We start from the raw sequence: 55,685 nt of genomic DNA, 5'->3' as shown, positions 1-55,685 counted from the left end.
GCCAAATTGGTCGATTTGAATCGCCAATTAATGGATGCCGGTGTCTATACCATTACTTACGACGTCTTGTTTTCCGAACCGGAGCGCAATTTAGCGCTGGAAATGTCGGACTTATTACAAAGTGAAGAGCCTACAATTGCGACTCGTTTGCGCGACTTCGAGCAGCAAGTGGATTTTGATGTGCTGTTTGCCGAGTCCATCGCAGAAGCTAACGCGGTGTTGGGGTACGTGCTCTACCCCAATGAAGAGATTCAAGTCGGGGCGTTGCCTGCGCCGGTGGAAACGTTGGACCCTGATTTGAATTTATTGCGTCGTAACTATATAGGCTATGTTGGTAATTTAGGTCTGTTTCAGGAAGCTGCATCTTCTGCAGGGCTAATTAACCCGATACCGGACTTGGACGGTGTTATTCGTCGCGTGCCCTTGCTGGAGTATTACAATGGCTCGTTGTATCCCAGTTTGGGTTTAGCCAGTTTGTATAACTATTTTTTGATTGATGTGGCCGATGCGCCTTTTGGTTTGAGAGCAACCGGTGAAAATGAAGCTGTTTTTTCATGGGTGGAAATTCCTGCTGAAGAACAGGCACATCAGGTATTAACCAGCAAGGATGGCAGTGTTTATGTGCCTTACGCTGGTGCGAAAAAAACCTTCCCTTACATTTCAGCAACCGATGTATTGCGTGGCACACTGACCGAGCAAGAACGGCTACAATTGGATGGCGCCATTGTGTTGATCGGGACATCGGCTCTGGGTCTATTGGATTTACGCTCGACGCCTTTGGACTCAACGTACCCTGGGGTAGAGGTTCATGCCAACGTGATCAATGGACTATTGAGTGACCAACTGCGGCGTGATCTCGATGGTGGGCATGCGATGGTCGCGATCACGATGCTTATTCTGGGCGCATTGTATGTACTCGTATTCCGGCGTTTCGGGCCATTTTCGCTACTCGGTGTTACGGTGTTGCTGATGGTCGTTGTGGTGGCAGGGAATGTCTACTTGTGGCAAGTACAGTTAGTGAATGTCCCGGTGTCGAGTCTGCTCTTGTTGATTTTGTTGTTGGGTGTATTCAACATGCTGGAAGGCTTCTTGCGCGAACGGTCATCGCGCCAGGAAGTGCGTTCGATGTTCGGGCAGTACGTGCCTTCGGAATATATAGACATCATGCTGAACGACCCGGACTCCATCAATTTTGAAGGCGCCAACAAAGAACTGACGGTGTTATTTTCGGACATTCGCAGCTTTACCACCATCTCCGAGCAGCTCACGGCAACGCAGCTTAAAGGCTTATTGAACCGTTATTTTACCCCCATTACCGGCATTATCTTTAACCGAAAGGGTACCATCGATAAATACGTGGGCGACATGGTTATGGCCTTTTGGGGCGCGCCGCTGGAAGATCCCCAGCACGCGGAACATGCCCTGGAAGCGGCCATTGATATGATCAATAAAACCGCTGAATTGCGCGACGAGTTTGTCGCCGAAGGGTTGCCCGCGGTGGAAATCGGTATTGGCTTGAACACCGGCTCGATGAACGTGGGCGACATGGGATCGGAATATCGGCGGTCCTATACCGTGTTGGGCGATGCCGTAAACCTTGGCTCCCGGTTGGAAAGTCTGACTAAGTTCTACGGGGTGAAGATTCTGGTCGGCCCGGAAACCTACACCCAATGCCCAAATTATTTTTTCCGCTTTATCGACCGCATCATGGTAAAGGGTAAAGAAGAACCTATTGAGTGCTATGAACCGCTGTGCCGCCAAGGCGAACAAAGCCCGGAGCTGCAAGCAGAAATAGACGCCTATAACGCCGCCTATGCCCTGTATCGCCAACAGCAATGGCAGGAAGCATCGGATGCCTTTGCCGCCTTATTGATGACCAGTACGCCACAACGCGCCAAATTGTATACCGTTTACTTGGGTCGAATTGCTGACTTACGTACGCAGACACTCAGCGCGAACTGGGACGGAGCCTATCGGCATACCTCGAAGTAACCACGAGCTCAACGTTGATATTTGGCTTTCCATTCGTCATACGGCATACCGTAGATGTGTTCTCTGGCTTGTTGCGGGTCGAGTTCAATGCCGCGTTCGGCCGCTGCCGCCCCATACCATTTACCCAAACAGTTACGGCAAAATCCGGCCAGGTTCATCAGGTCAATGTTCTGCACGTCGTTACGCTCGCGCAGGTGGGCGACTAAGCGTCGAAACGCCGCAGCTTCCAGTTCGATCTCGGTTTGTTTATCCATGTTGACCTCGTTTCACGAAAAAAACGAAGTGTAGCATATACCTCTTAAGGCAAGACCAGGGTCGTAATGTCTGCATGCAGACTGAATTGATGTTAGGAACTCGCAACCGTTCGGGATTCTGACTAAGATGTAAGCTCTGTGGTTATTCATACCTCGATGAGCGTGAACAGGAGTCCGCATGATCACTCTCTACCGTTTCCCTTACAGTTGTTATGCCCTAAAAGTACAGTTCTTGTTGGATCATTTAGGATTGCCTTACAAAGTACGCGATGTGCCGTTCGGTGATCGTGATGAATTGATCGAAGTGACGGGTGGCCGCGTTATGGTGCCGGCGATCTTGCATGAAGGGAATGTAGTGGTGGAGTCGCGTGATATCTTTCAATACCTACTGACCTTGTCGAAGAATGATTTGGTCCCGGCAGGTATGGAGGCGGCTGTTTGGGCTTATTTGGACTGGACTGACAGCTTGCTGGAGGATGTATTGTTTCGTATTGCGTCCCCAGGCATTGCCGAGCAGTTCACCAAGCCTACGGAAAAAGCATTGTTCATTTTTATTAAGGAACGTAAGTTCGGCATGGGCTGTGTCAGTGAATGGCAGCGGACGCGCAAAGAGCTGATCGACCGAGCCAAAGTATTGCTGGCCCCGACACTGGAAACTCTGTCGCAGTCGGATTATGTGATGGGTAATCGATTGACCATTGCCGATGTCTCTTTGGCCGGACATTTGGCCATGGTGGAATACGCCGATCCGACGCTGTTACCCGCGATTTCACCGGATTTACAACTGTTGCTGTCGCGCCTGCGTAATTCGGCTAAAGGTTAAGATGCGCACGTTGAATATGGATTTCATACAGCGCATTTAAGCGCGCAAACACTTCACGCACACGCACGCGCACATGCCAGTTGCGCGGCGCATCATCGGCCACAAAACCCTGCGCCATTATGCCCGCCGCATGGGCTTGGTAGAGTGCACGTTCGATGTGAAATTGCTGGCTGATTATGATCACCCGATCTTGGTCGAACTCACTCTTTAACCGACGAACCGATGCCAAGGTGCGGGTCCCGCCACCATCCAGCAGAATGGATTCGTCGGGTACGCCTAGGTCGAGAAGGTCATCTCGCATCATGCCCGGTTCGTTGTAATAAGGCGTGCTGTGGTCACCCGAGGCGAGAATGATCTGCAAATAACCGTCGTGATACAGTTGCGCAGCAGCGCGCACGCGGGCTTGGTAAAAAGGATTTAGCGTTCCACTGGCATGATATTTCGCCGTACCTAACAGTAAGCCAAACTGCGTTGGGGTGAGGTCTTCTTTCTGGGTGAAGACGTGCTCACGAGTCTGCCAGCGGAACCATTGGTCTGCTACCCAGACGAAAAGCACCAGTGCGAGCAGAGCGCCTGACATCCCCAACAGCAATAATTTAAATTTAGGTGTGAGCAAACGTGTCGGGCGTGGTGTCATTCATCACGCCAAATAACCGTGCCGACCGTTCCGTCGGTGACTTCGAGAAACTGGTCAGGGTCATCACCTTCCTGCCAGCCGCCGTCGCTGCAACGCACGGTCGTCTGCATAACCTCGGCAGCGGACTGCGCGCAGGCCAGGTCCGACGCCCAGGGCGTATGCGCGGAATTAAACCACACCGATGTCCATTGTCCTTGTTGCACCAACATAACGGGCAACACACCGCGCTCGGTTGTGATGCGTAATTTGGTCGCACCCTTACTGGGCGTGGATACGATGTCCGGCGTGTGGCCGAAGGTGCCCGTGAGCCACTCCAGGATAGGACCCGTTGCCCGTTTTTTTATGTAAATCTCAATGTCGTTTTGCATCAGGCATCCGGAAGAAGGTGTTTAAGAATTCGAAATAGGCCAATACCCAAGTAGCCCCAAAGAGCTCGCGTCAAGCCCACGGCGGCGATGAAAACGCCGATCGCCGCCACCAGTTCTTGTTGTACCGATGGCGACCATTGACGCTCGGCCAATAATATCACCAGCATTCCCCCAGCGAAAATCATTCCGCCGGTGGTAAACAGTTGCATATTTTCGACCTGTGCGTCTGCTTTTTGATGTACCCAAGCAATAACACGTTGGCGTAGCGACGCCATGATTCAACTCCTCGGTCTGGTCGTTTCGGACTCTTGGTTTTGGAACCGCGGGCGCTTTGCTATACTCCCCGCCCTTATTCTAACCAATAGAACCTGCAAGCAACATGAGCATTACACTGGATTTCGCCCGCGCCCTAATACAACGACCTTCTGTAACCCCAGATGATGCCGGTTGCCAGGCCTTGATGGCCGAGCGATTGGCGGCGGTGGGATTTAACATTGAACGGATGGATTTTGAGGACGTACAAAATCTCTGGGCAACACACGGTAGCAGCGGCCCCGTAATGGCGTTTGCCGGGCATACCGATGTGGTACCCACCGGAGAGTTAAGCAAGTGGACCCATCCACCGTATGATGCCGTGGTTCGTGATGGCATGTTGCATGGCCGCGGCGCCGCCGATATGAAGGGCAGTTTGGCCTGTATGGTGGTGGCTTGCGAACGTTTTGTGCGTGAATTTCCCGAACACCGTGGGCAGATTGCCTTGTTGATTACGAGCGATGAAGAAGGGCACGCCTATCATGGCACGGTGAAGGTAGTAGAAGCGCTGCAAGCGCGCGGAGATCACATCGATATGGCCTTGGTGGGGGAACCTTCCAGTACCGAAAAGGTGGGCGATATCATTAAAAACGGTCGTCGTGGTTCGCTCTTGGGGTACCTAACCATACATGGGAAGCAGGGTCATGTGGCTTATCCGCATTTGGCGCAAAATCCGATTCATTTATTGGCTCCTGCGTTAACTGAGCTGACGCAGACCGAATGGGACCAAGGCAATGAATTTTTCCCGGCCACCAGTTTCCAAGTGGCAAATTTCAGCAGCGGTACAGGGGCGACCAACGTTATTCCGGGTGATGCCACCTTGCAGTTCAGTTTCCGGTTTTCCACCGAGGTGACAGCCGAGGCGCTTGAACAGCGTGTGCGCGACATCTTGGACAAGCATCAGTTGCGTTACGATTTGCGCTGTGAAGTTAAAGGTCAGCCCTTTCTGACCGCGCGTGGCGATCTGGTGGATGCGGTGGTGGCCGCGGTGCGCGATGTGCGTCAACATACGCCGGAACTATCGACCGCCGGTGGCACGTCGGATGGCCGCTTTATAGCTTCCATCATGGGCTCGCAAGTCGTGGAGTTAGGGCCGGTGAACAAAACCATCCATCAGGTTGATGAACAGGTGAGTGTGGAAGACCTGGATTTGCTGACCGAGATGTATTACCGCACCCTCGTGAAGTTATTTGCCTGATGTGGGCACATCGCCATCCGTTTCAATGGCCTTCACGCCGAACCGATACACGATGCGTTCATGGTAAGGCTGGTCTGGGGTAACCGTACAGGGTGGAAAGCCCGGTTGATTGGGCGTGTCAGGGAAGTGTTGCGGTTCGCAGCAAAACGCCTGATGCGCCGCATAAGGCTGGTCGTCATCCATGCTTGGGGTGCCGCCCAGGTAATTTCCGGTGTAAAACTGCATGCCCGGTTGGGTGCTGGCAATCTGTAACACGCGGCCGGTTTGGCGACTGACCACGGTGGCCATGGTGATCAATTCCGGGCTGTTGGTGCGCTTGAATACGTAATTCTGGTCAAAGCCGTTGGTGGCCACCAAGTCTGGGTGCATCGGTGTCAGTAAATCCTGTACCCGAGTAGGCTTGGACAGGTCGAATACTGAATCGGCCACCGGCGCAAAAGCACCTGTCGGTAGGCCTTCGTCATCCGTTGCGGTGCGCTCTTGGGCGTGAATGATGAACCATTGGTGCGACAAGTCCTGTGGAAAAGCACCGTTCAGATTGAAGTAGGCGTGGTTGGTCAGATTGACGACGGTCGGGGCATCGGTGGTGGCGTGATAATCGATGTGCAGTTCGCCTTGTTCCGTTAATCGATAGGTAACGGTGGCTTGTACGGTGCCAGGGTAGCCGCCTTCGCCAGCCGGCGACGTACGGTGAAAACGGATTTCCGGCCACCTGTCAGCGTTTGGAATGTCGGTCGTCCAACAATCGCGGTGCCAGCTTTCGCCACCATGAAGATGATGCGGGGTTGCATTGGCCACGAGGTTGATGTGTTGCCCGTTAAGTTCAAAGCCGGCGTGTAAAATGCGATTGGCGTAGCGACCTACGGTAGCACCTAAATACGGGGCATTGGCGGCAAATTGGTTATGTCGTGGGCTATAACACACGATGTCGTCAACCACACCCTGGGCGTCGGGCGTAAGAATGCGGAATATACTGGCGCCTTCGTTCGTTACCAACACCTCAATGCTGCCTAAACGTAAAGCAAACAAGCGGGCTGGGGAATGTTCTGGCGCACCGGGAAACGGTACTGTGATAACACCATTGAAACCGGAAGGGCGTTCGCCGACCATGCGGATACTCCAACAACAAAGGTCAGTAGACCGTGTAAATTAGCACGCAGTGTATCGGTACAGTGGCTTGATCGCAAAGGCTTCTCTATGCTGATACCTGAACGACAAATACCTTGAGGCAATCTATGTTCAATGCGTTAAATGGCCAAGTGGAACCGCTAAGTACCGGGCAGGGTATGGTTTGGCAGTATGAAACCTTCGCGCAATTGTCCACGATGGCTCTTTATGAGTTGTTGCGTTTGCGGGTGAATGTGTTTGTGGTTGAACAGCAATGTCCGTATTCGGAATTGGACGATAAAGACATCACCGCCTGGCACTTACAAGGGTTTTTGGACGGTCGTTTGGTGGCCTATGCGCGTATACTGCCGCCCAATGAACTTGGGTGCCCGGAGATTGGCCGGGTGATCGTCGCACCTGAGCAGCGCGGCAGCGCCTTGGGACACACGTTAATGCGTGCAGCAGTGCAGCATGCGACGGAAGCGTTCCCCTCACACGACATTGAGTTAGGTGCACAAGCGCACTTGCAGGGATTTTATCAACAGCAGGGCTTCGCCGCGGTGGGTGAGCCCTACGATGAGGATGGTATTAAGCACATTAAGATGCGTCGTGCGAACACGGGGCGTTAAAACAAAAAAGCCCTCGTAGTGAGGGCTTGAGATCACGCCATTAGATTTGCTGAAATGCAGTCGTCTTTCAGCTTAGAAAGGGATTGAGCCAGCGCCATTTCCAACTGGTCATCCGTAAGGGTTCTTCCACCGCGGTTAAGCAAATACACTCTTCATTGTCAGCAGCGACAGGCGTATGTTCGTGCGCGGCATCACGACACAAATAATCTCCGGCATTGTAGTCGCCGTACATATCAGAAAAACCACCCTTGAGCAGCACAGTGTATTCGGTACCACGGTGCGTATGCTTGGGGATTCTGCCGCCTGGCTTAATGCGATGCAGCGTGATCGCCGGACCGTCCGGACTTACTTCAAGATCACACACTTGCAAATGGGGCAGTAACTTCTTCCATTTCAAGGCATTAAACCCGTTCGGAATCGCCTTGCGTAACGGAGGTGGCACCTCCGGGTGGGCGAAACTGGCGGCGCCTGAAACAGCGCGACTCTGACGCTCTGGCTGGTTATCAATCATAGCCAACGTCTTTGCCAGCAATTGCTCATCGACATGGTCGCCCGGTAAATCGTCCAACAACACACCGGCCAAGGTTTCCAACTCGCGCGCCGACTTACGGCAGGCTTCGCAATAGCTTATATGTACCGCCACCATCAAGGTTTCGTGGTAATTGAGCTGGCCCGCTACGTACTCGGTCAACACGTCTAATTCTGGGTGAAATTTACTCATAGCCTTCTACCTCCAATCCGACGCGCAACTTCTTCAGCGCCAGTCGGATACGCGACTTGACCGTGCCCAAAGGCAAGTCAAGCTCGTCTGCTGCTTCTTGATGGGATTTGTCTTCCAAAAATACCTTGCCAATGACCTGGCGTTGCTCAATGGGCAGTCGGCCAATACCCATGCGAATATGACGCTCTACCGTCGACTGCTCAACCCAATCACTGCCATCACCTTCCGTATGCGGTTCGTTCCACATATCGTCCGAGTCTAAATGCCCCTGATGCTTGGTTTGTCGCCGAAGTAAATCAACTCGCAGGTTCCGGGCTATGGTAAAGACCCAGGTGGTTGCCGAGGCTTTTTCGCGGTCAAACAAATGCGCTTTGCGCCACAGGTTGGTCATCGTTTCTTGCACCAGTTCATCTGCCAACTGGTCGCCCATCATGGTCAGCCCGGAGGAGCGGGCGTAACCTTTAATTTGCGGTGCAAAATGGCGAAAGAGTTTGGCGAATGCATCTCGGCTTTGATTACCGGCGATAAGTTCCAGGCAATCAGCCCATTCGTCTGGTGTTGTCACAGTGGCCTTGCCTATGGAGGTCATGGGGTTAGCTCGCATGATCAAACAAATCCTAGGAATTTGACAGGGTTACGAGCCGACATTTACGTTGGATCACAGCGTGGGTTGAATTTCTTCTCGCAAGACTTGAAACAATTTGCGCCGGTGTTTGAACTGGCTGGCCGAGGTGTGGGGCTCATGCGCAGTTTGTTCTGCTTCTTGCTGAGCATTGCGGACCAACTGACGCAAATGTTGACGGTCGGCATGGGGAAAGGCATCAAAAAAGCGGGCTACGGCATCCGGATCTTCGATGAGTTCGGCACGCCACCGTTCACATAGGACGGTCAACTGAAGATGCACTTCGCTGCTGGGATCATTGAAATCGAGTGCTTTTTCGATGGCCTCGACGTCGGCATCTCGCATCAAACGGCCAATGTATTGCAATTGACGGCGTTTGGCTTCATGGCTTTTCAGGCGCTGTGACTCAAGCAACGCTAGCAAAAGAGATTCTTCAAGCGGAAACTCGCGCAATTTTTCCGCCGAAAGTTCAAGGAGGCGATTACCCACCGCTTGCAAACGTTCCATCTCGCGTTTGAGTTCCGATTTGGAAACTATTTCGATGTCGTTGTCTTCAACAACCATCTTTTTTTTACGCGCCATCTCGGTTATTCACCTTCTTCAAAATAATTATCGATTAATGCTTTTATGGCATCGTATGCGGCTTGCTCGTCGTCCCCTGACACCTCCAGGGTCAATTCTGTGCCTTTGCTGGCGGCCAACATCATGATGGACATGATGTTGCGCGCGTCCGAACGGCGGCCGTCTTTTTCCAGTATGACACTGCTGGAAAACTGCATGGCCAGCTTATTTAACTTGGCTGAAGCCCGCGCATGCAGACCCAATTTGTTGATGATGGTAATGGGTTCTCTGATCATGACAGCGTGGACTTCAACTCCCTGTGGCGTAATTGAACGGAGGTGTAACGGGGCCGGTAAATTTGGGCCAATTGTTGCGCGACATAGACCGAGCGGTGTTGGCCGCCGGTGCAGCCAATGGCAATCGTCAGGTAGGCCCGGTTGTTGGCGGCATAGCAAGGCAGCCAGCGATCCAGATAGCTGCGGATGCTGTCGATCATATCGCTCACATCCGGTTCCTTATGCAAAAATTTCTGAACCGGCTCGTCCAAGCCGGAATACTTGCGCAGTGCCGGGTCCCAATAGGGATTGGGTAAGCAGCGCACGTCGTAAATCAGGTCGGCATCGTGCGGTGTGCCATGCTTAAAGCCGAATGACATAAACAACAACGCCATTTCCTGACGCGAGGTACCTGCGACGCGCGTTTTTATCTGATCGCGTAGCTCGTAAATCGACAGCCCCGTCGTATCAATGTTCAGGTGGGCCATGTTTACGATGGTGTCGAGCAGGGCGCGTTCACCGTGGATGGCTTCTTGTAACGAGGTGTCGTCGCCGGTGAGTGGGTGCTTACGTCGGGTTTCAGAGAACCTTTTGTGTAAGGTCACTTCGTCGGCGTCTAAATAGACGATGTCTAGGTTTATGGTGTCCGGTAATTGCGCAACGATCTGTGGGAACTGACGCAACGCCTTGGTGGCGTTTCGCGCATCAATGCAGACGGCCACTTTTTGGTTAATGTTCCCTTGCAGCATTTCATTCGCCAATTCCGGCAACATGGTAATCGGCAGGTTATCGATGCAGGTATAACCGACATCTTCCAATACGTTCAGTGCGGTACTTTTACCGGAGCCGGAGCGTCCGCTGATAACGATGAGATCCATGTTGATGCTTCCGCAGGCTTATTCGGCGATGAACGCCGCGTAAAAGGCATGAGCATCCGGCGCCTGACGCATGGCCTTTAAGCGCGCGTCATCATTGAAGCGTTCAGCAACGCGAGACAGCAATTGTAGATGTTCCGTACGGGCTTCTTGCGGCACGATCAAGGTGAATACGATGTCGACCGGCTTCTGGTCGAGGGCATCAAATTCAATGGGCTCTTCGAGCTTTACCAGCAAACCGAAGGGGGCAGCGCAGTTTTCCAGCCGACAGTGAGGAATGGCTACGCCATTACCAAACCCGGTGGAACCGAGGCGCTCTCGCTCGATCAGGCTGTTAAACAAGGCATCCGCATCAAATTCCGGTTGCAAGGTGACGACATGATCGCTGATGAGTTGTAGGGTCTTCTTTTTGCTCTGGCTCGGCGCACCCCAAAGGGTGCGCTCCAGACTAACGACGTCGTTAAGGTTTGGCATAAAAAATTAGCGACCGTTCCCGTGCAGGCGATCTACGGTCTTTTCCTTGTGTTTGAGAAGTTGTCGGTCCAGCTTGTCGACCATCAGGTCAATCGCTGCATACATGTCTTCGTGCTCGGCGTCGGCAAACAGTTGACCCCCTTTGATGTGCAGGGTGGTCTCTGCCTTTTGTCGTTGTTTCTCTATGCTGAGCGTGGTTTGTACGATGCTGATTTGATCGAAATGTCGCTCCAATCGATCCAGTTTGGTGGTGACGTACTCGCGCAGTGGGTCGGTTAATTCTACATGATGGCCACTGATGTTTATTTGCATAGGATAACTCCTTCTCGCGAATGACAGGTCGTTAGGACAACGACCCCAAAAAAACGCTTTGTCTCTATGTAATAAGTGTAGCTGACTTTCGTTTCAAGTGATTGATCTGGATTAATGTTTTATTTACACAAGGGTCTTGCGTTCATTCGACGGCGGAATGTTCATGGCCTCACGGTATTTGGCAATGGTCCGGCGCGCTACATTGATCCCTTGATCTTTTAATAGGGTAGCAATTTTACTGTCACTGAGCGGCTTTTTGGTGTTTTCCGCACTGACCAACTTTTTAATCAACGCACGAATAGCGGTAGAGGAACACTCGCCACCGCTGTTGGTGCTGACGTGGCTGGAAAAGAAGTACTTCAGCTCGAAAATACCCCGTGGGGTATGCATGAATTTTTGTGTGGTGACCCGCGAAATCGTTGATTCATGCATTTCAACGGCTTGGGCGATGTCATGGAGAACCAACGGTTTCATGGCTTCTTCGCCGTATTCTAGAAACCCGCGCTGATGCTCAACGATTTGCGTGGCGACCTTGAGTAACGTTTCATTGCGGCTTTGCAGGCTTTTAATGAACCATTTGGCTTCTTGCAGGTTGTCTTTGATGTAATTGTTGTCTGCGCTGTTGTCGGCGCGCTTGATCATTGAGGCGTAACCGCTGTTAACACGTAAGCGAGGCGCAATTTCCGGGTTAAGTTCGACCAGCCAACGGCTGTGTTCGAGGTCTTTGCGCACGATGACGTCAGGAATCACATATTCCGATTCGTGGTTGGATATGCTGGTGCCGGGCCTTGGATTGGTTTGTTGGATCAACACCATGGCGTCGCGCAATTGCTCTTCCTTTATTCGCATCTTGCGCAGAATTTGCGGAAAATCTTTACTCGCCAGCAGGTCGGCGTAGTCCGTCACCAAACGAATCGCTTCTTTGAGCAGCGGGGTGTCGGCCGGTAGTTGGCGCAGCTGTATAGAAATGCATTCGCTGAGATTCTGCGCGCACACGCCGGTCGGCTCAAATTGTTGTAGCCGATGCAGTACCGCCATCATTTCGTCCATTTCCAGTGGGTCACCGTCTTGACCAAGCTCTTCTTCAAGTCCTTCAAAGATGTCTTCAATGGGTGAACACAACAGGCCGCTCGGCTCCACTGAATCGATGATGGCCGTCGCAATGATTCGGTCCCGTTCATTCATCGGGGTAAGATTCAACTGCCACATCAAATGATCGTATAAATTGTCATCCGCGACCGACTGATTTTCAAAGTTGTAGTCATCATCGCCGCTGGGCATAGAAGCGCTGGTGGGGGCGTGTTGGTAGATGTCATCCCAATTGCTGTCGACCGAGAGTTCATCGGGAATTTGTTCGTTCCACAGATCTTCTATTTGCGGGTCGTCGGCTTTATCGTTGCTGCTGACGGTAATCGATTGATCATCGGATTGACTGTTGGCGTCGTTTGCGGGCGCATGCTCATGATCCGCTTCATGTTCGTCAGCCACTTCTAATAGTGGGTTCGAGTCGAGCGCTTCTTGGATCTCTTGTTGTAAGTCCAGAGTGGATAGTTGCAATAATCGAATGGCTTGTTGCAGTTGAGGCGTCATCGTCAACTGCTGGCCCATTTTTAGCTGCAAACTGGTCTTCATGTCGCTCCTGATACTACCCGACGCGGCTCAGTGTTGGCCGCGAACTGTCTAAAAATAACCCGGGAAAAGGGTTTCACATTAAAGGCGGAAGTGTTCGCCGAGGTAAACCTCACGAACCTTTTGGTTGGCAAGTATATCGTTTGCGCCGCCCTCTGCAATAATAGTACCACCTCCGACGATATAAGCACGCGCACAAATGTCTAAAGTTTCTCTGACGTTGTGATCCGTGATCAAGACACCGATGCCTTTATCGCGTAATTGGTACACGATGTCCTTAATATCCGAGACGGAAATGGGGTCTACCCCGGCAAAGGGCTCGTCCAGCAGAATGAAGTCGGGCTCGGACGCTAACGCCCGGGCAATCTCAACGCGTCGTCGCTCACCGCCGGAAAGCGCGATGCCCAAGCTGTCGCGGATGTGCGTAATATTGAATTCTTCGAGTAGGGACTCCATTTTGCGATGGCGATCGGCTTTCGACAGTTCTTTGCGCAACTCCAGCACGGCCATGATGTTTTGTGCCACGGTCAGCTTGCGAAAAACCGAGGCCTCTTGCGGCAAGTAACCGACACCAAGCTGTGCCCGCTTGTGCATGGGCAGACCGGTCAGCGAGCGATCATCCAATAAAATGTCACCGGCATCATTGGCAACGAGGCCAACAATCATATAAAAACAGGTGGTTTTACCTGCACCGTTTGGCCCCAGCAAACCAACCACTTCGCCCGTGTTGACATAGAGTGATACGTCCGTGACGACACGGCGTTTACCGTATGTTTTGGCAAGATGCCGGGCGATCAGCTGTTTGGCCATTCTCTTCCTCATTGGTTAAGCACATGGAGACGCGTTCACCTTCACTGCCGTCCGGGGCGCGAAAGTTTGATTCAAAATCATCCGTTTCCTGGTTGTAGCGAATGTAATGTGCTGTCGCGATGTTGCGGCCCTGTTGCAGACGAGCACTGCCCTGTGCGGTAATCACGCCGGTTTCCGCATCGTAGGTCACCGTTTGGCCTTCCAAGCGGGTGATGGGTTCATCAAGGTCAAATTGGTCGGCTACCCAAGCCGGTTCGGTTCCCGACGCTACCAGGCGGGAAATTTCATTATTGTCATTGCGATAGACCACCACCTCTTGCCCTTCAATGTGCAGCGTGCCTTGGGTAATGACCACATTGCCCGTATACGTCATGACGTTAGCGCGTAAATTTCCCTGGTTGCGATCGGCCACAATATCGATGGGCAGGTCGCGGTCACCGGGAACGGCGTAGATGGCGCTGCTCAGCAACAGACTACTGATCAGGACGGAACGTTGAACGAACGTGCTCATGCAGGTCGAACTCCATGGTTTCAAGGTTCAAGGTCATGCCAATGGCATCCGTGTTCATGCGTTCTCCTTGGCGAATATTGACCGCTTGCTCGGTGGTCGCCAGTTGAGACGCTGTGTCATATTGCAGTTGTTCTGTGTGAATGACCAGCGGTGTTGGGTGGTCCGGGTCGTTGGTTACCACAACATTCCCGGTTAACAGCCAATGTTGCCCTTGCTGTACTCGGGCGGTGTCAGCCGTCAAATGGTTAGGTGGAGTGCCTGCAGCGCGGACTATGGGTTGCGTGAGCCATAATTCGTCATTGGCGGAATAGTATTCTGCAGCGCTGGCCGTGAGTGTGGAAACCCATGTGCCATCAGCCTTTACGGTAACGCGCTCAATACCTTGCATGCGCAATTGTGGGAGGGCGGCGCTCTCTTCCGTGACGACAGGGGCCAAAGGGGTGGTGCGCGCTGACCACCATAACCCGAGCACACTGAGCCCGATGGCCAGTAACGGAAGGCCCCAGCGCCAAGCCACTACGCCACTCCGGCGCGCAGCAAATCATGCATGTGAACGATGCCAATGGGTTCATGATTGCTGTCGATAACAACCAGTGCGGTGATCTGTGCTTGCTCCATCACATACAATGCCTCCGCCGCCAACGCACCCGGCCCGATGGTTTTTCCGCCGCGATGCATAACATCGGTCACACGTGCGGCTTTAAGGTCAATATCGCGTTCGAAGGTGCGACGTAAGTCGCCGTCGGTGTACACGCCCAACAGTTGATTCTGATCATCGATGACCGTGGTCATGCCCAGGCCTTTTTGGGTCATTTCCAACAAGGCGTCAGAGACACTGGCGGTGGGGGCAACTTTGGGAATGCGGTCGCCGGTTTGCATGATGTTTTCAACCTTCAGCAACAGTCGCTTACCCAAGCTGCCGCCGGGGTGGGAGAAGGCGAAATCTTCGGCCGAAAAACCGCGCGATTCCAGCAGGGCAATGGCGAGGGCATCCCCCAGCACCAGCGCTGTTGTGGTGCTGGACGTGGGGGCTAAATTTAACGGGCAGGCTTCAATGTCGACGCCGCTGTCCAACATGGCGTCGGCTTCTTGGCCAAGCGTAGATTCGGCTTGCCCCGTAATGGCGATCACCGGTATACCCAGTCGTTTAATCGCTGGCAGTAACGAAATGATTTCGTTGGTTTCACCGCTGTTTGATAGCGCAATAATGGTGTCATCCCGCGTTATCATGCCCAAGTCGCCGTGGCTGGCTTCCCCTGGGTGCATAAAAAAAGCCGGTGTGCCAGTACTGGCCAGTGTAGCTGCAATCTTATTGCCGATATGACCTGACTTGCCCATGCCAGTGACCACGACCCGGCCTTTACCGGCCAGAATCAATTCGCAGGCCTTGGAGAAATCATCATCCAAGCGATCCAGCAAGGCGCTGATGGCCTCGGCCTCCATTTGTAAGGTGCGCCGAGCACTGGTTAAAAATGAAAAGGTTTTTGCCGGAGATTGGGTCATGCCGATAACGCCATATAATTGAGGTACAAATAGTAAAGGTAGGCCGCCAGTAGCACCAGACCAAATACCCTCGGAATGGCTTTGTTGTGTCGACCAAACCACCACGCCACGACCAACAACAAAAGGGTTAAGCCAAGAACAAAGACATAATCTCGCCAGAAAACGGCCGCTTCGAAGTCAGTCGGAGCGATCATGCCGGCAATGCCGATCACGGCAAGAATGTTGAAAATATTAGAGCCGACCACATTACCAATGGTCATTTCATGGTGGCCCTTCAGTGTGCTGGTAATGGATGTGGCCAGCTCAGGCAAGCTGGTGCCGATGGCTACAATGGTCGCCCCCACCACCAGTTCGCTGATGCCAAACCGCAGCGCCAGCTCGGTAGCACCCCAGACCAGAGACTGAGCACCCAGTACCAATAAAATTAACCCGGCAACGACCCAAAAAACCGCTTTTCCCAAGGGCATATCATCAGGTATGTCTTCCGAGAAGTCTGGCAGCTCGGCTACATCTTTGGCTTTCTTCACTGACCACACGGTATAGCTTATAAAGAGCGCCATGAGCACTACTAGGAGGGCACCTTCAAGAAAGCTTAAATGTAGGTCCCATAATATGGCCCCTAAGGCGAGCGTCACTCCCAGTAGAACGTACGACTCCCGTTTCCAAACCGCACGGTTAACGGGCAGGGCAATGATCAGTGCACAAACGGCCAGAACAAGGCCTAAATTGGCTATGTTCGAGCCTTGTGCGTTACCAATCGCCAGCGGCGTGCTGCCTTGAATGGCCGCACTGGCCGAGACCAGTATTTCCGGCGCGCTGGTGCCTAGGGCAACCACCGTTAAACCGATGATGAGCGGTGATATACCTAATGAGTTGGCGAGTGCGGCGGCCCCGCCGACAAAACGGTCGGAACTCCACACCAACACGATTAAACCTACTACAATTGCGGCTACAATGGTCAGCATCTGTATGTCATCCGAAAAATGGAAGCACATTAAAAGCAAGCAACAATGTAAATGCAAGGTGGGTTGGGCCGAGAAAGTGCAACAAAGCGAAAATAGTCAATCAAAGCGGCTTGAACAGCGAACGAATGGTTTGTTCGGGTGGTGCGATGCACTGGTATTTCATATAATGCTCGACCTTTTATCGTGAGGTGTCACATGCACGCTGAACTTGTACAGGAAATCCTCACCGCTGCATTGCCCGATTGCACAATCGAAGTCTCTGGCAGCGGCGCCAAATTTCATGTTAAAGCACGCGGACAAGCGTTCGCGGGACTCATGCCAGTGAAGCAACAGCAGTTGATTTACGGCTTTTTGAACGAACACATCCAGAGTGGCGCTATTCACGCAGTGACCATGGATCTGGGAACGGAGAACGGTTAACCCATTCTATGGATAAATTACTGATTACCGGTGGCCGGCCCATCGACGGCACCATTCGCATATCAGGTGCTAAAAACGCGGCCTTACCGATTTTAGCCGCTACCTTGCTGACCAAAGAGCCGGTAACGTTGCGGAATTTACCGCACTTGAACGACATCACCACCATGATTGAACTACTGGTGTGTATGGGCGTTGAGGTCTTAATCAATGAAGACATGAGCGTGCAGATCAACGCCGGTACCTTGAAGGACTGCACAGCACCGTACTCGTTGGTCAAAACCATGCGTGCCTCAATACTGGTGTTGGGTCCGCTGTTGGCGCATTTTGGCGAAGCCAATGTGTCGCTGCCGGGGGGATGTGCCATAGGCAGTCGTCCGGTGGATCTTCACCTGCGCGGTATGGAGGCGCTGGGTGCTCATATTGTGATGGAAGATGGCTATATAAAGGCCCGGCGAGACGCACGGTTAACGGGAAATTCGTATTTCTTTGATACAGTGTCGGTAACCGGCACCGAAAACGTGTTGATGGCCGCCGTGCTGGCGGACGGTGAAACCGTCATTGAAAATGCAGCCCGTGAACCTGAAGTGGTGGATCTGGCTAAGTGTTTGGTCGCCATGGGCGCTAAAATTGACGGCATCGGAACCGACACGTTGCGGGTTACTGGTGTAGAAACATTGCATGGCTGCGACTACAAAGTGCTGCCCGACCGGATTGAAGCGGGTACCTACCTCGTGGCCGGAGCGGTGTCAGGCGGTCGCGTCATGCTTAAGGACGTTGACCCCAAATCGATGGATGCCGTGTTGGCTAAATTGCGTGAGGCCGGGGCGAAAATTGTCACGACGGACGACACGATTTTGCTGGACATGGAAGGCCGCCGACCTAAGGCCGTGGATGTCACCACAGCCCCATATCCGGCGTTCCCCACCGACATGCAGGCCCAGTTTACGGTACTGAATGCCGTGGCAGAGGGCACAGGGACGGTGGAAGAAACCATTTTTGAAAACCGTTTTATGCACATACAAGAACTGCATCGTATGGGTGCGCAGGCGATTATTAAAGGCAATACGGTGGTGATTCAAGGTGTCGAGCGTCTGCACGCCGCGCCGGTCATGGCAACGGACTTGCGAGCTTCTGCCAGCCTGGTGTTGGCTGCTTTGGTCGCCGATGGCGAAACCTTGGTGGATCGGATTTATCACATTGACCGTGGGTATGAGTGCATTGAAGAAAAACTGCAGCAACTGGGTGCGAGCATCAAGCGCGTTGCTGGCTAGGGAACTAACCTGAGTTCACCCGGATAAAACCATGAACAGGCCTCAACAGAGGCCTGCACGTTAAAAGAGCCAGAGATTTCATGTCAGCCATTACCATTGCTTTGTCGAAAGGTCGCATTCTGAAAGAGACGTTACCGCTGTTTGCGGCGGCCGGTATAGAGCCTTTGGAAGATGTGCACACCAGTCGTAAATTGATCTTTGAAACCACTCAGCCGAATGTTCGACTGATCGTCATTCGTGCCGCCGACGTACCCACATACGTGGAATACGGTGTGGCTGATCTGGGTGTCTCCGGTAAAGACGTGCTGATGGAGCATGGTGGGCAGGAGATGTATGAATTGGTGGACCTCAACATCGCACGTTGCCGTCTGATGACCGCTGCCATCAAAGGCGCGGTCATGCCAGAAGGGCGGTTACGAGTAGCAACCAAGTTCGTTAAAGTGGCGAAGCGTTATTTCGCCGAACAGGGTCGGCAGGTTGATATCATCAAACTCTATGGCGGCATGGAGCTTGCGCCAATCATGAATTTGGCCGACTGCATTGTCGATATTGTGGATACCGGCAATACCCTATTGGCGAACGGATTGGAGCCGCGTGAACACATGGCCGATATTTCGACGCGCTTGGTGGTGTCGCGTGCGGCGTACAAAACGAAGGCGGAACACATCATGCCCATTGTAAAACAATTGGAAGAGGCGGTAAGTAAGCGTGACTAAGGCTACCAGTGGACACATTCGTCGGTTTGATTCGCAACAAGACGATTTCCGTCAACAGTTGGATGCGCTGCTGGCGTGGGAAGGGGTGTCGGACACCCAGGTTAACGACACGGTTTTGAAGATTATTGCCGATGTCCGCGCGCGTGGAGATGACGCGCTGTTGGAATACACCAACCGCTTTGACCGTATGGCCGTCGAACAGATGGCTGAACTGCGCATAGAGCGCCCGGCGTTGGAAGCAGCCTACCAGCGTCTGTCCCCTAAGTTGCAACAGGCCTTGGAGATTTCCGTCGAACGGGTTCGTGCTTACCATCAGCACCAAAAGCAAGAATCTTGGCAGTACACCGATGCCAGTGGCACCGTCCTCGGCCAGCGCATAACGCCACTGGACCGGGTTGGGGTTTATGTACCCGGTGGCTTGGCCCCGTTAGCGAGTTCGGTCGTCATGACGGCAGTCACGGCCAAAGTGGCCGGTGTGCCGGAAGTGATCATGGCGCATCCCACACCCGACGGCAACGTGTCCGACTTTGTGTTGGCTGCGGCTTGGCTGTCCGGCGTTGACCAAGTCTTCACCATTGGTGGCGCGCAAGCGGTAGCCGCCTTAGCCTATGGCACGGCGACGGTGCCGGCGGTGGATAAAGTTGTTGGGCCGGGCAACATTTACGTCGCGACAGCGAAACGGCATGTGTTTGGCCAGGTCGGTATCGATATGGTGGCAGGGCCTTCGGAAATTCTGGTGGTGTGTGATGGCAAAACCGATCCGGATTGGATTGCCATGGATCTGTTTTCGCAAGCCGAACACGACGCCGATGCGCAAGCCATTCTGCTATGTCCTGATGCCGAGTATTTGGATGCGGTAGAAGCCTCCATTGTACGGTTACTGCCTACCCTCGAGCGGGTGGATATTGCGCGTCGGTCTTTGGCCGACCGCGGTGCCTTGATCAAGGTACAGAGCTTGGAAGAAGCCATTGAATGGGTAAATCGTATCGCGCCAGAACACTTGGAGCTGAGTGTTGATCAACCGGAGCAATACCTTGATCGCATCCGTCATGCGGGCGCCATTTTTATGGGTCGCCATACTTCTGAGGCTTTAGGCGACTATGTGGCCGGGCCGAATCACGTCCTACCCACCTCGGGTACGGCGCGCTTCAGTTCACCTCTGGGGGTGTACGATTTCCAGAAGAAATCCTCGATCATTCACTGTACACCGGCCAGTGCTTCTGAATTGGGCGAGTCAGCCGGGCCATTGGCCCGTGGTGAGTTGCTGACCGCACACGCCCGCAGTGCCGAATATCGCATCAAAGAGTAAATCGACCTTCTGCCGTTAAAATTCACGCCTTGGGTGGAGCATTCCACCCAAGGCGTGCTTTCCCGCCACCCCGCAATTCAATCTGAACCTAATGGTCATATATCGCTACGCTGCTGTGCAACAATAACAGTTGAGCGGGTGTCCCGTGAGTATAAATACCAGCCGTAACAACGGACTTTTCCATCTTCCTATTCCCGGTTTTTTGCACCAGGCTGACGGACAATTGCAGGTGCAGCTTCGTGTTGAAAAAACGCTAAACGTCCAACAGGTATGGGTGCGAATTCAACCCGACAACGAAGAACTGCTCGTGCCCATGCTGGCCACGGACACCACGGACGCTTGGCAAAACTATGAAGCGTCCTTTGCATTAGATGGCGTGCAGGCGCATACGGCCTATGTGTTTAAAGTGCAGGGTGACCAGCAAATGCTATGGCTCGCGGCCGATGGTATGCATCCGCGCATACCGCCGTTGGAGGTGCATTTCAAACAGGCGCACGAGGCGCCGCCGGCCTGGGTTAGCGAGCAAATCTTCTATCAAATATTTCCGGACCGGTTCCGTAACGGTGACCCGACGCTTAATGTAGCCGATGGTGCCTATCATTATTTGAATAAACAACCGGTTAAGGCACGAACATGGGCCGAACTGCCCGCCCAAGCGCATGGCCCCAGTGAGTTCTTTAACGGCGACCTGACAGGGGTTGTGCAGGCACTGGACTATGTTCAGCATACCTTGGGTGCCACCGCTATTTACTTGAACCCGGTGTTCCGTTCAGACTCAAACCACAAATACGACACCGTCGACTATTTTGCGATTGACCCGCATTTGGGTGGCGATGACGCACTGTTGGCGCTGCGCCACGAAACACAACAACGCGGTATGCGGATGCTGTTGGACGGCGTACTGAACCACACCTCGGTGAAACATCCATGGTTTGTACAAGCACAACAGGGCATCCAACCCTATGCCGACTATTTTATGGCCGCTGATGGCGATTACGTCAGTTGGAAGGGCCACAAAAGTCTGCCCGTGCTGGATTACAGTAACCCGGACGTTGTCGAGGTGTTTTATCAAGGTGAGCGCTCGGTGCTGCGGCATTGGTTGCGACCACCTTTCGCCATGGACGGCTGGCGCTTGGATGTCATTCACATGCTCGGCGAGGGCGCGGGCGCTGCTAACAACGCCGCACACGTAAAAGCCATGCGCCGGGTGATCAAAGAAGAAAACCCCGAGGCTTATTTCCTTGGTGAGCACTTCTTCGAGGCGACATCCTGGTTGCAGGGTGACCAGGAAGACGGCGCCATGAACTATTACGGGTTCCTGCAGCCGGTTTGGATGTTTTTAGCCGGAGTTGATATTGCCCGTCAACCCGCGCATATCGATGCCGCTGATCTGGCGGCATGGATGCGTGAAGCACGGGCTAAGATTCCTTTCGCGCTGGCCAAAACACAATTTAACTTGTTGGACAGTCATGACACGCCGCGATTTTTTACTTTGTTGCAGGAAAATCAACCCCGTATGCAGATGGCCGTGCGATTGCTCATGGTCTATTTGGGCGTACCCTGCATCTACTACGGTGATGAGGTTGGCTTAACGGGTGGCGAAGATCCGGCTTGCCGCGCGCCCTTCCCATGGGATCATCAAACGTGGCACGAGACGCTGTTACGCACCTATCAAACGGCGATCAACTGGCGCAAAGAATTGCCTGAACTGCGCGATGGGGCGGTCGTGGATCTGTATGCAGAAGGCGATATGTGGGTGTTTGCGCGCGCCTTAGAGCACCGTTCCGTGCTGGTGGCGGTCAACCGAGGCATTACTGATGCTCGGCTGACCGTGCCGGTGCAGCTCTTGAATAATCACCCGGACCAAGCCTGGTGCAGCTTGGATTCCGGGCAAATTGTGAAGGCGAACGAGGATGGCTGCCTTCAACTACCCGTCGCGGCACAGACCACCGAACTTTGGGTGAGCTCTGCACCATCGTCGATGGGCCGTTAGGATATTTGCAGCGGTGCTTTAAAGCGCCGCAAGCGCAAGGCGTTGCTGATGACACAGACGCTGGATGCGGCCATGGCACCGGCGGCCAACATGGGCGAAAGCAATATCCCCCAAGCCGGGAACAGTGCCCCGGCTGCAATGGGAATCAGCACGCTGTTGTACGCAAACGCCCAAAACAAGTTTTGTTTGATGTTGCGTAGCGTGGCGCGTGATAACGCAATCGCATTGGTAACGTTGCGCACATCGCCCGACATCAAGACCACATCAGCGGATTCAATTGCTACGTCCGTTCCTGTGCCGATGGCGATGCCGGTATCCGCTTGTGCTAGCGCAGGGGCATCATTAATGCCATCGCCCACAAACGCGACGTGGCCATAGGTTTGTTGCAATGTTTTAACGGCGTCGACTTTGCCACCCGGTAACACCTCGGCAATGACATCATCAATACCCAGCTGTTGCGCGATGGCCTGCGCCGTGCGGGTGTTGTCGCCCGTGATCATGGCGACGCGCAGGCCTTCTTCTTGCAAAGCTTGAATGGCCGTCCGCGACGATTCTTTGATGGGGTCGGATACCGCCAATAAGGCCACCAAGGTGCCATCAATGGCCGCATACAAGGGCGTCTTTCCAGCGGTGGCCCAACTGGCGGTGGTGTGCTCGTGTTCCGCTACAGGAATTCCCTGTTGTTCCATAAGTCGATCAGCACCCACCCAAACCTGTCTGCTGGTACCTGCTTGATCCATCACGACGGCCGAAATGCCGAAGCCTGCGTGGGCTTGAAAGTCCTTGATGTCCGGCAGGTTGATGTCCTGCGCTTTAGCTGCGGCGACGATGGCCGAGGCTATTGGGTGTTCCGAGACGTTTTCGACCGTCGCAATAAACCCGAGAATCTGCTTTTGGGTGAGCGCATGGGTCGGCTCGTTGACTATTTCTAAGTCGGTAAGCTCCGGCTTGCCTTTGGTTAATGTGCCGGTTTTGTCGAACGCCACCACCGTGGTGTCGCGCAACGTTTGCAGGGCATCGCCACGGCGGAATAACACACCCATTTCAGCGGCTTTGCCCGTGCCGACCATAATGGACGTCGGCGTTGCCAAGCCCATGGCGCAAGGACAGGCGATGATAAGCACCGCGACCGCGTTCACCAAAGCCAGGGTCATGGTCGGTTCAGGGCCAAGCCACCACCAGGCCAGAAAAGTCAGAGTGGCCAGTGCCATGACGATGGGAACAAACACGGCAGTGACATGGTCCACTAAATTCTGAATCGGTAGTTTACTGCCTTGGGCTTCTTCAACCAGCCGCACGATGCGCGCCAGCACACTGTCGGCACCGACCGTTGTGGCGCGCAGGGTCAAGCTGCCAGACTGGTTCAGGGTAGCGCCAACCACGGTGCTGCCCGCCGCTTTACTGACCGGAATGGGTTCGCCGGTCAACATGGATTCATCGACGTAGGAGCTACCTTTGATGACTTCTCCATCTACCGGAATCTTCTCCCCGGGACGCACCAACACGGTATCGTTGGGTTGCACATCGGCAATGGGTATGTCGAGCGTCTTGTCCTCACGTACCACACGCGCTGTATGAGCTTGTAGGCTAAGCAGACGTTTAATGGCCTGATTCGTGCGTCCTTTGGCGTTGGCTTCCAAATACCGTCCGAGCAGTATAAGCGTCACAATGACCGCTGAGGCTTCAAAATAGACATACACCGAACCGGCTGGCAATACCGCAGGCCAGAAGGTCGCCACCACAGAATATGACCATGCGGCGCTGGTGCCCAATACCACCAGGGAGTTCATGTCGGGCCCGGCACGTAACAACGCAGGTACCCCTTTGACATAGAAGCGCCAGCCGGGACCGAATTGCACAATGGAAGCCAGCACAAAAAAGGCATAGAACAGGTTTTGCTGGCCGAAGGTGGACATCTGCCAATGGTGAAAAGCCGGTAGCACATGGCCACCCATTTCGAGAATGAAGATGGGCAGAGTCAGCACTGCGGCGATGAACAGGTCGCGTTTCAGGGTGTCGGGCTTGTGCTGTTCTGATGCTTGGCTATCGGGTGTCTGGCGGTCGGAATGTTGCGTTGCGTGATATCCGACGCGTTCAACGGCTGCGATCAGGGTGGCGGTATCCGCTTGGTCACGTTCATAGTGGATGGTCGCCCGTTCCGTCGCTAAATTGACCTGTGCCGACTGTACTCCCGGCACTTTCAATAACGCTTTTTCTACCCGAAGTACACAGGAAGCACAGGTCATGCCGTCAATATTGAGTGATGCTTGTGTATTCATGTTCAATCCCTCATGTCCTTAGCCATTGTTGCTCGAACAGCACTGTGCACCTTACTGTGGGTGGAAGGTCAAGCCATGTGCCTAGTAAATTCGTTACTTGACCTTCCCGTTACGGAAAGGTCTAAGATCAAACCGTTTTCACAGCACAGCATAACAACGAGGAGACATACGAATGGTTGAGTTTAACGTTTCTGGCATGACCTGTGGACATTGCGTTGCGGCGGTTAAACGGGCGGTGGGCGAGTTGGATGCACAGGCCAAGGTAGAGGTTGATTTGTCGAGCGGTAGGGTTACCGTGGCGTCTACTGCCGCTGTTGCAGCGCTCAAAGCGGCGATTGAGGAAGAGGGCTATTCGGTGGAAACCAGCCAGTAAAGCTATGCGAACAGCAGACGAAACCGAGTTGAAAATAGGTGCTTTACAGGGTCGATGTAATCTGTGATGGTGCGCGCCATTCTGCAGGTTGCTTAAGGTTTTGAACATGCACTGGCGTTTGAGCACGAAAACAACGGGATTGCTGTTGGCTTTACTATCCGCTTTGGCCTTTGGTGGGTCGGGCCCGTTTGCGCGGCCCTTGATGGATTTGGGTTTGACACCCTTGCACGTCACCTGGTTGCGGTTATGCGGCATGGTGTTGGTGTTGTCGCCCGTGGCCTGGCATTACCGTCTGGTGATGGTGCGACAGTGGCGTCTTATGTTGGCCTATGGGGTGTTTCCCATTGCGGGCGTGCAGGCGTTTTATTTCGCTTCAGTGGCGCGGATTCCGGTGGGTATAGCCCTGTTGATTGAATTTCTCGGCCCTATCTTTGTCTTGCTTTGGGTGGTTTCCGTGCGCAAACAGCCGGTAGCTCGCACTGCGGTGTGGGGCGTATTGCTCGCCGTGGTAGGCCTAGCCGCGTTACTGGAAGTGTGGCAGGGCATCCGCCTCGATGTGCTCGGGTTAATGTTTGCACTGGCAGCGGCGGCCTGCCAAGCCGGGTACTTTTTGCTTTCTGATGCCGCTCAAGATGATACGCCACCGTTGGCACTGATCGCCCTCGGGGGCACCATTGCGTTTATTTTGATGACCTTGATTGCGCAGCCATGGTCGCTGCCGTGGTCTTTATTGCGTAACCCTATTTCATTGGCCGGTACTCCGGCTTCTGCTTGGGTGGCCGTGTTTTGGCTCGGCATTGTGTCTACGGCGCTGGCCTATGTCACTGGGGTAGCGGCGATCCGTCGGTTATCCGCGCCGGTTGCCGGTGGGGTCGCTTACCTTGAAGTCGTCACCGCCATCCTGCTCGCGTGGGTCCTGCTTGGGCAGGCGCTGAACGGCGTGCAAATGTTGGGCGCCAGTATCGTGGTGTTGGGCGCGTACTTGGCCCAACGTTCGGCCAGTCATACGGTGAGCGCTGAAATTCCGGCGCATGAGCGCGAAACGTCAAGTTAAAACATCATCCGGCGACTGCGACCTGCAGCGCCGTATCTGGTGCATCGCCTGCCGTCAGGTTGCGCACCCATTTTTGCTGGCGCACGCGCCAGATATTGCCAAGGGCTTTGGCGCCTTCTTCGGCCAGAATCATGGCATACACGAACGTGAAGGGCAGTTGCCACCAAAAAGCGGCGGCGAGCGTCAAGGGCAAACCAACGAACCACAGCGCCGACATATCCAAATACAAACAAAATTTGGTGTCACCACCGGAGCGTAAGATGCCCTGAATGGATACCATATTAAACACCTTGAGCCAAAATCCCAGGCACATGATGGCAAATGCCCACTGGGTTTGCCGCAGCGTTTCGGCGTCCAGATTGCCAATCAGGGGTAAAAAGAACGGTGAGAGCGCCAGTAGTATCAACCCTAGGCCAAAAGATCCAAGTGGTGCAAATATCATAAAACCTTTGGCCAATGCGCGAGCTTCAGCAAACTGTCCACGGCCCAGACGCTGTCCGATCATGATGGAGCAGGCGTTGGTTACCCCAAAAAAGAAACTGTGATACATGCTTTCAATGGGGCTCAACAAGCTCATTACGGCCAGCGGCGTTGTTCCTAAGCGACCTGCAATCAGGTGGTAAGACAGCGAGCCGATGGACCACAGGGTAAAGTTCACCAGCAGAGGCCAACTCATCGAACCGTAGCGCTTCACCAAGGTCGGTGTTAGTGCTTCGGAAAAATGACGCCGAGACAGGTGTAAACGGGGACTCTGCCGCTGTTGGCCGAAGAACATCCACATAACTTGTGCCATACGCGCCAGCAAGGTTGCCAAGGCGGCCCCGGCAACACCCATGGCGGGCACGCCCAAGCCGCCATTGATCAGCCAGACGTTGAGGATGATGTTTAGGCCAATGGTGAAGGTGGCATAGTAGAGCGGCGTCTTGCTGTCACCCGTAGCGCGCAAGGCGGCTTCATAGATGATGACAATTTGGGTGAGCCACAGGGTAAATGCGGTGATGGTCAGGTAACTCGAGCCCTGCATGATGACCTGTGAATTATCTGTACCCAACATGATGAGCTGATCGGCGTTTAATATCACCAACAGCGTCAGTGGCAACATGAACAGCGTTCCCGCGAGTATGCTCAGTGCCAAGGTATGGCGTACGCGATCCTGGCGACCGGCCCCCCAATACTGCGCGACCAAAATGCTGCACCCTGTCCCGAGTGCGGCCATCAGTAAGATAAAGACAAAATTAATTTTGCTGCCCAGACCCACCGCTGCAACAGCTTCTGAGCCCAGATGGCTGACCATCAACACATCGGCCATGCCCAACGCAGAGACCAAGGCGGATTGGATGGCCACGGGAATGGCAAGCCCCCACACTTCTCTTACGAGAGGGCGACGACTGAGAAGATTCGGGAAGAGCATGAAAAGATTTCCAAGACGGTGATTCAACGTACGAATTTTAGACAAATCCCCGGGTGGGTGGTATGTTCAATCCCATCGACATGGCTGTGAATTATGATCATGTGGGAAGATATTCTGGATATTGATGAGCGCTGCCGGGAGAAGTTTCTGACCGAGCAGGACTTCCCTGAGTTGGGTCAGCACGATTGGCGTATGGCGGGGGTCAGTTGGTTGCGTGGCACCTACGTGGTCGGGCGAAAACAACCGGATGTGCACACCCTGGTGTTCACCGTTGAAGGTCAGGGGCGGCTGCTACTGCCGGATGGGCAGCATGCCGTGCAAGCAGGCGATTTTATGTTTATGCCTGCCGGCAAACCGTTTCGGTTCGAGATCGATGGCACAGAATGGAAAACATGCTGGCTGTTGTTAGGTGATACCGAGCCTTGGCACTTTTTGCATACCCGCAAAGCGGGGGTGCAACCGTCAGAAGCATGCTGGGGCTTGTATCACCTTTTGCATGGTCTGTATCATCAGATGCAATCGCCTCGGCGACGACGCCTGACCCATATGGTGGCGGAGTTATTGAGTGAGGAAGTAACACAGGATGCCCGCCGGGATCGCACGCATGAGCGGCTGCTGCGCTTGTTTCTGCAGCTTGAGGATCGCTTGCATGTGCCGTGGACGCTCGATAGCCTAGCGGCTGAATTGCATTATTCGCCGTCGCATTTTCATCGTTTGTGCCGACAATATTTCCATCAAGGACCGATGCAGAAAGTGTCGACCATGCGTTTAGCACGAGCCCGCGAGCTGCTGCAATATTCGGAATGGCAGGTACGTCAGATCGCGCAGCGGGTTGGCTATCAAGACGCCTTTAATTTTGCCCATTGGTTTCGGCGAAAGACCGGACTTTCACCCACGGAATACCGTATAAAAAGCCGCAATACCGGCACGGATTAATGCAAAGGGGAGCCGTATGGCCGTAGACATTACAACCTTGGATCAGTGGTTCAATGATACGCTTGAACCCCATGCTTTTCAGGACTACTGCCCGAACGGGTTACAGGTAGAGGGTGCCCGCCCGGTGCAAAAATTGGTGTTAGGCGTTACCGCGAGTCAGCTTTTTCTCGATCGTGCTGTTGCGGCCGGTGCCGACGCTGTATTAGTGCACCACGGTTATTTTTGGAAAGGCGAGGACGCCTGCATTGCCGGTATGAAGCGGCGCCGGATAAAGGCGTTGCTGGACGCCGGTGTGTCCTTGTGGGCATATCATCTACCGCTGGATGCTCATCCGACCTTGGGCAATAACGCCCAATTGGCGGCCCGCATGGGATGGCAGGTAGAAGGCGGACTCAAGCCTGGTGTGCGCCCCATCGGTAATGTCGGACAAGCGGCAGAAGCATTGACAGCCCAACAACTCGCACGTCAACTTCATGAGGTGTTGGACTACAAACCCTTGCATATTCCCGGTGGCCCGGAGCGCATTCAGCGCATTGCCTGGTGTACGGGTGGGGCGCAAGGCATGATCCAGGCAGCATGGGAGGCCGGTGCCGATGCTTATGTCACGGGAGAGATTTCCGAACCGACCGTGCATGCCGCGCACGAATTAGGTATTCACTTCTTTGCCGCAGGCCATCATGCAACCGAGCGCTATGGCGTGCAGGCTTTGGGGGCCGAGGCGGCTAAGGTATGGGGCTTGGATGTTCAGTTTATTGATTGCCCCATACCGGTTTAGGCGATTTTTTTGCCCACGATGGTGAGGCTGCGGTGTTGGTCATCCAGCACAGCAACATGGGGTAATTGGCCCCAAGGTTCAAATCCCATGCCGGTGAGCAGCGCCAGGCTGGGGTGGTTGTGCGAGAAAACATAACCCAGCACGGTGTGTATGTGTAGTGCCGGAGCCTGTATTAACAGTTGCTTCACCAGCGCTTTGGCAATGCCTCTTCCTTGTGCATCGGGTGCGACATAGACGGCCAGTTCCACTGTGCCACGATACGCCGGGCGTCCATAGAACGTACTGAAACTGGCCCAGCCCAAAACGGCATCGTCATCACCCAAAGGCGTAGCGACCCACAGCGGTCGTTCAGGAACTTGGTGGTCGGCAAACCACTGCAGTCGGTCTTCCACCGATACTGGTGACGTATCCGCCGTGGCCTGACGACCGGGGATCGCGGCGTTATAGATCGCCACGATGGCCGCGAGGTCGCCTTGCCGTGCAAGCCTTAAATTAAGCTCGGTTGTTTCAGGCAGCGGGGCGGTCAAAGTGCACATCCACTTGTGGAAAAGGTATGGCGATGCCATTGGCGTCCAAGGCTTCCTTGATCTGCTCTATCAAGGCGAACCGTGTTGGCCAGAGATCTTCCGTATTGACCCAAGGGCGGACCACAAGATTGACGGAAGAGTCCGCGAGCTCGGCAACTGCAACGACAGGCTCTGGATCCGCTAGGACACTAGGGTGTGCTTGTAAAACTTTCATGATCACTTCTTTGGCCGTCTTCATGTCAGCATCGTAAGAGATGCCAACCACCAGATCGATGCGGCGCGTGGGCATGGCGGAATAATTCACCACATTTGAACCATAGATGGACCCATTAGGGACAATCACTTGCCGGGCGTCTGGCGTTTTCAATTCCGTGCTGAATACAGATATTTTCATGACGGTGCCGCCGGTGCCTGCAACTTCAACATAATCTCCGGCTTTAAAGGGCCGAAAAAGAATGATCATAACCCCAGCCGCAAAATGAGACAGGGAATCCTTGAGTGCCAAACCTACAGCGAGGCCCGCAGCACCCAGTAACGCCACCAGCGATGTGGTTTCAACGCCTAACTGAGACAATGCCGCTACGACAACAACGACCATCAATGCGGCATTGATGATGTTGCTCAAGAACGAAATCAACATGGCATCCAGACGCGCTTTGCCCATCAACTTCGACAGCCCATTGGTCACGGCGCGGGCAAGCCACTTACCGATCATGAAAACGATGATGGCCAAGCCGATGTTGGTTCCCCAAGGCACTAAGTAAGTGCTCCAGATTTCCTGTGTTTCTATAGGCATAATGCACTCCGGTCTTTAAGATCAAACAAAAATAGACGAATAGGGTGAATACAGTCTCTCGCTTACAACACAGTGCCACGCTGGACATTCACATAACCCTAGGCACAATACAGATCATGAACCAAAAATTGAAGACGGGAGTCCATTTTGCAGTTACCGGTTGAGTTGAAGTTACCTATTGGCGATGTCGTATCCGCTGCGTTTCGGCTGCCGGTTCAAATGGCCAGCACTTTATGGACCGCGCTACGCTGGCCTATTTTGTTGTTGGTGGTGGTGCGCCTTGGCACCATGAACATGGGCGGCGAGCAACCTGATATCATTTTGTTAATGAGTCTGTCGGTGGTGCTTATTGCCATAACTGCCATGATAGCCGTGCCTGCCCATCAATTGTTTATCACCGGTAAAACGGAACATCCACCGGGGCTGCGTTTTGGTGGTGCGGAGTTTCTGTACGCCGGTTGGACGTTAGGATTGCCCATTCTTATCATGGTCATCGCCAGCTTGGTGGCCATGCCCTTGGTGGTGGTATCGACCATGACCGGTTTGGGTGTCTTTGGCTCGATCGGTTTGTTTATCGCTTTAATTGTCGCCATTCTGGTTTACGGGCGATTCTCTATGATCTTTCCGCGCATTGCACTGGGCTTGGATGGCGGGCTGCGCGCGGCAGGCAAAATGGCTGCCGGTCATTATTGGCGTGTTGGGGTGCTGGGAATTGTTTTTCCCTTATTGATCAGCGTGTTGCCGCTTTTCTTGCAGTCGTCGATCGGTGGATTGATCGGCAATGTACTGGCGATCATGGTGAGTGTTTATTTCAACCTCGTTCAGGTTGCCATATTGGCGTTGATCTTTCGATGGCTGCGGGAGTTTGAGCCGGAGTCACAGGAAGAGCCGCCAGAAGACGATGACGATGACCCCTTTGATGGGGAACAGCCTTGGCTGGACGATACATCGCGTAAGGACTGATGAAGTATGACGCCCGCCATCGATACGTTAAAGAAGTTGAAACTGCCCTTCAGTGTGCACAGTTACGACCATGAGCCGGGCACCCAAGGCTATGGCCTGGAAGCGGCGGATAAGCTTGGCTTGTCGCCCAATGTGGTGTTTAAAACCCTGCTGGTAACGGATGGCGCCAAACAATTCGCTACCGTTGTGGTGCCCGTGGCCGGTATGTTGAATTTAAAGAGGGCCGCTAAAGTCTTGGGTTGGAAGAAGGCTGCCATGGCGTCAGCGGAAGATGCGCAGCGTATCACCGGCTATGTATTGGGCGGTATCAGCCCTTTGGGGCAAAAGAAGCGCCTGCCTACTGTGGTTGATGATCGTGCTTTTCAGCAAGCCAGCATTCATATCAGTGCGGGGCGTCGCGGTTTGGAGATTGAGGTGTCGGCGCGGACCCTGGTACAGGCACTTGAGGCTAAACAAGGGGATGTGGCTGAACTTTGAGCAGACCTAAAACACAGGCAACAAAAAAGGCGGTATAACCGCCTTTTTAATGTTCAGAAGCTAACGCTCACTGCTGTACGAGGACGAATCCTTACAGAGGTGTTACGTTTTCGGCTTGTGGGCCTTTCTGACCTTGAGTTACTTCGAAAGTAACTTGCTGGCCTTCTGACAGAGTGCGACGACCAGTACCGTTGATTGCACGGAAATGAACGAATACGTCTGTGCCGCCTTCACGCTCGATGAAGCCGAAACCTTTCTCATCGTTGAACCATTTAACTGTGCCGGTAATAGTTTGACCTGACATTTCTAAAAATTTCCTCTTTTACTTTATACACCGCCCATTTTGGGTCGGTAATTTACATGGCCGGTTAAAATACCTGACCGATTCTTTTCGGCGAACACTTCAGTGGTTAAACAAAAGTGTTGCGCACTCAAGCAAGGCGCAATGCCATACTTGCCAGAGCCAAGCTCTGTATTACGCAAATAATAGGGGAGTATGTAGACGCTGGAACGATATTCTTTCGGCAGGGTGGTAAAACCACGGTATCAAAAGTCTAAGCAATCGAGCGGCTAATTTCAGCCTGCTACTTGTGTAACTTCAACAAGCATACTCTCATTGCGGGGCATTAACAGCCTTTTCGCACTTTTTTTGCTGTATGGGGGGTGGAATTTTGAACAGCAGACAAAATTCGCCACGCGGTCAGTGAGTTCACACTTGCCGCGTGGCGTTGGGTTTTTAGGTTAGCCGCACTTGGAATCGCCGCAGCTTAAACAGGTCTGGCAGCCATCCATGATGACCATGGCTTTGGTGTTACATTTGCCGCACAGTTGCGCATCGGCCGGAAAGCCACTGTCAACCGCAGCCTTACTGGCACCTCCGCCGTTCAATTTTTCGTATTCGGCGCGTTTTTCGTTGATCAGCTTTTGTTGGTGTTCACTCAAGCCTTCTTCTTTGATCAGGCCGATCATCTTCATGTGGCTTTCAATGGCATCGCCAATTTCCGCGACCAAAGAGGGCATGAACTTACCACCGGGCTTGAAGTAGCCCCCTTTGGGATCAAAGACGGCCTTCATTTCATCCACGAGGAAGGTCACATCGCCACCTTTGCGGAACACGGCAGAAATAACCCGCGTTAAGGCAACAACCCACTGGAAGTGGTCCATGTTCTTCGAGTTGATGAACACTTCAAAAGGCCAGCGCTCTTCATGTTCGGTGCCCTGGTTCAGTACGATGTCATTGATGGTGACATAGAGAGCATGCTCAGACATTGGTGTCTTAATTTTGTACGTAGACCCCAGTAACACTTCGGGTCGATCCAACGACTCATGAATTTGCTGCAATTCCGGTGCGGCAGGTGCCGCCGCCAGAGCTTCTTGTGCGGCTTTTTCAGGTGTTACCACCTCGTAGCCGGTAATTTTTTTGCTGATTTTATGTACAGTCATGATCAATCCTGATTAGAACTTACCGTAGTAGCCTTCTTTTAACGCATCAAACAGATTGGCTGCGGTATGGGTTTCTCCGTCGTATTCCACTTTGTCATTGCCCTTCAGCTCGATGGTACTGCCATCGTCGAGCTGGAAGCGATAGGTGGTGTTTTCGAGATCTTTCTCTTTGACCAAAACGCCTTGGAATGCCTCTGGGTTAAAACGGAATGTGGTGCAACCTTTGAGACCTTTCTCGTACGCATAGAGGTAGATGTCTTTGAACTCTTCATAAGGATAATCCGTCGGTACGTTGGCCGTTTTGGAAATCGATGAGTCAATCCACTTTTGTGCCGCTGCCTGGATATCAACGTGTTGCTTGGGTGCGATATCGTCGGAGGTTATGAAATACTCCGGCAGCTTATTCGCGGCTTCTTCGGTGTATGGCATGGCCGCTGCATTCACGAGTTCACGGTAGGCCAAGAGTTCAAAAGAAAATACGTCAACCTTTTCTTTGGTCTTACGGCCTTCACGGATCACATTGCGTGAATAGTGATGCGCGAAACTGGGCTCAATGCCGTTGCTCGCATTGTTGGCAATCGACAACGATATAGTGCCCGTCGGCGCAATGGAGCTGTGGTGCGTAAAACGTGCCCCGATCTTCGCCAGCTCATTGATCAATTCAGGGTCTTCTTGCGCAATTTGCTGCATGTAGCGGCTGTATTTGGCATGCAGGATCCGGCCAGGCAATTTATCACCTACCTGGTAGCCATCTTGCGCCAGCTCAGGGCGTTTACGCATCATTTCAGCGGTGATTTCAAATTCCTGCTCCATAATGGGAGCAGGACCTTTTTCTTTTGCCAGGTCCAACGCGCTGCGCCAGCCGGTCATCGCCATGGCCTTTGTGACTTGCTCGGTGAACGCCACTGAGTTCTCGTCACCGTACTTCATGCCCAACATGGTTATGGTTGAACCCAACCCCAGGTAGCCCATGCCATGCCGACGTTTGGACGTTATTTCCTGGCGTTGCTGTTCCAGCGGCAAGCCGTTGATCTCTACCACGTTATCGAGCATGCGGGTAAAAATGCTCACCACTTCTTCAAATTTCTCCCAGTTGAAGCGAGCGTCCGGGGTAAAGGGCTTTTCGATGAATTTGGTCAGGTTGACCGAGCCCAAAAGGCAGCTGCCATAAGGTGGCAACGGTTGTTCGCCACACGGATTGGTGGCGCGTATGGTTTCGCAGAACCAGTTATTGTTCATTTCATTGACTTTATCAATGAGGATAAATCCGGGCTCCGCGTAGTCGTATGTGGACGACATAATGGCGTTCCAGAGATGCCGCGCGCGGATGGTTTTGTATACCCGGAATGCCACTTCACCTTGTGCATTCTGTAAGTAAGGCTCTTTTACGTGCCAATCGCGCCATACGACCTGATCGGCATTGTTCAAATCCAGCTCGTCACGCAGTGCTTCTTTTTCCGAGACCGGGAAGGCAAGAGGCCAGTCGGCATCATCGATCACGGCTTTCATGAATTCGTCGGTGATCAAAAGTGACAGGTTGAATTGGCGCAGGCGGCCATCTTCCCGCTTGGCTTTCACAAATTCTTGCACATCCGGGTGGCCAACATCAAAGGTCGCCATTTGCGCGCCCCGACGACCGCCTGCCGAGGATACGGTAAAACACATGCGGTCATAGATATCCATGAACGACAATGGGCCGGAGGTATAGGCTCCCGCTCCACTGACAAAGGCGTTGCGTGGCCGCAGTGTGGAGAACTCATAACCAATACCACAGCCTGCCTTGAGCGTTAAACCGGCTTCATGAACTTTCTTTAAAATGCCGTCCATAGAGTCTTCAACCGTACCCGATACGGTACAGTTGATGGTGGAGGTGGCGGGTTTGTGCTCTAACGCTCCGGCATTGGAGAGTATGCGTCCCGCAGGTATCGCACCATTCTCTAAGGCCCAGAGAAATTTAGGTTGCCATTCTTTTTGCTTTGCTTTGGTCGTTTCAACTTGCGCAATCGCGGCAGCGACACGGGCAAAGGAGCCGTGCATGTCCTGGTCGACGGCATTGCCTCGGCCATCTTTAAGGCGATATTTTTTATCCCAGATGTCGAGGGAGGCGTCTTGATAAGCAATTTGTACGGTCTGGTCGGGGCGTATGGTTTCGGTCATGGTAAAAATCCTGCTACCTGTGTTTGTCGACGTTCAGGAGTGTCTCAACGGCGATTAAGCGGTGCCGGCTGCGGCGGTCGCTCAAAATCTGTAAACACTAGTTCTTGTGGTGATGGCTATTCTAAACCACTACCCGTTGTATGTAGCAAGTTGATTTTTTCAAATTTTCCTACTCAGCCTTGTTGACTTTTTAACGAGCCCGCGTGGCGTAAGGCTTCCTTGCGGTTGTTAATTTTTGTAGTTTTAGAGAGCTCTAAAAGTGTGCATTCAAGCGCTCAGGCTGATTGCGCGATGCTCGGCTGCTGGGCTAGAGTAGCCGCATGTTGATGGTGAGGGATTTCTTGTGAGCAGTGTGCGTGAAACGATGGTGTTTTACACCGTGTGGCTGGTGTTAGCCTTAGGCTATGTTCTGAACATGACCTATAACTGGTTTATTCCTGAAGTAAACTGGGTGTTCAAGCCATTGCCGGTCGTTCTATTGGCCTTGTGGGTGTGGCGAAAAACGCCAGACGATGCCTTACAGCATAAACCTTGGATTATCCTAGCGCTCCTGTGTTCAGCCGTCGGTGATGTGATGTTGCTGATGGAAGATCGCTTCTTATATGGCTTACTGGCGTTCTTACTGGCGCACCTGTTCTATTTGCGTATTTTTGCCCAAGCCAGCTCCATGGCGCATATCCGCTGGTTAGTTGTGATGGTCATTATTTGCGGTTTGTTGTTGGGTGGGTATTTGCTCTTACCGTCGGTCACTGGGCAATTACAGATAGCCGTTGTGTCCTATATGTCTGTTATCGGTTTGATGGCCATCTTTGCGGTGTTGTGTAAGCGCGTACACTGGGTCGCCATTCCAGGCGTGTTGGCTTTCTTGTTTTCGGATTTGCTGCTGGGCTATCACATTTTAGTGTCGCCCGTTGCTTGGGGCGACCAAGGTATTATGGGCAGCTACTATGCAGCCCAGTTCTTACTGGCACATTCAGTGGTGTGGTACAAGGAGCCCTTAGAGGACCCCTTTGCTGTTGCCTAGTCGATGCTCTGTGAGGTTTTAACCACATGAGACGTTTATGTGAGCCAGTCCGGAATCTGGCTCACTTTTTTGCGTCAGTTGCTTCGCTCGCCGAAGCCACCACCTCCGGGCGTTTCAATCACTAAAACATCGCCTTTATTCAGCTTGGTGTGTGCTTTTGAATCCAGGTTTTGCTCCGATCCGTCTGCCCGAAGTACCCAGTTCCTGCCGACCGCTCCGTTTTCTCCGCCCTGCAACCCATAAGGCGGGACCACTCGACGATTGGACAATACACTCACCTCCATATCCGCTAAGAAACGGGTTTTGCGAATTACCCCGTTGCCGCCCGTATGCCTTCCTTTCCCGCCAGAGTTGTGTCTAATGCTGAATTCTTCCAGCATGACCGGGAACCGAAACTCGAGAATCTCCGGGTCGGTCAGTCGAGAGTTGGTCATATGTGTATGCACGGCACTGACACCATTCGATTGCCGGGTTGCTCCACTGCCTCCACACAGCGTTTCATAATATTGAAATTCATGATTGCCCCACGTAACGTTATTCATCGTACCTTGAGACGCGGCAGCGACATTCAGGGCGCCGAACAGAGTGTCCACTGCGAGTTGTGAAACTTCAACATTTCCCGCCACGACCGCAGCGGGGTACTCTGGGTTGAGCATGCATCCTTCCGGAACAATGATGTTTAGGGGTCGCAAGCAGCCGCTGTTCAGCGGAATCTTGTCATTGACCAAGCACCTAAATACATACAGAACTGCGGCATGTGTGACGGCCAACGGTGCATTAAAGTTCGATGGGTGTTGATGGCTGGTTCCGGTAAAGTCTATGGTCGCTGATCGTGCTTGTTTGTCGACGCTGATGGCGACTTTTACTTTAGAGTTGTCGTCCATGAGATATTCAAAGTCGCCATCTGACAGCACGTCAATGACTCTCCGGACACTTTCTTCTGCATTATTTTGCACATGGTGCGTGTAAGCGGTGACGACCTCCAGCCCATATTGCTTGACCACGTTAAGCAACGATAGCATCCCCGCCTCGCAGGCCGCCAACTGTGCGCGAAGATCAGCGATGTTGAAGTCGATGTTCCGAGCAGGGTAATAGGCACTCGACAGCAATTGACGAATCAGAGACTCTTGGAAATGGCCTTGATCAACGATTTTTACGTTATCGAATAAAACGCCTTCTTCGTCAATGTGGCTTGAATCTGATGGCATTGAGCCCGGTGTTGTACCGCCAACATCCGCATGGTGGCCGCGTGACGCGACATAAAAAACGATATCATCATTGTGGGGATTAAAAATCGGCTTAATGACCGTAATGTCGGGCAAGTGGGTGCCTCCGTTGTACGGATCGTTCAGCATGAATGCATCACCTCGACGCATGGTCCCCGAATTTTTTTGGATAATCGTTTTTATGCTGTGGCTCATTGAGCCTAGGTGAACGGGCATATGAGGAGCATTCGCTACCAGATCTCCATCGGCATTAAAAATGGCACATGAAAAATCGAGACGCTCTTTTATGTTGACCGAAGCAGCCGTGTTTTGCAGCACCAGCCCCATTTGCTCGGCGATGTGCATATATAGATTATTGAATATCTCAAGGGTAATTGGATCGGGTTGAGTGGCGGCCAAAACTTGGGTTTTGGACTGAACGCGCTGCTCTAGGATGATATCATTGTCGGCGGTTAGGCTCGCAACCCAGCCGGGCTCAATCATTAGAGTACTGGTCTTTTCGACAATGACTGCAGGGCCAACGATTGGGTTGTTGGCTGTGATGTTCTCTCGCACGTAGAATGGCACGTCGTATTTTTGACCTTTGGTGGTCAGCTGATGGTATTTCGCCGTGTTGGACTCTGGCGAGATTTCCGGGTCAACACTGCTGCGTGCGAGTTGCGAACCCCCTCCGAACGCCTCCATTTGAATCGCTTCTACGATTAATGTGGATGAGTTTGATACAAAGCCAAAGCGTTGTTTATGCTCGGATTCAAAGCGCTCGATAATTTCCTTCATAGCGCCAAAGGGAACAAGGATGCTGGTATCAGACCCGTCATAGCGAATGTGCAGTCGAGCCAGAGTATTGATGGCATTACTGGGCACTCTCTGAGCCGCAAGTTTTGCTTTGCCCGTTTCTGCCATCGCGTTACTCAACGCTCTCAGTTCAACAAGCAAGGCTTCTGAAAGAGGCTTCTCGACGCTGCTTTCGGTTAAATCACGGACATCAGCTAAACCCATACCAAACGCGGACAGAACGCCAGAATAGGGGTGTAGAAACACCTTTTTCATACCCAATGATTCCGCGACTAGGCAGGCATGTTGACCGCCCGCTCCACCAAAACAGCATAAAACATAATCTTGTATGTTGTGGCCACGCTGGGTAGAGATGTGTTTGATGGCATTGGCCATGTTGTCGACGGCAATGGACAGAAAGCCTTCTGCGACTTGTTCGGGGGTTAAGTCTTGGCCAGTCTTTTCTTTGACTTCGACAGCGAGGGCTGAGAACGCCTCGCGAACCGTCTGGACATCGAGGGGTTGATCACCGTTTGGTCCAAATACATTCGGAAAATACTCGGGTTGAAGCTTGCCCAGCATGACATTACAGTCTGTAACGGTAAGAGGACCGCCATTGCGGTAACAGGCTGGCCCTGGATAGGCTCCAGCTGAGTCGGGTCCAACTCTGAACCGACTGCCGTCGAAATTTAGAATTGAGCCTCCGCCTGCTGCCACCGTGTGAATGGACATCATCGGTGTTTGCAACCGGAACCCTGCGACTTCTGTTTCGAATGTCCGTTCGTATTCGCCTTGATAGTGGCAGACATCGGTCGAAGTGCCGCCCATGTCAAAGCCGATTAAATGCTTGAAGCCTGCGTTTTCTGCTGTTTTTACCATGCCGACCACCCCGCCGGCTGGGCCACTTAGAATGGCGTCTTTTCCATTGAAAAGGCCAGCATCGGTTAAGCCTCCATTGGATTGCATGAACATCAAGCGGCCGGGTTCAGCAACGAATGCGCCGAGTTCGCTGGCGACTTGATTTACGTAGCGTTTCAAAATGGGCGAAAGATAGGCGTCAACCACAGCCGTATCTCCACGGCTAACGATCTTCATCAGTGGGCTGGCCTCTGAGCTCATAGTAATTTGTGAAAAGCCAATATCTCTTGCCAGTTCCGCGATGATTTTTTCATGGTTTTGAAATCGATAGCTGTGCATCAATACAATAGCGCAGGACCGGAAGCCTCTCGCATAGGCATCTTTCAGCAATTTTCGCGCATCAGCCGTATCAAGAGGTACCAATACGTCCCCCTGTGCATTGACGCGCTCATGCACCTCTATGGCCTCCTCGTAGATCATTTCGGGCATCTTAATATCAATGGCGAAAAGATCCGGCCGAGACTGGTAACCAATATGTAAGACATCACGGAATCCCTTGGTTGTGATAAGAAGTGTCCGTTCTCCTTTGTGTTCCAGCAAGGCGTTGGTGGCAACTGTGGTGCCCATTTTTATTTCGTGGATTTGTTCAACGGGAATTCGTGCGTCTTTTGCGATGCCCATCAAGTCTCTTATGCCCTGAACAACGGCATCTTTGTATTGCGCAGGATTATCTGAAAGGAGTTTATGACTGACAAGCTCACCGTTAGGTTGACGCGCAACAATGTCAGTAAATGTACCTCCACGATCAACCCAAAAAGACCACGGCGTCGAAGTGAGTGCGTGAGTATTCATGAACAGTCTCCTAGTTAGTTGTTTTGAGGAGTAATTGAGCACGTCAATGTGAGGGTCTAGGTCCCTGGTGCATTCTTGGTGTCGTCGATGCCAAGGTTGAGAATGTACCGTGTTTTTTCTTTTTTTGGCCTCAACATAAACAATACATTAATGAATCATCAACGAAATGCAAGTATAGATTTGCCATTTTGAGTGTTGATGTTGTCAACAAGAGGCCATTTCTTGATACAAGACGCATGTTTTTCGGCCGTCTGCAGTACGCTGGATTCAACAGGCTGTGTATTTATTGAGTAGGAGAGGCGGCGCAGGAATCTGAGCCCTTCGGCTAAAAGACTAGATTGAGCGGTTTTGGATGCGCTGGCGGAGGGCTTCGATGCGTTTACGGTTGGCTTGGAAGTCTTCCCGACCAATTCTAGAGGCACTGCGCACCTGGACCGAGTTACCGTCGTTCAGGAGCAGGAATTCGACGTCATCTCTGTACCCCATCAGAGGCGATACAAAAACACTGTGCATGTATTGTTGTGAATCGGTCATGATGTCGTTACGACCCATCTCAGCCAGTATTGTACGCAGTTGATCCATGGGATGGCCCAGCGTTGGATTGAACACGAGTGGAGCAACATAAGCGCTGGAGCTGGGCGATGCCTGACTGGACACACAATTTGGGGTGTTCGGGCAGGGTTGCAGGTGTCCACTGGCGGTCAAGCCGATCATCTTGGGTGGTACCAGTGGAATTATGATCACGCGCAGTACGGTATACACCACACCCACAATCAACAATAGCGTGAGCCATGAGTTCATGCGTCGATTTCCAACCATAAAGATACCTTATATCGATCGTGCAGCGACAGCACGCAGGTTGTTTGAGCGCCCACGGCCAACGTTGCGTGGTGTTCACGCAGTTCGTCACGGCGGAACAGGTGGATGTTGATTTTGTCCCCGGCTTGATATCGCGCGAGTTGCGCGTCAATCCGTGCAGCGTCGGTTTGCAATTGATCGATTGCAATGATGATGTCGCCTGCGGAAATGCCCGCCTTGTGGGCTGGGCTGTCGGTGTGCACGACAGCAACCTTGGCTCCTAAAGGGTGTTGCTCGAAGCGCACGCCGAGACACAACGCGTCGGACTTGAGTTGGGTGCTTTGGCCACCTGGCTGTTGAAGATTACGGGGCGTACCCCAGATCATCTGAACACCAAACTCGGCCAGCAGCGGCGCAAGTGGCAGGTCTTCGGTGTCATACAGTCCAAGCGCGAAGACATCGGAAAGGTCACAGGCGATCACTTGCGCGGCCACCACGGGAATGCCTCTTTCGGGTACGCCGTCGGTACTGTGCGTTTGCCATACCGCGCGCACCAGGTCGTCCAGACTTTGGCGGCCTTGCGTACGTTGCCGAATGCTCAGGTCCAGATACAGCGCAAACAGAGCCCCTTTGCTGTAATAGCTGACAATCGCATTGGCAGCATTTTCATCTTGCTGGTAAAACTTGGTCCACGCATTGAAGCTGCTTTCGGCCATACTTTGTTTGGTCCGACCCACGCCACGGTGCACCCGGGTAAAGGTTTGTGCTAAGGCTTCCAAGTAATGTTCTGCGGACATGCAGCCGGCGCGCACTACACCGAGATCGTCGTAGTACGACGTGATGCCTTCGAACCACCAGAGCAGTTCGGTGTAGCTTTCTTTGTCGAGTTGATAGGGTATGAAACGACGTGGTTTTAAGCGCTTTACGTTCCAGGTATGAAAGTATTCGTGCGAGCACAGACTCAGATAATTGCGGTAGCCGGAGGTGGTGTCCTTCATCCCGCGATAGGGCAAGTCATTCCGACTGGCCATCAACGCGGTACTGGCTCGATGTTCCAAGCCGCCCGCGCCAGAGCCGACAACGGCGGTCATAAATACATACTGATCCATCGGTGCTGGAATCTGCCAAAAGTTAATATGCTGCTGGCAAATCTTTTGTAAGTCATTCTGCAGTCGATCCGTATCCGCATTGTGCCGACCGGATAAGACGATCTGATGCGGCACATTGTTAACATGGAAAGTGCCGGGTTGATGATCACTGATCTCGACCGGGTGATCGATCAACGCATCGTAGCTCTCTGCTTGATACTCACCAAAGCCATATGGGTCTACCGTTAATGCAGGTAGCGCCGTGGCGACGCGCCACACCCCATCAACGGGCTCAGCAGGGGGCGCAATGTGCACCAAACACGGGTCCTGTTCTCGACCTTTGACGGCGAGAAATACACTGCTACCGTTGAAAAAGGCTCGGGATTGGTCAAGAAAGGCGGTGCGTACCGACAGGTCCCAAGCATACACTTGGTAGGTGAGTTTCAGAACCGAAGTGTTCGTGTGGTGCGCGCGCCATGTCTGCTTGTCGAGTTGCTCCAACTCAATGTGTGCACCAGTGTTGTCGGTCGCTTGCAAGCCAATTATGTGGCGCGCAAAGTCACGCACCATATAGGAACCTGGAATCCAGGCAGGCAACCAGAACATTTGTTCCGGTGCAGGGTCAGGAATAAGAATGGATACGACAAAATTGTGCCCGGCAGGGTCTGCCGGGCAAATAGAATAACGTGGCGACTTCGATACCATGCGTGACAGCCTATGGTGTCCGAAAAAAACAGACCTGTACGGCCAGATTAAACCAATTGATTCTTAACTTTAAATTCCCGTAAGGCCCGGCGCGCGCGCTCTACATCGGTGTATAGTTTGGTGCGCTCGGTTTTATCTCCGGTGCCATTGGGGTGGTCGCGCACGAATTCGCGCTTACGCTCTTCAGCGTCGGTAATGGCTTGTTCAAGTGATGCTAGCTGTGATTGCACATCCATCCTTTATTCCTCTGTATTCCTCTGGATCGACAGTTTTCAGACGACGTTGATACTACTATAGGGTGAAAATTGCCTAGTGGATTCATTTTATGACGGATTTCACAAAATAAGTTGACCGATAGGGAAAATGAACACTGGTTAATATATTACTCTAATATAGCAAGTGTACCTCGTTTTTTCTTTTTTTCTGTGCTCTTTTCTTTTCTATGACAGCAAACAGGCCGCAATTCTGATCTTCCTTGTGCCCCTTTGGCAAGACTGAGCATGCTGTTGGTGGGCGTTTACAAAATGTAACATTTGTAAGCAGTTGATCTGTTGGAGAGTTTTTTTCTTCACACGAAAAAGGGACTTAGGGGGGTTCTCAAAGACGGAATCCGGTCTATATAATGCGCGCCCTTTTGGCAACAGTGTAGGCGCAGTAATGAGTGAAATTGGTCGGTCAGTAGCCGTGATGTCGAGCGGGCACCTGTGTCTCGCCTCCAGCATGATACTCAATGAGCAGCCGATGCCAATCCGCTTTTTCTACAAAGAAAATCCGAACCACGTGAATGACACGGGTTTCCGGTTCTACTCAGGTTTGGAATCAGACGAGTTTTTAATGCAGGAGGGCAGCGCTTTGGTGGCGCCGCTGGACTGTATGGAGCGATTGGATCCCAGTATCTCAAGCCTACTTGAGTGCTCTGAAGTAGGCAGTGTCTGGGAGCGGTTGCCCGGGCGCAATGATTGGGTTCCCGTTACGGATTACAACATCCCAGATTGAGGGTTTTATGTTCACAGGCATTGTGCAGGGTAAGGCAACAGTCGTTCAGGTTGCGCCGGATCAAGACTTGGTGCGGCTCAAGGTGTCCTTTCCGGAGGGAAAAATTGAAGACGTCGAACGCGGTGCATCCGTTGCATTAAATGGTGTGTGTTTGACGGTGGTGGGTCTGCAAGGCAACGTGGTTGACTTTGATGTGATGCAAACGTCTTTGCAGTTAACGTCCTTAGGGCAGGCAAAAGTCGGCGATTCCCTCAACTTTGAGCGGGCCATGAAGGGTCAGGATGAGGTGGGCGGTCACTTGCTTTCGGGTCATGTTGCGACGATGGGCAAAGTGGCTAAAGTCGACATTTTGGGCCATGGGCGATTGTTAACCATAGACGTCCCGGAAGCGTTGCGACCTTATTTGTTCAGCAAAGGCTATATCGGTGTGGATGGTGCGTCCCTGACCATCGTCGATCTCACGGCGGAAGGTTTTACTGTAAGTCTGATCCCGGAAACCTTGCAGCTCACCAATTTCGGTCACGCGGCAGCGGGTATGGTGGTTAACATCGAAATCGACAGCCAAACTCGAGCTGTGGTTGATACGGTTGAACGTATGTTGGCACAGCGCGGCTTGTAAGTCGGTTTACTGGCCGGTTTGGCGATCCAATTCGTCAAACGCCCGGTCACGCTGTTGTTGCATCCTTTCCTGCCAATCGTCGGCTTGTGGTTCTGGTACAGGTTTTCCCGCGCAAGCGGTCAGGGACAGTACGACGATCAGTAGCCAAAGACTTTTTGTGTGCATGGTGTTCTCTCCTAGTGCAAACAGTCGATTAATAGTTCGGTACTTTCTAACGCGCTCTTCGTGTTCAGGTCAAATGTTATAGTGGTGCAGTGGCGCGCCAGATCTGGCACACTTTCGCTATCTTCCCTATCTACAAGTCATGGTTTGCATGGGTTCAGGCAACGAATCAGTGAGGGTTTCTTCCATTATAGCGGGTGAGTTGACGTTCCCCCTATGGGTTTGGGCGATGGCTCCGCTGTTGGGGGTGTTCGTCGCCCTTGGAGGATTGAGTTACGCGCCGGACGGACGTATTAATGTCCTCTGGTTGTGGCTGTTGTGGGCCGGATTGCCTTTTATGGGTTCACTGATTGCTTTGATATGGCTAATGTTTGGTGGTCGTCGTCCATGGGTTTTAACGTGGTGGCGGGGCACGGCGTATTGGCAGCCAACGTCTTTGCAACGTTGGCACTTGGCCATGTTGCTGCAATGGGCGTGGGCTCTTTTTGCCCTCGCGTTGATGGCTACGTTTTTGCTGCTCCTATTATTTTCTGATTTGGCGTTTGGTTGGAGTTCAACCTTGGCCCTCACAACCGTGCATTTGACGTCCTTCGTGCACACGATTGCTTTTCCTTGGGCGGGGTGGTGGTCGGCAGCGGTACCCAATGCGGACGTTCTGGATGCTACCCGTTTTGTTCGCATTGCGCCCCAATCAGGCAATACAGAACTTGCGGGTGCATGGTGGCCTTTTCTGCTGGCGAATATATTGGCTTATAACTTCCTACCTCGTGTGCTGCTGGGGACATACTGTTTTTACCGCTGGAAACGCTTATCTCTGCAAGCCGTAGCTGTACAGTCAACGCACGATGCCAGACCGCTCCATCGCTCCGAGCAAACTCTGTTAGAAGCGCCTTTCGGCCAGTGGGAAGATGCATTCATGCTGGACTGGGAACAGTCTCTTAGCGCTGGCTTTTCTGCGGTGGTGTTGGGCGATCAAATATGGCAAGTCGACCTTGAGCGCTGGCGTGCAGTGGAGCAGATCCGACCTCGCCGAATGGTTTGGCATGTGTTAGCCGGGCGTTCGCCGGTCGCAGAACTCGGCGACTGGATCGCTAAGGCTCAACAGGTCTGGCAACCTGAACAAGCGCTTTATGTACATGGCGACAGCCATGCGCACAGTGCTCGGCACCTGGCGAGTTGGCAGGCGTTTGCCCGTCAACATGGCTTAACTTGGCTTACAAAGGCGTAGCGCTTTATGCAACGATTGGCACCCCATCTATGCGTGGTAGGTCACCCCAACAAGGGTAAGTCCTCGATGGTGTCTACCTTAGTTGAGGATGATACGGTGCAGGTGGGGCTGGAATCCGGGACCACGAGGCAAGCGGACAGCTTCTATTTTAAGTGGCATGGAAAAACGCTCCTACAATTGACCGATACGCCGGGGTTTCAGCGTCCTCACCAAGTGCTTGACTGGCTGACCAGTGTGGCGGTCAATCCGGCGCAACGGCCAGCACGGATCAAAGAGTTTCTCGCCGAGCCCACGCACGCAGCAAGGTTTCCTGACGAAGTCGCCTTGTTGACGCCCATTATGGCGGGTGCCGGCATTTTATATGTCGTGGATGCGGCACAGCCGGTTACCGCCGCAGACGAAGCGGAAATGGAGATTCTGCGCTGGACCGGACAGCCTCGCATGGCGGTCATCAATCCGATGACGGTCGGCGAGGAACGAACGGAGTGGCTGGGCACCTTAGAGCAGTATTTTCAGTGGGTCAGGGTATTTAATCCGCTCACCGCTGACTTACCGGCCCGGTTGACGTTATTGCGTGCGATTGGCGAGTTGCGTTTGGGTTGGTCTGACGCCATGGCTGAATTGTGTGCCGGTTTGGAACAGCGCCAGCAGCAAAGGTTGAAGGACGTTAGTATACGTTTAGCCCAGTATTGGTGTGAGCAAATGGATCGCCGCGAGCCTATGCATGCCTTACATCGTGCCAGTGGCCTTAAAGCCGAAGAGATTTTGCGGCAGAAGCTGGATGATGCCGAACGTCAATGGTTTCACAGTCTCCTCGACCTCTGGCATTTTCAGTCGACGGAGGTCGATCGCATAGCGGACTGGGCACTTGATGCGCATAATCTGATGCGCACGGAAACCTGGTATTTATGGGGGTTAAAACAAAAGGACTTGTTGCTGGTGAGTGCGGCCGCTGGTGCTGCGGCTGGCTTGGCCATTGATGTTGGGTTGGGTGGCGCATCTCTATTGCTGGGTGCTGTGTCCGGTGGTGTCGTGGGATCTGCCAGTGGCTGGTTGGCCACCAAGCAAAAGCCGGGTCAGCGCTGGGGGCTGTTTCGTTTGAGTCAGGAAAAAACCTTTATCGGGCCGGTGAAACATCCGAACTTTCCCCTGGTGGTCATGTCGAGAGCCCTGAGTTTTGTGCAACAGCTGTGGGTTAAACCCCACGCCGAGCGCTCGGCCTTTACACTCCATAATACCGCTGAACAATGGGATCGTAGCGCACAGATTCAGCTATTGAAATGGGTGAAGACCTTACAAAATGGCCGTTGGAAGTCACATCATCAGCAGGCGTTAGCAGCGTGGATTCAATCCCAGCTCAGTGCACGTTTGGAGCGATTTATGGCAGCAGAAAAGGATCGTACATGGCTTATGTAATTGCAGTTGTATTCTTCGCATCCATGGGCCTTTTACTCTGGCCTAAGTTGGCGCGGCCGACACTGATTCCCCCGGTTTTGCCGAGTCAATTGCCACCCTTCTCATCGTTTTCCCAAATCGCTGACCGGCTGCAGGCCCGTGAGGCGAATGAGCGAGGCTTGAAGCCAGGTGCGGAAGCCTGTGTGGTATTCGCCAACCCCGAGCAGCCAAAAAAAACCGACGTGTGTTATCTGTATCTGCACGGCCTGTCTGCGTCCCGGCAAGAAATATCTCCGGTGACGGAAACGCTGGCGGAACAGGACAGGGCCAATGCTGTGTATGCGCGCATCGCCGGTCATGGCATGGGTACCGCAGGTATGGGTAAGTTTCATGCCGGGCATTGGTTGGAGTCCGTCTGGGAATATTGGTTAATGGCTCGTGCCCTGGGTGAACAGGTCGTGATTGTGGCCACCTCCACCGGTGCCGCTTCTGCGGCCTGGTTAACCCAGCAAGGCGTGGCCGAGCATATTAAAGCTATCTTGCTGGTGGCACCGAATTTTGGGGTCAGTGATCGACGAGCCTTTTTACTGACCTGGCCAGGGGCGCGTATTTGGATTCCCTGGGTGGCAGGTCGTTATCATTCTTGGGAGCCGATGAATGAGCTGCAAGGGCGGTATTGGTCAACCACCTACAGTACGCAGGCCTGGATTGAAATGCAGGTGTTACTCGAACAAGTAGATCATATTGATTACGGCCAGTTGACGGTGCCCGTGATGATGCAAGTGAGTCCGGACGACCCCGTCATTAATCCTCGTCGGGCACGGACAGTGTTCGCGCAATGGGGTGCGCCCCAAAAAGATTTCCGGTGGATCACTGTGCCTTTGGGCGAATCACAGCATGTGTTTGTGGGCAATGTGATGGGTTCTGACCGCAATGAAGAGGTGATTCAAAACTTTCGTGCCTTTCTTAATGGGCTATAAGGCACTCGCACTCTGCGCGGGTTTTGCTACAATCCGCGCCCGCTGATGTTAACGAGGTTTTGTCATGTCTTTTCGTCCTGAATTGTTATCGCCCGCCGGTACTTTGCGCAATATGCGTTATGCCTTGGCCTACGGTGCTGATGCGGTCTATGCCGGACAGCCGCGCTACAGTTTACGGGTGCGTGAGAACGACTTTGACTTGGAGAACTTACAGAAAGGCATAGCAGAAGCGCACGCGTTGGGTAAAAAATTCTATGTGGCGAGCAACATTGCGCCCCATAACGCCAAGGTAAAAACCTATTTCCGCGATTTGGCCCCCGTTATTGAGATGCAACCGGATGCCTTGATCATGTCGGATCCGGGCTTGATCATGATGGTGCGCGAAGCATGGCCGGATATGCCAATCCATTTATCGGTGCAGGCCAATGCGGTCAATTATGCGGCGGTTGAGTTTTGGCATCGACAAGGCATATCACGGGTGATTTTATCGCGTGAATTGTCGCTCGATGAGATTGAAGAAATTCGCCAGCGTGTGCCGGAAATGGAACTGGAAGTCTTTGTACATGGCGCACTCTGTATTGCGTATTCCGGTCGCTGTTTATTATCGGGCTACCTGAACAAGCGGGATCCGAATCAGGGCACCTGCACCAATGCTTGCCGTTGGGAGTACAAAACACATGTGGGGAAAACCGATATAACGGGTGACATCATTCCACAAAACCCTGAGGTTTGGACGCCCAGCCAGAATAAAATCATCAGCGATGTGGCGGTTGATACCACACCGAAGGCACCTACTTTAGGGCTAGGCGCGCCGGTCGATGGCGTTTATCTTCTGGAAGACCCTAATCGACCCGGTGAAATGATGCCAGCATGGGAAGACGAGCACGGAACCTACATCATGAATTCCCGGGACTTGCGCGCCATTCAGCACGTTGAGCGGTTAACTCGCCTCGGAATCCATTCGTTGAAGATAGAGGGGCGTACCAAGTCGCACTACTATGTTGCTCGAACCGCCCAGAGTTACCAGCAAGCGATCAATGACGCCAGTGCCGGAAGGCCTTTTAATCCTCAACTGTTGCATGATTTGGATAATTTGGCGAACCGGGGTTATACCGAAGGGTTCTACCGCCGTCATACGCATGACAGCTACCAAAATTATGATCAGGGACGGTCCATCTCAACACAACAACAGTTTGTCGGGGAAGCAGTTGGGGTGGATGGCGAGCGCCTGTTCATAAAGGCGAAAAATAAATTCAGCGTGCACGATACACTGGAACTGATGACGCCGGAGGGCAACGTCCGCTTTCAGCTGGAAGACGTTCGCTTGCGCAAGAATGGGCATTCGATCCATGAGGTGCCCGGTTCCGATTATGAGGTGTCCATAGCCTTGCCCGTTGCCCTGCCATCGACAGCAGGGCAATTCGGTTTGTTGATGCGCGATCTTTAGATCGGCATTAGGCGGATCAAGCGGCCGTTCGGTTCATCCGTAATGAGCCATAATGTGCCGTCCGGACCGGTTTGAATATCACGGATACGGGCATTAAATTGCGTTAGCAAATCTTCTTGTTCGACCAGTTCGGTGCCTGCAAAACGCAAGCGCTGAACTTTTTGACCCACTAACGCGCCGACAAAGATATCTCCCTGCCATTCCGGAAACACTGTGCCGTTGTAGTAAGTCATGTCGGCAGGTGCAATCGAAGGCGTCCAGTGCAACAGCGGTGGTTCAATGCCCTCTGCTTCGGTCAGGTCGGTAATGGGTGTGCCGTTGTAGTTGATGCCATAGGTCACTTTCGGCCAGCCATAGTTTAAGCCCGCACGGATGATGTTGACTTCGTCACCTCCACGCGGGCCATGCTCGTTTTGCCAGATGTCACCCGTTAACGGGTGAGTAAAGAGACCCTGGCCATTGCGGTTACCGTAGGTGAATATTTCCGGGCGTGCGCCGGATTGGCCGACAAAGGGGTTATCCTGTGGCACGCGACCGTCATCGTGCAAGCGCACGGTAGTACCCATATGACTGTCCAGCTGTTGGGCACGTGTTTCTTGTCCACGGTCGCCTACCGTGACGTACAGATAGCCTTGCGGGTCGAACGTTAACCGTGAACCAAAGTGGCGACCACCCGGCAATCTGGGTAGAGCTTCAAACACAATTTCAACGTTGGTGAGTTCACCGGATTCATATCGTCCACGGGCAACCCGTGTCGTCAGTCCTTGGGCATTGCCGTGTGAATAGCTGAAATACAACCAGCGGTTTACTGCAAAGTCAGGATGTAGGGCCAGATCCAATAAGCCGCCTTGCCCCGAAGCGGTGATGTCAGGTAAACCAGAAACAGGATCGGACAATAAACGACCATCCACCATGCGGCGCAATATACCCGAGCGTTCGCTGATAAGAATTTCGTTGTCCGGTAAAAAAGCGATACTCCATGGATGGCGCAGACCTGTTGCTACCGTTTCCAACGTAAAGGTGTGATGTTCAGAGCGATAATTCTGGGCCAATCCATCTGTAGAAATGATTGCGAGACTGAACAACAGCCCGAGGGCGAAGCCCTTGCGATTTTTCATCTTAACCTCAATCAATGGCATGAAGGAGGACAGTGTAAAAGAGATCGGGCGTCGGAGAAGTTTTTTACCTAATCATGACTTTAAAATCAGCCACCGACACTCGGATGGTTCGGTGGCTGATTTGAGGGATTAACGCAAGTAGCCTTGAGTAAGCAACTGCTCTACGACAGCGACAGGATCATTCTGGTCCATGCGAATACCAAAAGGCAGTTCAGTTCCAGGGTTGCCAACAATGATTGCAATGGCGCCCGCTGCTTCAATATAGGGCGCAGCGGTCAGTGCATCAGCGGCGCTGACGGTGACGCTAAGGTGTCCAGAATCAAACAATAAACGCTCGACTTGAGCGGCGAGATCACCGTGTTTATCGGCCGTCAGAATCACCGAAATTGGTTTTTGGCCAAAACGGCGTTCACGTTCTTCGTCGCTGACTGGGCGGAGCCGATCACTGCCGTCTACCACGCGTTCAATCATACCGGCACCGACTGTGACGTTGGTGAGACGATCAATCACAATGAATGACCCGGTCCAGCGGTTCTGTTTATAGCTATCAAAAACGGCTTCTTTGTTCAGCGTGATTTCACACAAACCAATTTCATTCAGGGCGAGCTGCTCTGCGGGCAGATCGGCCAGTGTATTCACATCAATTTTGTTGAATAAGTGAGTCACCACACCCGCGCTGGTGTTCACGCCGACTTTGAAATCGTATTGTTTGCCCGGCGTCATGGCCGCATCAGTCATCCAGACCATCTTAGCTACAAAGCGCCGCCCACGTTGCGGCAACTGATCGGGATGGACCAGCATGTCCCCTCGGCTGATGTCGATTTCATCATTTAAGGTCAGCGTGACGGCTTGGTTGACAAAGGCTTCCTGCAGGTTGCCGTCATACGTCACTATAGATTTGACGGTTGAGGTGCGGCCTGAAGGCAGGGCAAGAATTGGGTCGCCCGGTCGTACGACACCCGCGGCAATCGTGCCACAAAACCCGCGGAAGTTAAGGTCTGGCCGGTTGACGTACTGCACCGGAAAACGGAACCGGGTGACATCCACGTCACGGGCGATAGAAACGTTTTCCAACACATTCATAAGGGTTGGGCCTTGGTACCATGGCGTTTGGGTGCTGGCATTCACCACGTTATCGCCTTCTAGGGCCGACATAGGAACGAAGGTGACATCGCCAAAACCTAAGTGCTCACTGAAATTCAGGTAGTCGGTACGAATGTCGTTGAATCGGTGCTCATCGAAGGCCACCAAATCCATTTTGTTTACCGCCACCACAATGTGCCGAATGCCCAAAAGAGACGCAATGAAACTGTGCCGCCGAGTTTGCGTTTGCACGCCGTGGCGTGCATCGATCAATATAATGGCCAGGTCACAGGTGGACGCACCGGTCGCCATATTGCGCGTATATTGTTCGTGTCCGGGCGTATCGGCAATAATGAATTTGCGCTTGGCGGTGGAGAAATACCGATAGGCTACATCTATGGTAATGCCCTGCTCACGCTCTGCTTGTAACCCATCGACCAAGAGTGCGAGGTCAATTTTTTCACCCGTCGTACCGGATTTTTTGCTGTCGCTTTCAATGGCCGCTAGTTGATCTTCGTAGATCATTTTTGAGTCGTGCAACAACCGACCAATTAAGGTACTTTTGCCGTCGTCTACGCTGCCGCAGGTTAGAAAGCGCAAGAGTTCTTTGTTTTCATGTTGCTTCAAGTAACTGTGGATATCAGAAGCAATCAGCTCGGACTGGTGTGACATATTGAACCCCTTAGAAATAACCTTCTTGCTTCTTTTTTTCCATCGAGCCGGCACTGTCATGATCGATCAGGCGGCCTTGGCGCTCAGATGTCGTGGTCAAGAGCATTTCTTGAATGATTTCTGGCAAGGTCGTGGCGTTGGACTCGACGGCACCCGTCAACGGGTAGCAACCCAGCGTGCGGAATCGCACCGAGCGCTCTTCGATTTTTTCGCCCGGTTTTAATTTCATGCGGTCATCATCGACCTTGATCAACATACCATCGCGATGAACAACCGGCCGAGGTGCAGAAAAATACAGCGGCACAATCGGGATACTCTCTAAGTAAATGTATTGCCAGATATCCAGTTCTGTCCAATTGGATAATGGAAACACGCGAATACTTTCACCTTTGTTGATACGGCTGTTGTAGGTGTTCCATAGCTCGGGCCGTTGGCTTTTCGGATCCCAGCGATGCTGCGCATCCCGAAACGAGTATACGCGTTCTTTAGCCCGCGACTTTTCTTCATCCCGGCGTGCGCCACCGAAAGCGGCATCAAATCCGTACTGATTCAGCGCCTGTTTCAGCGCTTGAGTCTTCATAATGTCTGTGTGTTTTGCACTGCCATGATCAAAGGGATTGATGCCCATGGCTACGCCTTCAGCGTTTTGGTGTACGAGTAAATTAAGGCCTAAGCGCTTAGCTTCGCGGTCACGAAACTCAATCATTTCCTTGAATTTCCAGCCAGTATCTACATGCAGCAAGGGAAAGGGTAATTTACCGGGAAAGAAGGCTTTCATGGCGAGGTGCAGCATTACGGCACTGTCTTTGCCAATGGAATAAAGCATGACCGGATTCTCAAACTCCGCAGCCACTTCACGAATAATGTGAATGCTTTCTGCTTCAAGCTGTTTGAGGTGAGTGAGGTGGTAGTGCGACATGTTAGCCCTGCAATGCTGGTCAATTTATGTCGCACAGTATAACTAAGTCTAAAGGTTATAATAAATCATTCTTGTAGAATAATTGGCTATATGTATATGGCAAGGATGATGCCCTGCTTATCGGATCTGTGCTGAATCGCTCTGTTCAACCGATTCCGGTTCTTGTTGCTCTTCTGCATAGTCTTTGCTTACGCCCACGTAGGGCATTTCATTGTCTATGCTGACGTCACTGCCTTGGCGTAGTTGAGCAAGTTTGTAGTCGTAAGACACCAAATTGTCAGCGCCATTTTGTAAGTGTTGCTCGATGTTACGGTAATTCTGGTTGAGGGACGCGATAAGCTCTGAGGTGCGGGCAAAGTGCTCCGTGACGTCCATCTGATATTTGGTGTGTTCATTCTTCAGCGCTTCAAGTTGCTTGCGAACGCTGTCTGCGTTGCCATGCTTGCGGGACATCAACAAGGTTACAACGATACCCACGGCAGCGCCGAGCGTGAACCCCATGAACAACGTGGCCAAATCAAACATAGTAACGACTCCGTGTTGGTAATACGTTAGGGTCAAATTATAGCGGAGTTTATCCTTTTATAGGGAGAGCCTTCCATGGATAAATAAGCAATGCTTGAAAGATGGCCCGCGAACGCTAAAATCGCGCACTCATTCAATGGAGATCCCGCATCCTCATGACCCCTCTTGCTCGTTATCAGGCCAATGTTCAGCAAGGACTCATTCAACACGATCCCGTACAGGAGATGGCGGTAAAGCGTTTGGACGTGCTCCATGCGCAGTTAGTGGCGTACCATCGGGCTCGATCTTCGGTCAGTGGGCGGTTCCGAAAAGCGCTGGGACGAAAGCCCAAGGCACCCAAGGGGGTATATTTTTGGGGGGGTGTCGGACGGGGCAAGACCTTCATTATGGATACGTTTTACGAATCCTTAGCGTTGGAAGCCAAGTTGCGGGTGCACTTTCACCGATTTATGCAAACCGTACATCAGCGTCTAACCGAGCTTAAGGGGCAGAAGAATCCGTTGGACCTCATCGCTACTGAGATGGGGCAAAAATATCGCGTACTGTGTTTGGATGAGTTTTTTGTCAGCGATATTGGGGATGCCATGATTCTTGGCAATCTCCTGGACGGTCTCATGCGTGAGGGTGTTACCCTAGTGACGACGTCCAATATCATTCCGGACGGCCTCTACCCCAACGGGTTGCAACGTGAACGTTTCTTGCCAGCGATTAAATTGCTCAATACCCATACAGACGTCATTAATGTCGATAATGGTGTTGACTATCGTCTACGCACGTTAGAGCAAGCGCAGCTTTTCTATCATCCAGCATCCAGCGAGCATGAGTCCATGTTGTTGCAGCGCTTTGAAAGTCTGGCGCCGGACTTGGATGAATGCCGGGTTGATGGTCATCTTGAAGTATTAGGGCGAAAGATTCCTTTCCGTCGAGAATGCGAAGACGTCATCTGGTTCGATTTTGCGGGTATCTGTGGTGGCCCGCGAAGCCAGAATGACTATATTGAAATTGCCAAGTGCTACCATGCTGTGGTGATCTCGGGTGTGCCGCAGTTCGTCGGCACCAATGACGATGAGGCAAAGCGCTTCATCAACTTGGTGGACGAATTTTATGATCGGCGCGTCAAACTTCTGGTCTCGGCGGCAGCGCCCATTACTGAGCTTTATGTACAAGGGCGGCGGGCTTTTGAGTTCGAGCGTACGGAAAGTCGTCTATTGGAGATGCAGTCGCATGACTATTTGGCGGCTGAGCATCTGGGTTGAGGGTTATCATTGTTAGCGGTACATAAAATTCAAACTTTTTTGTGCTATAGGTTGACTCTCAGAGGCAGGCCTCTATAATGCGCCTCCGCTGTCAGGGATACGGTGTTTCATCAGCAGAATGAGTGGCGATAAGCGACTGATTCGCAAGAAGAAAAAAGCAAAAAAGGAGTTGACACGCAGCGCAGGATCATTAAGATGTGCGCTCCTTGCCAAGGCAAGAAGTTCTTTAAAAATTCAGGTAATCAATCAAGTAATTCGTGTGGGCACTTGTTGATGTGGGTTAGCTAGTCTAACAAATATCAGTAAGTGACTGTGAATTCATACATGTGCTCGGCTTTGGCTGGGTACACGGTGGATTCCGATTAACTACTGAGCAAAGTTTGGGTTGTCATTTATGATGACCAACTGATTTAAAACTGAAGAGTTTGATCATGGCTCAGATTGAACGCTGGCGGCAGGCCTAACACATGCAAGTCGAGCGG

57 protein-coding genes and 1 rRNA gene (1 of these 58 running past the window's edge) are annotated in these 55,685 nt (G+C 52.6%); 24 read left to right on the top strand and 34 right to left on the bottom strand.

All coding sequences use genetic code 11. The features are described 5' to 3' along the window. Positions 1-1,992 carry the 3' portion of a CHASE2 domain-containing protein gene (locus ACFOSD_RS00290; protein WP_380694815.1) on the top strand. Its footprint begins 330 nt before the window's first position, so the window shows 1,992 of its 2,322 coding nt (coding positions 331-2,322); its start codon lies beyond the left edge, outside the window; its stop codon occupies positions 1,990-1,992. Between the two features lie 8 nt (positions 1,993-2,000). On the opposite strand, the gene ACFOSD_RS00285 is transcribed toward ACFOSD_RS00290, so the two are convergent. Continuing rightward, positions 2,001-2,246: a DUF1244 domain-containing protein gene (locus ACFOSD_RS00285; RefSeq protein WP_380694817.1), complete on the bottom strand. Its 246-nt coding sequence runs from the start codon at positions 2,244-2,246 to the stop codon at positions 2,001-2,003. Between the two features lie 178 nt (positions 2,247-2,424). On the opposite strand from ACFOSD_RS00285, the gene ACFOSD_RS00280 reads away from it, so the two are divergent. Further along, entirely contained in the window at positions 2,425-3,069 is a 645-nt protein-coding gene (locus ACFOSD_RS00280; protein WP_380694819.1) for a glutathione S-transferase family protein, read from the top strand. Here ACFOSD_RS00280 and ACFOSD_RS00275 read toward each other — a convergent pair. The 3 genes from ACFOSD_RS00275 to ACFOSD_RS00265 are packed head-to-tail and all read right to left on the bottom strand — an operon-like array spanning position 3,059 to position 4,349. Beyond that, positions 3,059-3,706 (bottom strand): SanA/YdcF family protein, encoded by a 648-nt coding sequence (locus tag ACFOSD_RS00275; protein ID WP_380694821.1) that lies wholly within the window; start codon positions 3,704-3,706, stop codon positions 3,059-3,061. The two genes, ACFOSD_RS00280 and ACFOSD_RS00275, sit on opposite strands and share 11 nt — an antisense overlap. After that, positions 3,703-4,074 (bottom strand): hypothetical protein, encoded by a 372-nt coding sequence (locus tag ACFOSD_RS00270; RefSeq protein ID WP_380694823.1) that lies wholly within the window; start codon positions 4,072-4,074, stop codon positions 3,703-3,705. Before ACFOSD_RS00270 ends, ACFOSD_RS00275 begins: the two co-directional genes overlap by 4 nt. Next, positions 4,074-4,349 carry a hypothetical protein gene (locus tag ACFOSD_RS00265; protein ID WP_380694825.1) on the bottom strand — a complete coding sequence of 92 codons (276 nt, stop codon included), beginning with the start codon at positions 4,347-4,349 and terminating at the stop codon, positions 4,074-4,076. Before ACFOSD_RS00265 ends, ACFOSD_RS00270 begins: the two co-directional genes overlap by 1 nt. Before the next feature lie 104 nt (positions 4,350-4,453). Between ACFOSD_RS00265 and dapE the strand changes: the two genes are divergently transcribed. After that, a complete protein-coding gene (gene dapE / locus ACFOSD_RS00260) occupies positions 4,454-5,584 on the top strand; it encodes a succinyl-diaminopimelate desuccinylase (protein ID WP_380694827.1) in 1,131 nt (376 codons plus the stop codon). On the opposite strand, the gene ACFOSD_RS00255 is transcribed toward dapE, so the two are convergent. After that, positions 5,573-6,694 (bottom strand): aldose epimerase family protein, encoded by a 1,122-nt coding sequence (locus ACFOSD_RS00255; RefSeq protein ID WP_380694829.1) that lies wholly within the window; start codon positions 6,692-6,694, stop codon positions 5,573-5,575. The genes dapE and ACFOSD_RS00255 overlap by 12 nt on opposite strands. Before the next feature lie 125 nt (positions 6,695-6,819). Between ACFOSD_RS00255 and ACFOSD_RS00250 the strand changes: the two genes are divergently transcribed. Beyond that, positions 6,820-7,320, top strand: a complete 501-nt coding sequence (locus ACFOSD_RS00250; RefSeq protein WP_380694831.1) for a GNAT family N-acetyltransferase — start codon at positions 6,820-6,822, stop codon at positions 7,318-7,320. A gap of 67 nt (positions 7,321-7,387) precedes the next feature. Here the strand turns inward: ACFOSD_RS00250 and ACFOSD_RS00245 are convergent, their stop codons facing one another. The 13 genes from ACFOSD_RS00245 to ACFOSD_RS00185 all read right to left on the bottom strand — a co-directional run bounded on the left by ACFOSD_RS00245 (position 7,388) and on the right by ACFOSD_RS00185 (position 16,578). Then, the gene (locus ACFOSD_RS00245) at positions 7,388-8,041 is read right to left on the bottom strand and encodes a ChrR family anti-sigma-E factor (RefSeq protein ID WP_380694833.1); all 654 of its coding nucleotides are present in this window, start codon (positions 8,039-8,041) and stop codon (positions 7,388-7,390) included. Next, positions 8,034-8,606, bottom strand: a complete 573-nt coding sequence (locus tag ACFOSD_RS00240; RefSeq protein WP_380694835.1) for a sigma-70 family RNA polymerase sigma factor — start codon at positions 8,604-8,606, stop codon at positions 8,034-8,036. Before ACFOSD_RS00240 ends, ACFOSD_RS00245 begins: the two co-directional genes overlap by 8 nt. Positions 8,607-8,699: 93 nt before the next feature. Further along, complete coding sequence (gene yjgA, locus ACFOSD_RS00235; protein WP_380694837.1) at positions 8,700-9,245, bottom strand: ribosome biogenesis factor YjgA; 546 nt, start codon at positions 9,243-9,245, stop codon at positions 8,700-8,702. A 5-nt stretch (positions 9,246-9,250) separates the two neighbouring features. Further along, on the bottom strand, positions 9,251-9,520 hold the full coding sequence (locus ACFOSD_RS00230; RefSeq protein WP_380694839.1) for an HPr family phosphocarrier protein: 270 nt from the start codon (positions 9,518-9,520) through the stop codon (positions 9,251-9,253). After that, complete coding sequence (rapZ, locus tag ACFOSD_RS00225) at positions 9,517-10,377, bottom strand: RNase adapter RapZ (protein ID WP_380694841.1); 861 nt, start codon at positions 10,375-10,377, stop codon at positions 9,517-9,519. The genes ACFOSD_RS00230 and rapZ overlap by 4 nt, the downstream gene beginning before the upstream one ends. A gap of 18 nt (positions 10,378-10,395) precedes the next feature. Further along, positions 10,396-10,848, bottom strand: coding sequence for a PTS sugar transporter subunit IIA (locus ACFOSD_RS00220; RefSeq protein ID WP_380694843.1), 453 nt, complete (start codon positions 10,846-10,848; stop codon positions 10,396-10,398). 6 nt (positions 10,849-10,854) lie between these two features. Then, positions 10,855-11,160: a ribosome hibernation-promoting factor, HPF/YfiA family gene (gene hpf / locus ACFOSD_RS00215; protein WP_380694845.1), complete on the bottom strand. Its 306-nt coding sequence runs from the start codon at positions 11,158-11,160 to the stop codon at positions 10,855-10,857. A 123-nt stretch (positions 11,161-11,283) separates the two neighbouring features. Further along, positions 11,284-12,792 (bottom strand): RNA polymerase factor sigma-54, encoded by a 1,509-nt coding sequence (locus ACFOSD_RS00210; protein WP_380694847.1) that lies wholly within the window; start codon positions 12,790-12,792, stop codon positions 11,284-11,286. 78 nt (positions 12,793-12,870) lie between these two features. Continuing rightward, positions 12,871-13,599 (bottom strand): LPS export ABC transporter ATP-binding protein, encoded by a 729-nt coding sequence (lptB, locus tag ACFOSD_RS00205; protein WP_380694849.1) that lies wholly within the window; start codon positions 13,597-13,599, stop codon positions 12,871-12,873. After that, positions 13,553-14,110 carry a lipopolysaccharide transport periplasmic protein LptA gene (gene lptA, locus ACFOSD_RS00200; protein ID WP_380694851.1) on the bottom strand — a complete coding sequence of 186 codons (558 nt, stop codon included), beginning with the start codon at positions 14,108-14,110 and terminating at the stop codon, positions 13,553-13,555. The genes lptB and lptA overlap by 47 nt, the downstream gene beginning before the upstream one ends. Beyond that, positions 14,073-14,627 (bottom strand): LPS export ABC transporter periplasmic protein LptC, encoded by a 555-nt coding sequence (lptC, locus tag ACFOSD_RS00195; protein WP_380694853.1) that lies wholly within the window; start codon positions 14,625-14,627, stop codon positions 14,073-14,075. The genes lptA and lptC overlap by 38 nt, the downstream gene beginning before the upstream one ends. Next, complete coding sequence (locus ACFOSD_RS00190; protein WP_380694855.1) at positions 14,627-15,613, bottom strand: KpsF/GutQ family sugar-phosphate isomerase; 987 nt, start codon at positions 15,611-15,613, stop codon at positions 14,627-14,629. Before ACFOSD_RS00190 ends, lptC begins: the two co-directional genes overlap by 1 nt. Next, positions 15,610-16,578, bottom strand: coding sequence for a calcium/sodium antiporter (locus ACFOSD_RS00185; protein WP_380694857.1), 969 nt, complete (start codon positions 16,576-16,578; stop codon positions 15,610-15,612). Before ACFOSD_RS00185 ends, ACFOSD_RS00190 begins: the two co-directional genes overlap by 4 nt. Before the next feature lie 195 nt (positions 16,579-16,773). Between ACFOSD_RS00185 and ACFOSD_RS00180 the strand changes: the two genes are divergently transcribed. The 5 genes from ACFOSD_RS00180 to malZ all read left to right on the top strand — a co-directional run bounded on the left by ACFOSD_RS00180 (position 16,774) and on the right by malZ (position 22,287). Then, positions 16,774-16,998: a BolA/IbaG family iron-sulfur metabolism protein gene (locus tag ACFOSD_RS00180; protein ID WP_380694859.1), complete on the top strand. Its 225-nt coding sequence runs from the start codon at positions 16,774-16,776 to the stop codon at positions 16,996-16,998. Between the two features lie 8 nt (positions 16,999-17,006). After that, the gene (gene murA / locus ACFOSD_RS00175) at positions 17,007-18,269 is read left to right on the top strand and encodes a UDP-N-acetylglucosamine 1-carboxyvinyltransferase (protein ID WP_380694861.1); all 1,263 of its coding nucleotides are present in this window, start codon (positions 17,007-17,009) and stop codon (positions 18,267-18,269) included. Positions 18,270-18,349: 80 nt separating this feature from the next. Further along, positions 18,350-18,985, top strand: a complete 636-nt coding sequence (gene hisG / locus ACFOSD_RS00170) for an ATP phosphoribosyltransferase (RefSeq protein WP_380694863.1) — start codon at positions 18,350-18,352, stop codon at positions 18,983-18,985. Continuing rightward, positions 18,978-20,294: a histidinol dehydrogenase gene (gene hisD / locus ACFOSD_RS00165; protein WP_380694865.1), complete on the top strand. Its 1,317-nt coding sequence runs from the start codon at positions 18,978-18,980 to the stop codon at positions 20,292-20,294. Before hisG ends, hisD begins: the two co-directional genes overlap by 8 nt. A 145-nt stretch (positions 20,295-20,439) precedes the next feature. After that, positions 20,440-22,287: a maltodextrin glucosidase gene (gene malZ / locus ACFOSD_RS00160; protein ID WP_380694867.1), complete on the top strand. Its 1,848-nt coding sequence runs from the start codon at positions 20,440-20,442 to the stop codon at positions 22,285-22,287. Here the strand turns inward: malZ and ACFOSD_RS00155 are convergent. Then, on the bottom strand, positions 22,284-24,566 hold the full coding sequence (locus tag ACFOSD_RS00155) for a heavy metal translocating P-type ATPase (RefSeq protein WP_380694869.1): 2,283 nt from the start codon (positions 24,564-24,566) through the stop codon (positions 22,284-22,286). The two genes, malZ and ACFOSD_RS00155, sit on opposite strands and share 4 nt — an antisense overlap. Positions 24,567-24,738: 172 nt before the next feature. Between ACFOSD_RS00155 and ACFOSD_RS00150 the strand changes: the two genes are divergently transcribed. Further along, the gene (locus ACFOSD_RS00150) at positions 24,739-24,939 is read left to right on the top strand and encodes a heavy-metal-associated domain-containing protein (protein ID WP_380694871.1); all 201 of its coding nucleotides are present in this window, start codon (positions 24,739-24,741) and stop codon (positions 24,937-24,939) included. 106 nt (positions 24,940-25,045) lie between these two features. After that, entirely contained in the window at positions 25,046-25,993 is a 948-nt protein-coding gene (locus ACFOSD_RS00145; protein ID WP_380694873.1) for an EamA family transporter, read from the top strand. A gap of 4 nt (positions 25,994-25,997) precedes the next feature. On the opposite strand, the gene ACFOSD_RS00140 is transcribed toward ACFOSD_RS00145, so the two are convergent. Then, a complete protein-coding gene (locus ACFOSD_RS00140; RefSeq protein WP_380694875.1) occupies positions 25,998-27,404 on the bottom strand; it encodes an MATE family efflux transporter in 1,407 nt (468 codons plus the stop codon). Positions 27,405-27,497: 93 nt separating this feature from the next. On the opposite strand from ACFOSD_RS00140, the gene ACFOSD_RS00135 reads away from it, so the two are divergent. Together ACFOSD_RS00135 and ACFOSD_RS00130 are read left to right on the top strand one after the other, a co-directional pair. Beyond that, entirely contained in the window at positions 27,498-28,340 is an 843-nt protein-coding gene (locus ACFOSD_RS00135) for a helix-turn-helix transcriptional regulator (protein WP_380694877.1), read from the top strand. A 16-nt stretch (positions 28,341-28,356) separates the two neighbouring features. Continuing rightward, on the top strand, positions 28,357-29,115 hold the full coding sequence (locus tag ACFOSD_RS00130) for a Nif3-like dinuclear metal center hexameric protein (RefSeq protein WP_380694879.1): 759 nt from the start codon (positions 28,357-28,359) through the stop codon (positions 29,113-29,115). Here the strand turns inward: ACFOSD_RS00130 and ACFOSD_RS00125 are convergent. Both ACFOSD_RS00125 and ACFOSD_RS00120 read right to left on the bottom strand, forming a co-directional pair. Beyond that, a complete protein-coding gene (locus ACFOSD_RS00125) occupies positions 29,112-29,642 on the bottom strand; it encodes a GNAT family N-acetyltransferase (protein WP_380694881.1) in 531 nt (176 codons plus the stop codon). The genes ACFOSD_RS00130 and ACFOSD_RS00125 overlap by 4 nt on opposite strands. Beyond that, positions 29,623-30,438, bottom strand: a complete 816-nt coding sequence (locus ACFOSD_RS00120) for a mechanosensitive ion channel family protein (RefSeq protein WP_380694883.1) — start codon at positions 30,436-30,438, stop codon at positions 29,623-29,625. The genes ACFOSD_RS00125 and ACFOSD_RS00120 overlap by 20 nt, the downstream gene beginning before the upstream one ends. 147 nt (positions 30,439-30,585) lie before the next feature. Between ACFOSD_RS00120 and ACFOSD_RS00115 the strand changes: the two genes are divergently transcribed. Then, positions 30,586-31,401, top strand: coding sequence for a hypothetical protein (locus tag ACFOSD_RS00115; RefSeq protein WP_380694885.1), 816 nt, complete (start codon positions 30,586-30,588; stop codon positions 31,399-31,401). Positions 31,402-31,407: 6 nt separating this feature from the next. After that, on the top strand, positions 31,408-31,878 hold the full coding sequence (ybaK, locus tag ACFOSD_RS00110; RefSeq protein WP_380694887.1) for a Cys-tRNA(Pro) deacylase: 471 nt from the start codon (positions 31,408-31,410) through the stop codon (positions 31,876-31,878). 91 nt (positions 31,879-31,969) lie between these two features. Here the strand turns inward: ybaK and ACFOSD_RS00105 are convergent, their stop codons facing one another. From ACFOSD_RS00105 to ACFOSD_RS00095, 3 genes are all read right to left on the bottom strand, one after another. Then, entirely contained in the window at positions 31,970-32,182 is a 213-nt protein-coding gene (locus tag ACFOSD_RS00105) for a cold-shock protein (RefSeq protein WP_380694889.1), read from the bottom strand. 437 nt (positions 32,183-32,619) lie between these two features. Then, entirely contained in the window at positions 32,620-33,321 is a 702-nt protein-coding gene (locus ACFOSD_RS00100) for a TSCPD domain-containing protein (protein WP_380694891.1), read from the bottom strand. A 12-nt stretch (positions 33,322-33,333) separates the two neighbouring features. Then, on the bottom strand, positions 33,334-35,478 hold the full coding sequence (locus ACFOSD_RS00095; RefSeq protein WP_380694893.1) for an adenosylcobalamin-dependent ribonucleoside-diphosphate reductase: 2,145 nt from the start codon (positions 35,476-35,478) through the stop codon (positions 33,334-33,336). Between the two features lie 343 nt (positions 35,479-35,821). On the opposite strand from ACFOSD_RS00095, the gene ACFOSD_RS00090 reads away from it, so the two are divergent. Continuing rightward, on the top strand, positions 35,822-36,502 hold the full coding sequence (locus ACFOSD_RS00090) for a lysoplasmalogenase (RefSeq protein WP_380694895.1): 681 nt from the start codon (positions 35,822-35,824) through the stop codon (positions 36,500-36,502). A 74-nt stretch (positions 36,503-36,576) separates the two neighbouring features. Here ACFOSD_RS00090 and ACFOSD_RS00085 read toward each other — a convergent pair whose 3' ends face one another. The 4 genes from ACFOSD_RS00085 to ACFOSD_RS00070 form a co-directional block, all read right to left on the bottom strand. Next, the gene (locus ACFOSD_RS00085) at positions 36,577-40,212 is read right to left on the bottom strand and encodes a hydantoinase B/oxoprolinase family protein (RefSeq protein WP_380694897.1); all 3,636 of its coding nucleotides are present in this window, start codon (positions 40,210-40,212) and stop codon (positions 36,577-36,579) included. A 333-nt stretch (positions 40,213-40,545) separates the two neighbouring features. Then, a complete protein-coding gene (locus ACFOSD_RS00080) occupies positions 40,546-41,013 on the bottom strand; it encodes a DUF1499 domain-containing protein (protein WP_380694899.1) in 468 nt (155 codons plus the stop codon). Continuing rightward, positions 41,010-42,803: a M61 family metallopeptidase gene (locus ACFOSD_RS00075; RefSeq protein WP_380694901.1), complete on the bottom strand. Its 1,794-nt coding sequence runs from the start codon at positions 42,801-42,803 to the stop codon at positions 41,010-41,012. The genes ACFOSD_RS00080 and ACFOSD_RS00075 overlap by 4 nt, the downstream gene beginning before the upstream one ends. A 47-nt stretch (positions 42,804-42,850) precedes the next feature. Next, the gene (locus ACFOSD_RS00070; protein ID WP_380694903.1) at positions 42,851-43,039 is read right to left on the bottom strand and encodes a hypothetical protein; all 189 of its coding nucleotides are present in this window, start codon (positions 43,037-43,039) and stop codon (positions 42,851-42,853) included. A 421-nt stretch (positions 43,040-43,460) separates the two neighbouring features. Here ACFOSD_RS00070 and ACFOSD_RS00065 point away from each other — a divergent pair, with 421 nt between their 5' ends. Both ACFOSD_RS00065 and ACFOSD_RS00060 read left to right on the top strand, forming a co-directional pair. Beyond that, positions 43,461-43,799, top strand: a complete 339-nt coding sequence (locus tag ACFOSD_RS00065; protein WP_380694905.1) for a DUF2185 domain-containing protein — start codon at positions 43,461-43,463, stop codon at positions 43,797-43,799. 7 nt (positions 43,800-43,806) lie between these two features. Next, positions 43,807-44,418: a riboflavin synthase subunit alpha gene (locus ACFOSD_RS00060; RefSeq protein ID WP_380694907.1), complete on the top strand. Its 612-nt coding sequence runs from the start codon at positions 43,807-43,809 to the stop codon at positions 44,416-44,418. Positions 44,419-44,424: 6 nt separating this feature from the next. Here the strand turns inward: ACFOSD_RS00060 and ACFOSD_RS00055 are convergent, their stop codons facing one another. Further along, positions 44,425-44,583, bottom strand: coding sequence for a hypothetical protein (locus ACFOSD_RS00055; protein WP_380694909.1), 159 nt, complete (start codon positions 44,581-44,583; stop codon positions 44,425-44,427). A 226-nt stretch (positions 44,584-44,809) separates the two neighbouring features. On the opposite strand from ACFOSD_RS00055, the gene ACFOSD_RS00050 reads away from it, so the two are divergent. The 4 genes from ACFOSD_RS00050 to trhP all read left to right on the top strand — a co-directional run bounded on the left by ACFOSD_RS00050 (position 44,810) and on the right by trhP (position 49,630). Beyond that, the gene (locus tag ACFOSD_RS00050) at positions 44,810-45,808 is read left to right on the top strand and encodes a DUF2868 domain-containing protein (protein ID WP_380694911.1); all 999 of its coding nucleotides are present in this window, start codon (positions 44,810-44,812) and stop codon (positions 45,806-45,808) included. 6 nt (positions 45,809-45,814) lie between these two features. Further along, entirely contained in the window at positions 45,815-47,224 is a 1,410-nt protein-coding gene (locus ACFOSD_RS00045) for a DUF3482 domain-containing protein (protein WP_380694913.1), read from the top strand. Further along, on the top strand, positions 47,212-48,183 hold the full coding sequence (locus tag ACFOSD_RS00040; RefSeq protein ID WP_380694915.1) for an alpha/beta hydrolase: 972 nt from the start codon (positions 47,212-47,214) through the stop codon (positions 48,181-48,183). Before ACFOSD_RS00045 ends, ACFOSD_RS00040 begins: the two co-directional genes overlap by 13 nt. A 64-nt stretch (positions 48,184-48,247) precedes the next feature. Next, positions 48,248-49,630, top strand: coding sequence for a prephenate-dependent tRNA uridine(34) hydroxylase TrhP (gene trhP, locus ACFOSD_RS00035; RefSeq protein ID WP_380694917.1), 1,383 nt, complete (start codon positions 48,248-48,250; stop codon positions 49,628-49,630). Here trhP and ACFOSD_RS00030 read toward each other — a convergent pair. The 4 genes from ACFOSD_RS00030 to ACFOSD_RS00015 all read right to left on the bottom strand — a co-directional run bounded on the left by ACFOSD_RS00030 (position 49,627) and on the right by ACFOSD_RS00015 (position 53,947). Beyond that, on the bottom strand, positions 49,627-50,748 hold the full coding sequence (locus ACFOSD_RS00030; protein WP_380694919.1) for a PQQ-dependent sugar dehydrogenase: 1,122 nt from the start codon (positions 50,746-50,748) through the stop codon (positions 49,627-49,629). The two genes, trhP and ACFOSD_RS00030, sit on opposite strands and share 4 nt — an antisense overlap. Positions 50,749-50,877: 129 nt before the next feature. Beyond that, positions 50,878-52,503, bottom strand: a complete 1,626-nt coding sequence (cysN, locus tag ACFOSD_RS00025; RefSeq protein ID WP_380694921.1) for a sulfate adenylyltransferase subunit CysN — start codon at positions 52,501-52,503, stop codon at positions 50,878-50,880. Between the two features lie 10 nt (positions 52,504-52,513). Further along, positions 52,514-53,422 carry a sulfate adenylyltransferase subunit CysD gene (gene cysD / locus ACFOSD_RS00020; protein WP_380694923.1) on the bottom strand — a complete coding sequence of 303 codons (909 nt, stop codon included), beginning with the start codon at positions 53,420-53,422 and terminating at the stop codon, positions 52,514-52,516. A 117-nt stretch (positions 53,423-53,539) separates the two neighbouring features. After that, a complete protein-coding gene (locus ACFOSD_RS00015) occupies positions 53,540-53,947 on the bottom strand; it encodes a YhcB family protein (protein ID WP_380694925.1) in 408 nt (135 codons plus the stop codon). 155 nt (positions 53,948-54,102) lie between these two features. Between ACFOSD_RS00015 and zapE the strand changes: the two genes are divergently transcribed. Continuing rightward, the gene (gene zapE / locus ACFOSD_RS00010; protein ID WP_380694927.1) at positions 54,103-55,203 is read left to right on the top strand and encodes a cell division protein ZapE; all 1,101 of its coding nucleotides are present in this window, start codon (positions 54,103-54,105) and stop codon (positions 55,201-55,203) included. Between the two features lie 413 nt (positions 55,204-55,616). After that, positions 55,617-55,685: ribosomal RNA gene (locus ACFOSD_RS00005) — 16S ribosomal RNA — on the top strand; the annotation flags it as partial.

The sequence above is a fragment of the Salinispirillum marinum genome, assembly GCF_042650105.1.
Taxonomy (GTDB): domain Bacteria; phylum Pseudomonadota; class Gammaproteobacteria; order Pseudomonadales; family Natronospirillaceae; genus Salinispirillum; species Salinispirillum marinum.
The sequence above is the reverse complement of the archived record's forward strand: the minus strand, read 5'-3'. Positions and strand labels throughout refer to the sequence as shown.

Excerpts from the sequence above, each read along its gene's own strand:
- ACFOSD_RS00185 (WP_380694857.1), bottom strand. The coding sequence starts at position 16,578 with ATGCTGACCATTGTAGCCGCAATTGTAGTAGGTTTAATCGTGTTGGTG.
- cysD (WP_380694923.1), bottom strand. The coding sequence starts at position 53,422 with ATGTCGCACTACCACCTCACTCACCTCAAACAGCTTGAAGCAGAAAGC.
- ACFOSD_RS00120 (WP_380694883.1), bottom strand. The coding sequence starts at position 30,438 with ATGCCTATAGAAACACAGGAAATCTGGAGCACTTACTTAGTGCCTTGG.
- ACFOSD_RS00100 (WP_380694891.1), bottom strand. The coding sequence starts at position 33,321 with ATGACTGTACATAAAATCAGCAAAAAAATTACCGGCTACGAGGTGGTA.
- ACFOSD_RS00095 (WP_380694893.1), bottom strand. The coding sequence starts at position 35,478 with ATGACCGAAACCATACGCCCCGACCAGACCGTACAAATTGCTTATCAA.
- ACFOSD_RS00270 (WP_380694823.1), bottom strand. The coding sequence starts at position 4,074 with ATGCAAAACGACATTGAGATTTACATAAAAAAACGGGCAACGGGTCCT.
- ACFOSD_RS00080 (WP_380694899.1), bottom strand. The coding sequence starts at position 41,013 with ATGAACTCATGGCTCACGCTATTGTTGATTGTGGGTGTGGTGTATACC.
- ACFOSD_RS00230 (WP_380694839.1), bottom strand. The coding sequence starts at position 9,520 with ATGATCAGAGAACCCATTACCATCATCAACAAATTGGGTCTGCATGCG.
- ACFOSD_RS00075 (WP_380694901.1), bottom strand. The coding sequence starts at position 42,803 with ATGGTATCGAAGTCGCCACGTTATTCTATTTGCCCGGCAGACCCTGCC.
- ACFOSD_RS00210 (WP_380694847.1), bottom strand. The coding sequence starts at position 12,792 with ATGAAGACCAGTTTGCAGCTAAAAATGGGCCAGCAGTTGACGATGACG.
- lptB (WP_380694849.1), bottom strand. The coding sequence starts at position 13,599 with ATGGCCAAACAGCTGATCGCCCGGCATCTTGCCAAAACATACGGTAAA.
- ACFOSD_RS00265 (WP_380694825.1), bottom strand. The coding sequence starts at position 4,349 with ATGGCGTCGCTACGCCAACGTGTTATTGCTTGGGTACATCAAAAAGCA.
- ACFOSD_RS00275 (WP_380694821.1), bottom strand. The coding sequence starts at position 3,706 with ATGACACCACGCCCGACACGTTTGCTCACACCTAAATTTAAATTATTG.
- ACFOSD_RS00135 (WP_380694877.1), top strand. The coding sequence starts at position 27,498 with ATGATCATGTGGGAAGATATTCTGGATATTGATGAGCGCTGCCGGGAG.
- ACFOSD_RS00255 (WP_380694829.1), bottom strand. The coding sequence starts at position 6,694 with ATGGTCGGCGAACGCCCTTCCGGTTTCAATGGTGTTATCACAGTACCG.
- hpf (WP_380694845.1), bottom strand. The coding sequence starts at position 11,160 with ATGCAAATAAACATCAGTGGCCATCATGTAGAATTAACCGACCCACTG.
- ACFOSD_RS00065 (WP_380694905.1), top strand. The coding sequence starts at position 43,461 with ATGAGTGAAATTGGTCGGTCAGTAGCCGTGATGTCGAGCGGGCACCTG.
- ACFOSD_RS00015 (WP_380694925.1), bottom strand. The coding sequence starts at position 53,947 with ATGTTTGATTTGGCCACGTTGTTCATGGGGTTCACGCTCGGCGCTGCC.
- ACFOSD_RS00030 (WP_380694919.1), bottom strand. The coding sequence starts at position 50,748 with ATGAAAAATCGCAAGGGCTTCGCCCTCGGGCTGTTGTTCAGTCTCGCA.
- ACFOSD_RS00140 (WP_380694875.1), bottom strand. The coding sequence starts at position 27,404 with ATGCTCTTCCCGAATCTTCTCAGTCGTCGCCCTCTCGTAAGAGAAGTG.
- ACFOSD_RS00055 (WP_380694909.1), bottom strand. The coding sequence starts at position 44,583 with ATGCACACAAAAAGTCTTTGGCTACTGATCGTCGTACTGTCCCTGACC.
- ACFOSD_RS00050 (WP_380694911.1), top strand. The coding sequence starts at position 44,810 with ATGGCTCCGCTGTTGGGGGTGTTCGTCGCCCTTGGAGGATTGAGTTAC.
- hisG (WP_380694863.1), top strand. The coding sequence starts at position 18,350 with ATGTCAGCCATTACCATTGCTTTGTCGAAAGGTCGCATTCTGAAAGAG.
- ACFOSD_RS00145 (WP_380694873.1), top strand. The coding sequence starts at position 25,046 with ATGCACTGGCGTTTGAGCACGAAAACAACGGGATTGCTGTTGGCTTTA.
- ACFOSD_RS00155 (WP_380694869.1), bottom strand. The coding sequence starts at position 24,566 with ATGAATACACAAGCATCACTCAATATTGACGGCATGACCTGTGCTTCC.
- ybaK (WP_380694887.1), top strand. The coding sequence starts at position 31,408 with ATGACGCCCGCCATCGATACGTTAAAGAAGTTGAAACTGCCCTTCAGT.
- ACFOSD_RS00150 (WP_380694871.1), top strand. The coding sequence starts at position 24,739 with ATGGTTGAGTTTAACGTTTCTGGCATGACCTGTGGACATTGCGTTGCG.
- ACFOSD_RS00085 (WP_380694897.1), bottom strand. The coding sequence starts at position 40,212 with ATGAATACTCACGCACTCACTTCGACGCCGTGGTCTTTTTGGGTTGAT.
- ACFOSD_RS00060 (WP_380694907.1), top strand. The coding sequence starts at position 43,807 with ATGTTCACAGGCATTGTGCAGGGTAAGGCAACAGTCGTTCAGGTTGCG.
- ACFOSD_RS00070 (WP_380694903.1), bottom strand. The coding sequence starts at position 43,039 with ATGGATGTGCAATCACAGCTAGCATCACTTGAACAAGCCATTACCGAC.
- yjgA (WP_380694837.1), bottom strand. The coding sequence starts at position 9,245 with ATGGCGCGTAAAAAAAAGATGGTTGTTGAAGACAACGACATCGAAATA.
- ACFOSD_RS00250 (WP_380694831.1), top strand. The coding sequence starts at position 6,820 with ATGTTCAATGCGTTAAATGGCCAAGTGGAACCGCTAAGTACCGGGCAG.
- ACFOSD_RS00105 (WP_380694889.1), bottom strand. The coding sequence starts at position 32,182 with ATGTCAGGTCAAACTATTACCGGCACAGTTAAATGGTTCAACGATGAG.
- dapE (WP_380694827.1), top strand. The coding sequence starts at position 4,454 with ATGAGCATTACACTGGATTTCGCCCGCGCCCTAATACAACGACCTTCT.
- ACFOSD_RS00040 (WP_380694915.1), top strand. The coding sequence starts at position 47,212 with ATGGCTTATGTAATTGCAGTTGTATTCTTCGCATCCATGGGCCTTTTA.
- lptA (WP_380694851.1), bottom strand. The coding sequence starts at position 14,110 with ATGAGCACGTTCGTTCAACGTTCCGTCCTGATCAGTAGTCTGTTGCTG.
- ACFOSD_RS00130 (WP_380694879.1), top strand. The coding sequence starts at position 28,357 with ATGGCCGTAGACATTACAACCTTGGATCAGTGGTTCAATGATACGCTT.
- ACFOSD_RS00285 (WP_380694817.1), bottom strand. The coding sequence starts at position 2,246 with ATGGATAAACAAACCGAGATCGAACTGGAAGCTGCGGCGTTTCGACGC.
- zapE (WP_380694927.1), top strand. The coding sequence starts at position 54,103 with ATGACCCCTCTTGCTCGTTATCAGGCCAATGTTCAGCAAGGACTCATT.
- rapZ (WP_380694841.1), bottom strand. The coding sequence starts at position 10,377 with ATGGATCTCATCGTTATCAGCGGACGCTCCGGCTCCGGTAAAAGTACC.
- ACFOSD_RS00280 (WP_380694819.1), top strand. The coding sequence starts at position 2,425 with ATGATCACTCTCTACCGTTTCCCTTACAGTTGTTATGCCCTAAAAGTA.
- cysN (WP_380694921.1), bottom strand. The coding sequence starts at position 52,503 with ATGTCACACCAGTCCGAGCTGATTGCTTCTGATATCCACAGTTACTTG.
- ACFOSD_RS00245 (WP_380694833.1), bottom strand. The coding sequence starts at position 8,041 with ATGAGTAAATTTCACCCAGAATTAGACGTGTTGACCGAGTACGTAGCG.
- ACFOSD_RS00045 (WP_380694913.1), top strand. The coding sequence starts at position 45,815 with ATGCAACGATTGGCACCCCATCTATGCGTGGTAGGTCACCCCAACAAG.
- ACFOSD_RS00180 (WP_380694859.1), top strand. The coding sequence starts at position 16,774 with ATGCACGCTGAACTTGTACAGGAAATCCTCACCGCTGCATTGCCCGAT.
- murA (WP_380694861.1), top strand. The coding sequence starts at position 17,007 with ATGGATAAATTACTGATTACCGGTGGCCGGCCCATCGACGGCACCATT.
- trhP (WP_380694917.1), top strand. The coding sequence starts at position 48,248 with ATGTCTTTTCGTCCTGAATTGTTATCGCCCGCCGGTACTTTGCGCAAT.
- ACFOSD_RS00190 (WP_380694855.1), bottom strand. The coding sequence starts at position 15,613 with ATGACCCAATCTCCGGCAAAAACCTTTTCATTTTTAACCAGTGCTCGG.
- ACFOSD_RS00220 (WP_380694843.1), bottom strand. The coding sequence starts at position 10,848 with ATGCCAAACCTTAACGACGTCGTTAGTCTGGAGCGCACCCTTTGGGGT.